General features: G+C 51.9%; 51 protein-coding genes, 1 CRISPR repeat array and 1 other annotated feature (1 of these 53 running past the window's edge). Of the genes, 42 read left to right on the top strand and 9 right to left on the bottom strand.

Annotated elements, in window-relative coordinates:
- The first annotated feature begins 118 nt into the window (after nt 1–118).
- Both EGT51_RS04760 and EGT51_RS04765 read left to right on the top strand, forming a co-directional pair.
- A complete protein-coding gene (locus tag EGT51_RS04760) occupies nt 119–1000 on the top strand; it encodes a GGDEF domain-containing protein (RefSeq protein WP_225428681.1) in 882 nt (293 codons plus the stop codon).
- Between the two features lie 162 nt (nt 1001–1162).
- Nucleotides 1163–1369 (top strand): hypothetical protein, encoded by a 207-nt coding sequence (locus tag EGT51_RS04765; RefSeq protein WP_135367628.1) that lies wholly within the window; start codon nt 1163–1165, stop codon nt 1367–1369.
- Nucleotides 1370–1986: 617 nt separating this feature from the next.
- On the opposite strand, the gene EGT51_RS04770 is transcribed toward EGT51_RS04765, so the two are convergent.
- Nucleotides 1987–2316 carry a hypothetical protein gene (locus tag EGT51_RS04770; RefSeq protein ID WP_135367629.1) on the bottom strand — a complete coding sequence of 110 codons (330 nt, stop codon included), beginning with the start codon at nt 2314–2316 and terminating at the stop codon, nt 1987–1989.
- Nucleotides 2317–2639: 323 nt separating this feature from the next.
- On the opposite strand from EGT51_RS04770, the gene EGT51_RS04775 reads away from it, so the two are divergent.
- The 3 genes from EGT51_RS04775 to EGT51_RS04785 all read left to right on the top strand — a co-directional run bounded on the left by EGT51_RS04775 (nt 2640) and on the right by EGT51_RS04785 (nt 7474).
- Nucleotides 2640–4373: an ABC transporter ATP-binding protein gene (locus EGT51_RS04775; protein ID WP_135367630.1), complete on the top strand. Its 1734-nt coding sequence runs from the start codon at nt 2640–2642 to the stop codon at nt 4371–4373.
- Complete coding sequence (locus tag EGT51_RS04780; RefSeq protein WP_135367631.1) at nt 4366–6207, top strand: ABC transporter ATP-binding protein; 1842 nt, start codon at nt 4366–4368, stop codon at nt 6205–6207. Before EGT51_RS04775 ends, EGT51_RS04780 begins: the two co-directional genes overlap by 8 nt.
- 229 nt (nt 6208–6436) lie before the next feature.
- The gene (locus EGT51_RS04785) at nt 6437–7474 is read left to right on the top strand and encodes a serine hydrolase domain-containing protein (RefSeq protein ID WP_135367632.1); all 1038 of its coding nucleotides are present in this window, start codon (nt 6437–6439) and stop codon (nt 7472–7474) included.
- Between the two features lie 605 nt (nt 7475–8079).
- On the opposite strand, the gene EGT51_RS04790 is transcribed toward EGT51_RS04785, so the two are convergent.
- Both EGT51_RS04790 and EGT51_RS04795 read right to left on the bottom strand, forming a co-directional pair.
- A complete protein-coding gene (locus EGT51_RS04790; protein WP_135367633.1) occupies nt 8080–8784 on the bottom strand; it encodes a type 1 glutamine amidotransferase in 705 nt (234 codons plus the stop codon).
- A complete protein-coding gene (locus EGT51_RS04795; RefSeq protein WP_135367634.1) occupies nt 8781–10130 on the bottom strand; it encodes a Mur ligase family protein in 1350 nt (449 codons plus the stop codon). The genes EGT51_RS04790 and EGT51_RS04795 overlap by 4 nt, the downstream gene beginning before the upstream one ends.
- Before the next feature lie 790 nt (nt 10131–10920).
- On the opposite strand from EGT51_RS04795, the gene EGT51_RS04800 reads away from it, so the two are divergent.
- The 26 genes from EGT51_RS04800 (at nt 10921) to EGT51_RS04925 (ending at nt 38644) form a co-directional block, all read left to right on the top strand.
- Nucleotides 10921–11517, top strand: a complete 597-nt coding sequence (locus tag EGT51_RS04800) for a thymidine kinase (RefSeq protein WP_135367635.1) — start codon at nt 10921–10923, stop codon at nt 11515–11517.
- A gap of 85 nt (nt 11518–11602) precedes the next feature.
- Entirely contained in the window at nt 11603–12688 is a 1086-nt protein-coding gene (prfA, locus tag EGT51_RS04805; RefSeq protein WP_135367636.1) for a peptide chain release factor 1, read from the top strand.
- Nucleotides 12681–13517: a peptide chain release factor N(5)-glutamine methyltransferase gene (gene prmC / locus EGT51_RS04810; RefSeq protein ID WP_135367637.1), complete on the top strand. Its 837-nt coding sequence runs from the start codon at nt 12681–12683 to the stop codon at nt 13515–13517. Before prfA ends, prmC begins: the two co-directional genes overlap by 8 nt.
- A 27-nt stretch (nt 13518–13544) precedes the next feature.
- Entirely contained in the window at nt 13545–14561 is a 1017-nt protein-coding gene (locus EGT51_RS04815) for an L-threonylcarbamoyladenylate synthase (RefSeq protein WP_135367638.1), read from the top strand.
- 654 nt (nt 14562–15215) lie between these two features.
- On the top strand, nt 15216–16457 hold the full coding sequence (glyA, locus tag EGT51_RS04820; RefSeq protein WP_135367639.1) for a serine hydroxymethyltransferase: 1242 nt from the start codon (nt 15216–15218) through the stop codon (nt 16455–16457).
- A 96-nt stretch (nt 16458–16553) separates the two neighbouring features.
- Nucleotides 16554–17189 (top strand): uracil phosphoribosyltransferase, encoded by a 636-nt coding sequence (gene upp, locus EGT51_RS04825; RefSeq protein ID WP_125575376.1) that lies wholly within the window; start codon nt 16554–16556, stop codon nt 17187–17189.
- 570 nt (nt 17190–17759) lie between these two features.
- Nucleotides 17760–18479, top strand: coding sequence for a F0F1 ATP synthase subunit A (atpB, locus tag EGT51_RS04830; protein ID WP_135367640.1), 720 nt, complete (start codon nt 17760–17762; stop codon nt 18477–18479).
- Nucleotides 18480–18511: 32 nt separating this feature from the next.
- Nucleotides 18512–18724, top strand: coding sequence for a F0F1 ATP synthase subunit C (gene atpE / locus EGT51_RS04835; protein WP_125575374.1), 213 nt, complete (start codon nt 18512–18514; stop codon nt 18722–18724).
- A gap of 55 nt (nt 18725–18779) precedes the next feature.
- The gene (atpF, locus tag EGT51_RS04840; protein WP_135367641.1) at nt 18780–19295 is read left to right on the top strand and encodes a F0F1 ATP synthase subunit B; all 516 of its coding nucleotides are present in this window, start codon (nt 18780–18782) and stop codon (nt 19293–19295) included.
- Nucleotides 19285–19827 (top strand): ATP synthase F1 subunit delta, encoded by a 543-nt coding sequence (gene atpH, locus EGT51_RS04845; protein ID WP_135367642.1) that lies wholly within the window; start codon nt 19285–19287, stop codon nt 19825–19827. The genes atpF and atpH overlap by 11 nt, the downstream gene beginning before the upstream one ends.
- 30 nt (nt 19828–19857) lie before the next feature.
- Nucleotides 19858–21396 (top strand): F0F1 ATP synthase subunit alpha, encoded by a 1539-nt coding sequence (gene atpA / locus EGT51_RS04850; RefSeq protein ID WP_135367643.1) that lies wholly within the window; start codon nt 19858–19860, stop codon nt 21394–21396.
- A gap of 29 nt (nt 21397–21425) precedes the next feature.
- The gene (locus EGT51_RS04855; RefSeq protein WP_135367644.1) at nt 21426–22328 is read left to right on the top strand and encodes a F0F1 ATP synthase subunit gamma; all 903 of its coding nucleotides are present in this window, start codon (nt 21426–21428) and stop codon (nt 22326–22328) included.
- Between the two features lie 22 nt (nt 22329–22350).
- A complete protein-coding gene (gene atpD / locus EGT51_RS04860) occupies nt 22351–23766 on the top strand; it encodes a F0F1 ATP synthase subunit beta (RefSeq protein WP_135367645.1) in 1416 nt (471 codons plus the stop codon).
- A 13-nt stretch (nt 23767–23779) separates the two neighbouring features.
- Nucleotides 23780–24199 carry a F0F1 ATP synthase subunit epsilon gene (locus EGT51_RS04865; protein WP_125575368.1) on the top strand — a complete coding sequence of 140 codons (420 nt, stop codon included), beginning with the start codon at nt 23780–23782 and terminating at the stop codon, nt 24197–24199.
- A gap of 1254 nt (nt 24200–25453) precedes the next feature.
- Complete coding sequence (locus EGT51_RS04870) at nt 25454–25684, top strand: DUF1146 family protein (RefSeq protein ID WP_125575367.1); 231 nt, start codon at nt 25454–25456, stop codon at nt 25682–25684.
- A gap of 27 nt (nt 25685–25711) precedes the next feature.
- A complete protein-coding gene (murA, locus tag EGT51_RS04875; RefSeq protein WP_135367646.1) occupies nt 25712–27019 on the top strand; it encodes a UDP-N-acetylglucosamine 1-carboxyvinyltransferase in 1308 nt (435 codons plus the stop codon).
- 637 nt (nt 27020–27656) lie between these two features.
- Complete coding sequence (mreB, locus tag EGT51_RS04880) at nt 27657–28661, top strand: rod shape-determining protein (protein WP_135367647.1); 1005 nt, start codon at nt 27657–27659, stop codon at nt 28659–28661.
- Between the two features lie 36 nt (nt 28662–28697).
- Nucleotides 28698–28991, top strand: a complete 294-nt coding sequence (yidD, locus tag EGT51_RS04885) for a membrane protein insertion efficiency factor YidD (protein WP_135367648.1) — start codon at nt 28698–28700, stop codon at nt 28989–28991.
- A 12-nt stretch (nt 28992–29003) separates the two neighbouring features.
- Nucleotides 29004–29228, top strand: coding sequence for a DUF2969 domain-containing protein (locus EGT51_RS04890; protein WP_125575363.1), 225 nt, complete (start codon nt 29004–29006; stop codon nt 29226–29228).
- A 100-nt stretch (nt 29229–29328) separates the two neighbouring features.
- The gene (locus tag EGT51_RS04895) at nt 29329–30534 is read left to right on the top strand and encodes an FtsW/RodA/SpoVE family cell cycle protein (protein ID WP_135367649.1); all 1206 of its coding nucleotides are present in this window, start codon (nt 29329–29331) and stop codon (nt 30532–30534) included.
- Between the two features lie 16 nt (nt 30535–30550).
- A complete protein-coding gene (locus tag EGT51_RS04900) occupies nt 30551–30853 on the top strand; it encodes a glycine cleavage system protein H (RefSeq protein ID WP_135367650.1) in 303 nt (100 codons plus the stop codon).
- Nucleotides 30854–31973: 1120 nt separating this feature from the next.
- A complete protein-coding gene (locus EGT51_RS04905; protein ID WP_135367651.1) occupies nt 31974–32822 on the top strand; it encodes an SPFH domain-containing protein in 849 nt (282 codons plus the stop codon).
- A 22-nt stretch (nt 32823–32844) separates the two neighbouring features.
- Entirely contained in the window at nt 32845–33819 is a 975-nt protein-coding gene (locus tag EGT51_RS04910) for a DUF2785 domain-containing protein (RefSeq protein ID WP_135367652.1), read from the top strand.
- Between the two features lie 74 nt (nt 33820–33893).
- Nucleotides 33894–35036: a D-alanine--D-alanine ligase family protein gene (locus tag EGT51_RS04915; RefSeq protein WP_135367653.1), complete on the top strand. Its 1143-nt coding sequence runs from the start codon at nt 33894–33896 to the stop codon at nt 35034–35036.
- A gap of 795 nt (nt 35037–35831) precedes the next feature.
- Entirely contained in the window at nt 35832–37433 is a 1602-nt protein-coding gene (locus EGT51_RS04920) for a glycerophosphodiester phosphodiesterase (RefSeq protein WP_225428682.1), read from the top strand.
- Between the two features lie 353 nt (nt 37434–37786).
- The gene (locus EGT51_RS04925) at nt 37787–38644 is read left to right on the top strand and encodes a helix-turn-helix transcriptional regulator (RefSeq protein ID WP_135367654.1); all 858 of its coding nucleotides are present in this window, start codon (nt 37787–37789) and stop codon (nt 38642–38644) included.
- A gap of 72 nt (nt 38645–38716) precedes the next feature.
- Here the strand turns inward: EGT51_RS04925 and EGT51_RS04930 are convergent, their stop codons facing one another.
- The 4 genes from EGT51_RS04930 to EGT51_RS04945 form a co-directional block, all read right to left on the bottom strand.
- The gene (locus EGT51_RS04930) at nt 38717–39196 is read right to left on the bottom strand and encodes a universal stress protein (RefSeq protein WP_135367655.1); all 480 of its coding nucleotides are present in this window, start codon (nt 39194–39196) and stop codon (nt 38717–38719) included.
- Nucleotides 39197–39292: 96 nt separating this feature from the next.
- The gene (locus tag EGT51_RS04935; protein WP_135367656.1) at nt 39293–39580 is read right to left on the bottom strand and encodes a hypothetical protein; all 288 of its coding nucleotides are present in this window, start codon (nt 39578–39580) and stop codon (nt 39293–39295) included.
- 413 nt (nt 39581–39993) lie between these two features.
- Nucleotides 39994–41247 (bottom strand): replication-associated recombination protein A, encoded by a 1254-nt coding sequence (locus EGT51_RS04940; RefSeq protein WP_135367736.1) that lies wholly within the window; start codon nt 41245–41247, stop codon nt 39994–39996.
- Nucleotides 41248–41290: 43 nt separating this feature from the next.
- A complete protein-coding gene (locus EGT51_RS04945) occupies nt 41291–41743 on the bottom strand; it encodes a YueI family protein (RefSeq protein ID WP_135367657.1) in 453 nt (150 codons plus the stop codon).
- A gap of 78 nt (nt 41744–41821) precedes the next feature.
- Here EGT51_RS04945 and EGT51_RS04950 point away from each other — a divergent pair, with 78 nt between their 5' ends.
- From EGT51_RS04950 to EGT51_RS12910, 4 genes are all read left to right on the top strand, one after another.
- The gene (locus EGT51_RS04950; RefSeq protein ID WP_135367658.1) at nt 41822–42421 is read left to right on the top strand and encodes a DUF1054 family protein; all 600 of its coding nucleotides are present in this window, start codon (nt 41822–41824) and stop codon (nt 42419–42421) included.
- A 21-nt stretch (nt 42422–42442) separates the two neighbouring features.
- Complete coding sequence (locus tag EGT51_RS04955; RefSeq protein WP_135367659.1) at nt 42443–43477, top strand: AI-2E family transporter; 1035 nt, start codon at nt 42443–42445, stop codon at nt 43475–43477.
- Nucleotides 43478–43623: 146 nt separating this feature from the next.
- Nucleotides 43624–44307, top strand: a complete 684-nt coding sequence (locus EGT51_RS04960; protein WP_135367660.1) for a type II toxin-antitoxin system death-on-curing family toxin — start codon at nt 43624–43626, stop codon at nt 44305–44307.
- Nucleotides 44308–44345: 38 nt separating this feature from the next.
- On the top strand, nt 44346–44495 hold the full coding sequence (locus EGT51_RS12910; protein WP_167850144.1) for a hypothetical protein: 150 nt from the start codon (nt 44346–44348) through the stop codon (nt 44493–44495).
- A 482-nt stretch (nt 44496–44977) separates the two neighbouring features.
- Here EGT51_RS12910 and rpsD read toward each other — a convergent pair whose 3' ends face one another.
- Together rpsD and EGT51_RS04970 are read right to left on the bottom strand one after the other, a co-directional pair.
- Complete coding sequence (rpsD, locus tag EGT51_RS04965; RefSeq protein ID WP_125575297.1) at nt 44978–45583, bottom strand: 30S ribosomal protein S4; 606 nt, start codon at nt 45581–45583, stop codon at nt 44978–44980.
- A 197-nt stretch (nt 45584–45780) separates the two neighbouring features.
- Nucleotides 45781–46251: a GAF domain-containing protein gene (locus EGT51_RS04970; protein WP_135367661.1), complete on the bottom strand. Its 471-nt coding sequence runs from the start codon at nt 46249–46251 to the stop codon at nt 45781–45783.
- Nucleotides 46252–46441: 190 nt separating this feature from the next.
- Here EGT51_RS04970 and ezrA point away from each other — a divergent pair, with 190 nt between their 5' ends.
- The 7 genes from ezrA to EGT51_RS05005 all read left to right on the top strand — a co-directional run.
- The gene (gene ezrA / locus EGT51_RS04975; RefSeq protein WP_167850145.1) at nt 46442–48178 is read left to right on the top strand and encodes a septation ring formation regulator EzrA; all 1737 of its coding nucleotides are present in this window, start codon (nt 46442–46444) and stop codon (nt 48176–48178) included.
- A 926-nt stretch (nt 48179–49104) separates the two neighbouring features.
- Nucleotides 49105–50250, top strand: coding sequence for a cysteine desulfurase family protein (locus EGT51_RS04980; RefSeq protein ID WP_135367663.1), 1146 nt, complete (start codon nt 49105–49107; stop codon nt 50248–50250).
- A 20-nt stretch (nt 50251–50270) separates the two neighbouring features.
- Nucleotides 50271–51488: a tRNA uracil 4-sulfurtransferase ThiI gene (gene thiI, locus EGT51_RS04985; RefSeq protein ID WP_135367664.1), complete on the top strand. Its 1218-nt coding sequence runs from the start codon at nt 50271–50273 to the stop codon at nt 51486–51488.
- Nucleotides 51489–51780: 292 nt separating this feature from the next.
- Nucleotides 51781–52296: direct repeats of the CRISPR family, unit length 28 nt; unit sequence GTGTTCCCCACAGGTGTGGGGGTGATCC.
- Between the two features lie 175 nt (nt 52297–52471).
- On the top strand, nt 52472–52981 hold the full coding sequence (gene tpx, locus EGT51_RS04990) for a thiol peroxidase (RefSeq protein WP_125575292.1): 510 nt from the start codon (nt 52472–52474) through the stop codon (nt 52979–52981).
- Nucleotides 52982–53002: 21 nt separating this feature from the next.
- Nucleotides 53003–53218: a binding site (T-box leader), on the top strand.
- 70 nt (nt 53219–53288) lie between these two features.
- A complete protein-coding gene (locus EGT51_RS04995) occupies nt 53289–55955 on the top strand; it encodes a valine--tRNA ligase (protein WP_135367665.1) in 2667 nt (888 codons plus the stop codon).
- A gap of 341 nt (nt 55956–56296) precedes the next feature.
- Complete coding sequence (locus EGT51_RS05000; RefSeq protein WP_135367666.1) at nt 56297–57616, top strand: bifunctional folylpolyglutamate synthase/dihydrofolate synthase; 1320 nt, start codon at nt 56297–56299, stop codon at nt 57614–57616.
- Between the two features lie 44 nt (nt 57617–57660).
- Nucleotides 57661–57671, top strand: partial view of a JAB domain-containing protein gene (locus EGT51_RS05005; RefSeq protein ID WP_135367667.1) — the start only. Its footprint extends 655 nt past the window's final position; only the first 11 of its 666 coding nucleotides appear in the window; the start codon lies at nt 57661–57663; its stop codon lies beyond the right edge, outside the window.

Below are 57671 nucleotides of genomic sequence, written 5' to 3' on the forward strand. Positions count from 1 at the left end.
CGTTAGGTGATACCATCAAAATTTAGAGTCTCAATACATAGTAAGCAAGATCAAAAGCCGTCAGTTTTTGAAAAACATGAAAACTGACGACTTTTTTGAAAGGTATGAATAATTCAGGTTGCTCTTATTAATTTTTGTCGCGTATTTTCTGGCCCTGAAGATTCCCAACTGGCTGATTTTATTGGCCGGGGTGGGGTTCATGTTGCTAAATGGCAACGTGACGGCCATTCTATCATGGGGTTATACGTTTATCTTCATCTTGTTTTATTGGTTTTCTTATCAACAGAGTACCCATCTTTGGCGGGCACCGTATACCCGTTACATTTCCGTGGCGACGGCCTTTGGCTTGGTTCTGTGGTTGTTTGTGAAGTTCCGCTTCCACCTGCCGTGGACCACGTATTGGATCGAAATCGGGGACTACCTGGTGTTGGCCACGCTGATGTACGGTTACTTCAAGATTCAGGACAAGGACCGGCGCATCAAGGACCGCTTGTTCCAGTCGGCTAACTGGGATGCATTGACGCACGTACAAAATTACGCGGCGTATGACCGGGCGGTGGGCTTTCACTTCCATCAAAGCAATACGCATCACCGGGATTTGGCTATGATTATGTTTGACATCGACCATTTCAAGCACATCAATGACACGTACGGACACTTGGCTGGCGATGAGGTGCTCAAGCAAGTGGCGAGCACCGTAGCGACCGTGTTGAAACCCTTTGGCAGTGACATCGTGCTGTACCGCACGGGGGGTGAGGAGTTCAACATCTTGTTACCCGACCGCGACTTGAATCGGGCACGACCAATCGCGCAGGAAGTATTTGATGCCGTGAAAGGGTTGACGACGACTTACAACGGAACGGACTTGCAGGTCACGATTTCGGTGGGGGTCTCCATCCTTCACGACGGCGACCGCAACCCGCTGGACTTCTACAAGCGAGTCGACGCCAACCTGTATCACTCCAAGCAAACGGGGCGGCACCGCATCACAGCGAGTTAAGGACCTTTAGAAAAATCGGCAGCAATGACAACGGACCGGTCAATCGACGCGGTCCGTTTTGTTTATAAATATTTAAATAGTAAATTCGTGTCTCGCCTGCGGAAAACGTGTAAAATATCAGGTAACCAGGGGAATGCCTCTGGACAGAATGGAGCGATCATCGTGATTTTCTTACTATTACTATTGTTATTGCTGTTTCCGCTGTTGCGCTTGGTCTTCGGCCTGGCCGGGTGGTTATTGGGTATCGTGGGGACGTTGATTATTGGCGCCATCGTGCTGGTGGCCTTTGCGGCGCTGTTCCGCTTCTTTATCGTGGCGGTGCTGGTCATCGGTGGCGGTATCTGGGCTTCCCACGCCCTGTTCAGCTAACCCCCGGTCTTGGGGTAGCGGTTCCTGGCGGTGTGGGTTGTGCTGGCCGCCTTACCGTTCGCTAGATATAGGTTGGAACGCTGAGGGCGTCGGCTCAAGCCAAAGGGCGGTCTTGAACCTCACCTTGGAGCCGGTGAATCGCGTCTCCAAGGTGCCAGTTCCCTAAGCGCCATGGTTCGCGGCGCTAAGGGAACTCCCACAGCTGAACCCATATCTAGCGAACTCACGGCTACAGTAGTGCTTGCCAACAACAATCGGCTTAACTTTTGGTAGCAGCTAATTTATCAGTTAGCTTTCAGCCAACACAGTGCTGCTGATGGGTGTCAACTTGCCGGAGGCAGCCAGGGTGGAGCCAGCTGTGTCGGCGGTGTTGGCTGAGGCTTTTTCTCAGCCTACAGCGCGGGACGACTTGAGAGACTGGCGGGCTTGGCCAGGCTTTCAAGCGAACCAGAAGACCGCTTCTCAGGCTGGAGGTGTTCCCCAGAGCAGGCGTCTGGTTTCACCAATTTTAGGTATTGAGACACCGTCGTTACGGTAATCAATGCGTTAGTTAACTAATGAAGACATGCAAAAGCGAGCCCGGACGGTCGATGTCCAGGCTCGCTTTTTGAGTCCAATTATTCAAATGACATTTCCACCAGGTAGACGTGCTCAGCGGGAATGTAGCTGGTGGTGATCCAGACCTCGCGATAGCCTTCCTTTGAACTGCGCGTGCGGTCGAAGAAGTCGTTCAGAAGGTCGCCATTTTTGGCTAAAAAGTCATCGTCCATCCGATTGACCAGCAGATGGCCAATGGGGAAGTAGAGTTCTTGATTCGCTACCGGCACCGAATCGGGAACGCCAATCGCGATGACGTTGCTATTACGCTGCTGAATAAAGCGGACCTGATCTTGGTGACGGTGGATATAGGTTAAGACGTTATAGATTGAATCTGAGTTGCTCGCCATGCGCTTACTCCCTTCAGTGTCCCCATTGTAACAAATATGACGAACATTACCAGTCTTATGACCAACGAAAAGATTGCCGTAAACGCTTACATGACGGTGATTCGTCGACCTTGATCGTTCGATCACTCAGCGGGGAAACGACCGGTGGCTAACGGCGATAATTTTTTTCATCTCAAAATGCTGATTTCCCAACTTTTTCCACTAGTTAGATGAAACAACCCGATAATCCTTGATTGCAAACACAATTCAAGCGAGTATAATTGTCGCATATGCAATTTTGATGTTTTACAGAGTAACTTTAGAAGAAAGAAGGCCAAAATTTCATGATGCGACTTGCCCGAAAACACTTGGACTGGTGGGCAGTAGTCCTTGCTGTTGGGTTTATGATTATTCAAGTTGCCTGTGATCTCTCCTTACCGACGTTGACGTCTGACATCATCGATAAAGGGATCGCCAACAACGATATCGGCTACATCTGGCGCACGGGTGGTCTGATGCTCCTCTTGAGTTTCATTGGGGTTTTAGGCGCTGCCGGGAACGTGTATTACGCGTCTACGCAGTCGCAACGGATGGGCCAACGGATCCGAACCGATTTATTTAAGAAAGTCACCTACGCATCCACCGAAGAATTCGAAACGGTGGGGAATGCCTCATTGATTACGCGGACGACCAACGACGTGGTGCAGATTCAAAACGTCATGGTCCAAATGCTGCGGATGATGTTGATGGCGCCCATCATGTTGGTGGGCGCCGGGGTCTTGGCCTACGTCAAGAGTCCGCGGCTGACCATGGTCTTCTTGGTGGCGTTACCGGTCTTGGCCTTATTTACGGGCCTGATCATGTACTTTGCGGTGCCCTTATTCAAGAGCTTGCAAAAGAAAATTGACCGCATCAACCTGGTCTTTCGTGAAGGCTTGACGGGGGTGCGGGTCATCCGTGCGTTCAATCAAGACCAGTTCGAACAAGACCGTTTTGAAGGGGCCAACCAAGATTACACCTCGACTGGGATCAAGGTCTTCATGATCGTTTCCTTGATGCTGCCAATCATCACGCTGATCGTCAGTGGGACCAACATTGGAATCGTCTGGTATGGCGGTAAGTTGATCGGCAGTCAAGCCATGGAAGTTGGTAACTTAGTGGCGTTCATGACTTATGCGACGCAACTGCTGATCAGTTTCATGATGGTTTCCATGGTCTTCGTCTTCCTGCCACGGGCCCAAGCGTCTGCAACTCGGATCAACGAAGTCATGGACTTAAAGAGCAAGATCAACGATGCCGACCAACCCGTCGACCTGGATAGCAACGAAGCCAGTCTGACCTTTGATCACGTGAACTTCCGGTACACCGGGGCGGAGAAATTGGCTCTGACCGACGTGAACTTCACGGCTACGGCGGGCCAAACCGTCGCCATTATTGGGGGGACCGGTTCTGGGAAATCCACGCTGGTCAACCTGATTCCGCGGTTATTTGACCCCGAAAATGGGCAAATCAAACTGAACGGCACGCCGCTGACCGCCTTGAGTCAAAAGGCCTTACACGATGCTATTTCAATCACCCAGCAAAAGGCCGTCCTGTTCTCCGGCACGGTCCGTAGCAACATGACCTTTGGGATGCCGGATGCCAGCGATAGCCAAATTTGGCACGCCTTAGATGTCGCGCAAGCTAGCGACTTCGTCAAAGAAGAGGGTGGCCTGGACGCGGTCGTTGAACAAAACGGGGACAACTTCTCCGGTGGACAACGGCAACGGCTGGTCATTGCCCGGACGATTTTGAAGCGGGCGAGCGTTTACATTTTTGATGATTCGTTCTCCGCGCTGGACTTTAAGACTGATGCACAATTGCGTCAAGAGCTGCGCAAGGATGAACAGGTTCAAGCCGGCGTGACGGTCATCGTTGCCCAGCGGGTCTCCACGGTTGCCGATGCAGACCTCATCTTGGTTATCGATGGCGGGAATATTGTGGGTCAAGGCACACACGATGAGCTGAAGGCCACAAACCAGACGTACCAAGAAATCCTGGATTCACAATTGCGGAAGGGGGATACCGTCGATGCGTAATGGACGTGGTGCCGCTACCAAACAACGGCCACAAAAATTCTGGGGAACGACTTTTCGGTTGTTCCGCTACATGAAAGCCTGGCTACCCGGTATCTTCGTGGTGTTAGTCTTCGCAGTTGTCTCGGTGATCCTGCAGATTCGGACGCCGAAGATCTTGGGGGAAGCCACGACTGAATTATTTAAAGGTGTCATGAAGGGGACCGCAGAGCTGAAGGCCGGCATTGGCATTCACAGTCTGCCCGTCAACTTCGATAAAATCGGCCACATTCTGCTGGTCGTCGGCATTATGTATGCCGGAGCAGCGTTATTTGGGATCGTGCAGCAGCTGATCATGAGTTGGATCTCCCAAAAGGTCGTCTACCGGTTACGGCGCGACCTGAAGGAAAAGATGCAACGGTTGCCTATCAGCTACTACGATACCCACAGTAACGGGGACTTGATGTCGCGGATGGCCAACGATATGGATAACATCGGGGGCACGCTGCAACAGACCCTGTCGCAAATGGTCACCAGTGTCTTGACCTTCTTTGGGGTCTTGTACATGATGCTGACGATTAGTGGCTGGTTGACGTTGGTCGCTTTGATCTCCGTACCACTGAGTGTCTTAGTGGTCGGCATCGTGGCGCCCAAATCGCAACGGTTCTTCGCCAGTCAACAGAAGAACCTGGGGCTGTTGAACAACACGGTTGAAGAGACTTACGCCGGTCACACGGTGGTCAAGACCTTCAACCGGGAGGAATCCACGCAAACCGAATTTGAAGAACACAACCAAAAGTACTACCAATCCGCGTGGAAGGCGCAGTTCGTGTCGAGCTTGATCTTCCCGCTGATGAACTTCGTGAAAAATTTGGATTACCTGGCTGTGGCCGTTATCGGGGGGATTCAAGTGGCCAACGGGACCGTTAGCTTGGGGAACGTGCAGGCCTTCCTGCAATACACCAACCAATTCTCCCAACCCATCACCCAAATGGCCAACTTGACCAACACGATTCAAGCGACGATTGCCTCTGCTGAACGGATCTTTGACGTCCTGGACGAATCCGATATGGTCGAGACCAAGACGGCGGAAGTCCCAGCGGAAACGGCACCTAATGGCAACGTCATTGAATTTGACAACGTGGCCTTCCGGTATGTGGAAAACAATCCGCTGATCGAAGACTTCAATTTGAAGGTCAAACCGGGTGATATGGTCGCTATTGTCGGGCCAACCGGGGCCGGGAAGACCACCATCATCAACCTGCTAGAACGCTTCTACGATGTCGATTCTGGTCAGATCAGGTATCGGGGTCAGGACACGCACGCCGTGGGTCGGACCGATTTGCGCCGTCACTTTGCGATGGTGCTGCAGGATACATGGCTATTTACCGGGTCGATTTTTGACAACATCAAGTACGGTCGCGAGGATGCGACGGAAGATGACGTGTACGCCGCCGCTAAGGCCGCCCATGCCGACACCTTCATTCGCCAGTTGCCGGATGGTTACGACACCATCTTGAACGAAGCCGCGACGAACATTTCGCAAGGGCAACGCCAACTGTTGACGATTGCCCGGGCGTTCGTGGCGGATCCCGACGTCTTGATCTTGGACGAAGCTACCAGTTCGGTCGATACCCGGACGGAAATGCTGATCCAGCACGCCATGCAACGCTTGCTGGCGGGCCGGACGAGCTTCGTGGTGGCGCACCGGTTGTCAACGATTCAAAATGCCGAGAACATTGTGGTCATGAACCATGGGCACATTGTGGAAACCGGGAACCACGACAGTCTGTTAGCGGCCAACGGCTTTTACGCCGACCTCTACAACAGTCAGTTCACCGGAAACGACTTGGCTTAAATTAAATGGCTTTGCAAAGCGTCTTGTCATTCGTGGCAGGGCGCTTTTGGTATGCGTGGGATTGGTAGCGGTGACACAGGAGGTGTGTTGTCAACGCGGAGACTGGAACGCGGTGGGCGGCCGGTTTGTGCTATCCGGCGGTTAACCATAAGTTTAAGACAATCTTGAATTGCCATTTGCCGGGCGAGATGGGTACAATGGGGGACGAAGAAAGAGAGAGGTGCGGTCTATGGCGTATGTAGCAACGAAAGCGGCCCTTCAGCGGTTGGTCGCGGAGAAGGTAGTGCCGGGCGTGAGCTTTGCGTTCATCGATGGCGATCGGGTGGAAACGGGGCAGTACGGTGTTGCCGCCATCGTGCCCCATACGGAGCCACTGCGGCCGGGTATGCTGTATGATGTGGCCTCGCTGACCAAGGTGGTGGGGACGCTCAGCGTGGTCCTGCAGCTCTTGGCCACGGGCCGGCTGCGGTTGACCGACCGGGTCCACGACTACTTACCCGAGTGGCAGGATCCGCGGGTGACGGTGCGGCATTTACTGACCCACACGTCGGGCATCACGGGATACATCCCCAACCGTAATCAACTGGCGGCCCCCGAATTGACGCACGCGCTGTTACAGCTGCACGTGGGGCCGATCTTTGGCCAGAAAATGGTATACGCCGACGTCAACTACATTTTCTTGGGGTGGATCGTCGAGCGACTTTTAGGCGAGCCGATTCAGGTAGCCGTGCAAAAGCGAGTGCTCACGCCGCTGGGGATGATCCACAGTACGTTTACCCCGAGCGACCCGTTGGCCTGCATCCCCACGGCCCAAACCGTCACCCGGGGACTGATTCGCGGAGAAGTCCACGACCCCAAGGGCTACGTCTTGCAACGACGCTGCGGGTCCGCGGGTTTGTTCAGCACCATCGACGATCTGACCCGCTTCTGTCAGGCGTACTGTCGGCCGGAAACGGTTCCCGCGGTCTTGCCGCCACACTATGTCGACCAGTTGACCCACGACTGGACGCCCAATGGCCACGCGGGCCGTTCACTGGGCTGGGCGTTGACCGCGACGCAGTGGCCACAAGCACACCGCGTCATCTGGCATTCTGGTTTCACCGGCACGTATTTGGTGATCGACCCAGCGGCCAAACAGGCAATGGTTTTCCTGACCAACCGGGTTCATCCGGTGGCCCCCAACGAACCCTACCTCGACCAACGCAACGCGGTTATTGGCACGTATCTAGCGGAAAAGAGCCGGTATGCCGGTCATGATTTTGTGTAACTAAAGAATGAAAAACAAAATTCGGTATACGGCGTTGAGATTGCTCGTTAACAGCTTCGTAGCAGAAACTGGCCGACTACCGTTCGCCAAATAGGGGTTGGAACGTTGGGGCGGACGGGCCAAGCCAAAGGACGATCTCTCGGCAACAGAAATGCTTGCCAACAGTAATTGATTTAACCTTTGGTTGCAGTTAACTTGTTGGCATACTGTCAAGTTGAGAAGCAGTCCGTTAATTCTGTTTGAAATCCTGTATCATAAAAGTGCCAACCCAGACCGTCACTTGGACGATGTGGGTTGGCACTTTTTGGTTTGAATATGCGTTAGTCTGGTTAGTTGCCAATTGCTTGGACAACTATTGCCGCTCATTTAACAAGAAGTTAGTGATGACAGACAATCTCGCCGGAGACAGGTAGGAGTGGAGCCAGCTGTGTCGACCCAGTTAGCTGGCGTTTTGTGCCAGGTTACTGGGTGGGACGACTTGGGAGACTCGCGGTCTGGGCGAGGCTTCCAAGCGAACTGGAAGCCCGTTCTTTGGCTGGAAGTGTTCCCCATAGCAGGCGGAACTCCTGCCTGGCGGAGGCAACTGGTTTTGTCTGTCAGCTACCCTAGAAGGTCGCGGGAATTGGCAGGGCTTCTTGTTGGCTGAAGTCGGCGTCCGGGTACTTGCGTTTCAAAGCGGCGACCAACAAGTGCTTGGCGATGTCGCCGTTGCGAGTCAAGATGGGACCGTGGAAGTAGGAACAATAAACATTCTTGTAAATGGCACCTTCCGTACCGTCCTCACCATTATTGCCCTTACCGGAGATGACATTGCCCAGGGGCCGTTCGCCCTTGCCCAGGTAAGTCAGGCCTTGGTGGTTTTCAAAGCCGTGGTAGGTCTCGCCGGTCTCTTGGTTCTTGATGACGATGTCGCCGATGAAACGGTTGTGGTCTTGGGCCAGCGTGTAGTGGTCCAAGGCACCGATACCAGGCAGTTTTTCGCCGTCCGCACCAATGTAGTAGTGTCCCAATAGCTGGAAACCGCCACAGATGGCCAGCAGGGGACCACCGGATTCGATAAACTTGATCAGTTCGGCTTTTTTTGTTTGGATGTCTTGGGACACGATGGTTTGTTCAAAGTCTTGGCCTCCGCCGAAGAAAGCCAGGTCGTAGTCGGCGGCGTGGAAGGATTCTTCCAGGCTGACGACCTTGACGTTTAAGGTGACATCCATTTGCTTGGCATAGTAGTTCAACGCCAGAATATTACCGACGTCACCGTAAGTGTTCATCAGGTCGCCGTACAAGTGGGCGACGTTTAATTCGTAACTCATAGTCCGAGTCCCTCCTTGACGTAGCCTTTATCAGCTAAAATTTTACGCATCTGCAGCATGGCGGTGTAGGTCGCCAGCACGTAAACGCGGTCGGTCGAGACCTTCTTGATCTCGTCAACGACCTTTTCTAGGTTCGGTTCCACAATGTGGCGGTCGTCGGGAATGCCCGCGACCTTCAGACGGAACGTGATATCTTTGTAACGTTCGCCCCCGGTGATGACCGTTGGGATGTCGCGGTCGGCCAGTTGTTCAAAGTCGCCGTCCCAGATCCAGCTGGTGTCGATTCCGTCGGCATAGTTGGCATTCAATAGGCCCACCAGTGAAAATGGGTGGGTGTCCGTGCCAATCATGTGCAGAACTTGGTCCAACCCCACGGGATTCTTGACCAAGATGATGGTGACGCGTTTGCCATCGACGTTGATGACTTCTTGGCGGCCGAAGACCTGCTGGTTGGCGTTGAAGGCGTCGCTGACCTGTTCCGGCGTGACGCCCATGAAACGGCCAACCGCATAGGCGGCCAGGGCGTTGTAAATGTTGTAGGTGCCGCCCACTTGAATCTTGAAGGGGTGACCGTCGATGTCAAATTTCGAAGACGTCGGCGTTTGTTCGCCCAGCTTGGTCAAGCGGTAGGTGAGTTCCGGCCGCGAGAAGCCGCAGTTCGGGCAGAAATACTTGCCTTGGTTGCTGTAAGTTAAGGAATGGTAGTGCAAAATGTGCTCACAGTTGGGGCACAGCACGCCATCCGTGTTGGGCTTGGCCTTGAAGTCGCCGTCCGGCTGATTGTCAAAGCCATAGTACTGAATCGGGTTTGGCAATTCCTTGGAGTGGAAGATTGGCGAGTCGCCGTTTGCGATGATAGTCGCGTTGGGCGCCAGGGCCACGCCGTCTAGAATCTTTTGGTAAGTGGTGTAAATTTCACCGTAGCGATCCATTTGGTCCCGAAAGATGTTCGTGAAGACGAAAGCTTTCGGTTCAATATATTGGGTCACTTTGATCACGTTGGCTTCATCAACTTCCAAAACGGCGAGTGGCCGGCCAGTCTTGGGATTTTTAGCGTTTAAGAAGGTCGTGACGATCCCTTGTTCCATGTTGGAGCCGGTGGGGTTCGTCAAGATATCGGGATACTTTTCGCGCAGCACGGAGACCGTCAATGCCGTGGTCAACGTCTTCCCGTTGGTTCCCGTGATGACGATGACGTCATACTTAGCGCCCAAGGTCCGCAAAATGTTGGGATCGAGTTTTAACGTAATTTTTCCGGGGAGAGAACTTCCCCCGTGTAGAAACGTGTGGAGAAACCAGTAAGAGGATTTCCCCGCGAAGGTGGCAACGCCGCTTCTGAATGACATGCAATTCGCTCCTTAATCGCGACAAGATTTTTTAATGTCGGGTTCCATAATATTCAAGCCTTAATTTTAGCATTTTTTCGGCGTTAAGGGGAGGACTCTGCTTGAACTTTCCCAAATCGCAAGGAGTTGGGCTGGTTGACTGCCCAGCTGGGAGGGAGGCGGTCGCCTTGCTGGTCGTGAAATAGGGGGGTAGCCGACGAAAGACTGAGGAACGGTCTGAACCGAAGCACGCGTCTCAAAATGGTCTCATAGCCAAAACGTACGCCAACAGGAAATTGGAGTTGTTTACCCCGTCGTATTTCACGCCACCGTACGTCGGTTGGTGACGCTGGGATTGATGGCAAAGCGGACTATTCTGATTGCTTGATTATTTTGGTCACTGCGATGGCTTGAATCAGATAGTAACCAGGCATTTTGGTGGGCTGCACTTACGGCACCGAACGGGTGGTTTTGGCCAACCACCCGTGTAGCCGAGAGTGAAGCGAAATAGGCGCTCAGCCGTGGGATTTTCTAAGTGTCTTTCTTAGAAAATGGCGTCTGGGAAACGTGGACTTCGGTTCCCAGCGAGGGCTGAGACCGCCTTTTGGCTCAGACCGGTCCTGCCCGCCGCGTTCCAGCGCCTATTTCGCGAACGGTAAGGCGGCCAGCGACCACAATGTAACCAATATCAGTAACCACCGAATTGGCAGCGGTTTCGCGGAAGAAATCTAGCACCAATTGGCCGCGACAGTCGAATTTTCTAGCGTAATCGGCTATAATAGATAGAAACTGTCAAAAAGGTGGGAGCAACGTGGCGCAGCTATTTTTTCGGTACGGCGCAATGAATAGCGGGAAGACCATTGAAATCTTGAAGGTCGCCCATAACTATGAGGAACAGGGCAAGCGGGTCATCATCATGACCAGTGGCTTGGATACCAGAGATGGGGTCGGCCACGTCTCAAGTCGCATTGGCTTGAAGCGAACGGCTCATCCCATTTTCAAGGAAACCAACCTCTACGACGAGGTGCAACGCATTGATGCGCAGGCCAACTGTGTGTTGATCGATGAGGCCCAATTTATGACCAAGGAACACGTTTTTCAACTGGCCAAAGTGGTGGATGACTTACACATTCCGGTCATGACCTTTGGACTGAAGAACGATTTCAAGAATGAATTGTTTGAAGGCTCCAAGTACCTCCTGTTATACGCGGATAAGATCGAAGAAATGAAGACCATCTGCTGGTTCTGCACCAAGAAGGCCATCATGAACTTACGGTTCCATGACAATCAACCGGTCTATGAAGGTGAACAGGTCCAAATTGGCGGCAACGAGGCCTACTACCCGGTTTGCCGGCGCCATTATTTCAACCCACCATTGGATCAGATTGGCAAGTCGCGGCCAAAGTAGGCTGATAAAAGCCGATGCGAATGTGCCTGGAAGGTTTTGACCCAGGCACTTGACACTAGTTAATTTTGAAACGAGGTTAAATCGTATGGATGAAATGTTTGACAAGCTCCAAGCCGTGGCCGACCGCTACGACGAGCTCAATGAATTGATCAGTGACCCCGAAGTCATCGCGGACACGCAGAAATTCATGAAGCTGTCCAAAGAAGAAGGGGAGCTGCGCGAAACGGTGGAGAAGTACCACCAATACCAAGACGTCACCAAGCAAATTGCTGATGACGACGAAATGTTACGCGAAAAGCTCGACGATGACATGGATGCCATGGTCAAAGAAGAGCTCAAGGACTTAACGGCCCAAAAGGAAAAACTCGAAGACGACATCAAGGTCTTACTGTTGCCGAAGGACCCCAACGATGACAAGAACATCATCATGGAAATCCACGGCGCGGCCGGTGGGGACGAAGCCAGTTTATTTGCAGCCGACCTCTTTAGCATGTACTCCAAGTACGCCGAACGCCAGGGCTGGAAGATCGAAATTGTCGATGAGAACGCCACCGAAGTTGGTGGGTTCAAGGAAATCGTCTTGATGATCACGGGGGACAAGGTTTACTCCAAGCTCAAGTACGAAAACGGCGCGCACCGGGTACAACGGGTGCCCGCGACGGAATCCGCTGGTCGGGTCCACACCAGTACCGCTACGGTCGGCGTGATGCCGGAAGAAGAGGACGTGGACATCGATATCGACCCGAAGGACATTCGGACCGACGTTTACCGGTCATCTGGTGCCGGTGGGCAACACATTAACAAGACCTCATCAGCTGTGCGGATGACCCACTTGCCAACCGGGATCGTGGTTGCCATGCAAGATGAACGATCGCAGCAACAAAACCGGGCCAAGGCCATGACCATTTTACGAGCGCGGGTCTACGACTACTACAAGCAACAAGAAGAAGATGCCTACAATGCCGAACGGAAGTCGGCCGTGGGGACCGGGGATCGTTCCGAACGGATCCGGACCTACAACTACCCGCAAAACCGGGTCACGGATCACCGTATCGGCTTGACTTTGAACAAGCTCGACCGCGTGATGAACGGCGAATTGGATGACATCATCGATGCGTTGATTCTGTCCGATCAAGCAGCCAAGCTAGAAGACTTAAAGAATAATGGCTAAGACCACCATTTTGATGGCACTGAGGGCTGCCGAGCAACAACTGACGGCGGCCGGCCAAGAGACCAGCGTTGCCGCCTACTTGATGCAGGAAGGGCAAGGCTGGTCCTTTACCCAACTGGTGCAACACTATCGCGACGAGGTGCCGCCTAAATTAGCGGCGACCTATCAGCAACAAGTCGACCGGGTCTGCGCCGGTGAACCCGCCCAATACGTATTGGGGCACGCGCCGTTTTACGGTCGTGAATTTCAGGTCACCGCGGCCACGTTGATTCCCCGTCCCGAGACGGAGGAACTGGTCGAGTGGGTCTTACAAACGCCACCGGGGTCCGTTCAGCTGTTGGACGTGGGTACCGGAAGTGGGGCGATTGCGCTCACTTTAAAGGCGGAACGGCCTGACTGGACGGTTACGGCGACGGATATTTCGGCCGCCGCGATCGCCGTCGCCCGGCAAAATGCCCAGGCGTTACACACGCCAGTGACGTTGGCGGTGGGCGATTTATTCGCGCCGGTAGCGGGCCAACGATTTGACATCATCGTGTCCAACCCGCCGTACATCGATCAGGCGGAACGGCCCGTGATGGATGACTCGGTCAAGCGTTTCGAGCCAGCCACGGCGCTCTTTGCGGCCAATCACGGCCTGGCATTTTACCAGCGGTTTGCCCAAGCGTTGCCGGATTACCTGACACCACACGGGCAGTTCTTTGCCGAGATCGGGTACCAGCAGGGGCCAGCGGTGCGCACGGTCTTTGAAACCGCCCTGCCGCAGGCGACGGTGACTATTAAACCAGACATCAACGGCCATGATCGCATGGTGCGCGTGCAATTGTGAATTTAGATGGGAGATTAGAGAATAGTTATGGAAACCAAGATTTTTCAACCAACTGAAATCGCTGCGGCGGCCGCTGCTATTCAGGCCGGCCAACTCGTGGCCTTTCCAACGGAGACCGTCTACGGTTTAGGCGCCGACGCCACCAACGAAGCGGCGGTCAAGCAGGTCTACGTGGCCAAAGGACGGCCCAGCGACAACCCGTTGATCGTCCACGTGACGGGTGAAGAGACCGTTAAAAAGTACGCTCAGCCACTGTCTGACAAGGCCGAAGCCCTGATCAAGGCGTTTTGGCCCGGTCCCTTGACGTTGATTTTTAAGCTCCAACCGGGAGCCTTGTCCAAGGCCGTCACCGGGGGTCTGGACACCGCGGCGTTCCGGAACCCCGCCAACCAGGTCACGTTAGACCTGATCAAGGCGGCCGGGGTGCCGTTGGTCGGTCCGTCCGCCAACACCTCGGGCAAGCCAAGTCCCACGTTGGCCAAGCACGTCTACCACGACTTAAATGGGAAAATCGCCGGTATTTTAGACGATGGTCCCACCAAGGTCGGCGTCGAATCCACGGTCTTGGACATGTCCACAGACATCCCGACGATCCTGCGTCCCGGTGGTGTGACCGAAGAACAGCTGGCCGCCGTGATTGGGCCCGTGCAGTCCAACCACCACAAGGTCGGCAAGGGTGAGATTCCCAAGGCACCGGGGATGAAATACAAGCACTACGCGCCCAACGCACAGGTCACAATCGTGGATAACGAGGCCGATTGGCCCGCAGCCCTGGCCTGGGCGGCCCAACAAACCGGCACCATCGGCGTGATGGCCTTGGACCACACGTTGGCGGGAGAAACGCTCCCGAATAATACGGAGGCCTTCTCGTTAGGGGCCGACATGGCCAGTGCCAGCCACCGGTTGTTCGCCGGCCTGCGTCACTTTGACCTGGAGTCACCTGTGACCGGCATCTTGGCGCAAGGCTTTGCGGCCGAGGGCTTAGGGGCGGCCTACATGAACCGGTTGAACAAATCGGCGGGGCAGCAACATTTTGAAAAGTAAGTCGAGTGAGCCAGCAGGCGGAACCAGTTGCCTGTTGGCACACGTTTTGGCCATTTGAAGTTAGTGCATAAGGGTCTGGGATAGTTTTCCCGGGCTTTTTATTTTGAACTAAAGATCAACGCGTTGATTGTTGTAATAGCAGTGTCTCGACACCTAAAATTGGTGAAACTAGGCGCCCGTGTCAGGCTAGGGTGGGGCCCTGGCTGTCTCTGGCAAGGCTGACGTCTATCAGCAGCACTGCGTTAATGAAAGATCTGTCGTCAATGCAGCTACTGCCTGGGGGTAAGACGGTAGTTACTTATATACACTACCGTAGCCGGGAGTTCGCCAAATATGGGTTCAGCCGTGGGTGTTGCCTTAGCGGCACGGTTCATGCCGCTTAGACAACTGGCGTCTTTGAGACGTGATTTTCGGCTCAAAGCGAGGCGTCGAGACCGTCCTTTGGCTCGACCCGTCCCAGCGTTCCAACCCATATTTGGCGAACGGTAGGCGGACAGTCCGAACAGTATTTCTAAAAGCGTACTAGCGTTATTACCGGTCAATGATTAGCTAGTTAGGTTGGCGATTTATAAAATAATAAATAATGCGAAGTAGTCCCATGAACGCGAAAAATTTGGTAAAATAAGACCAATTACAGTTCAGGGGGAATTGCCAGTGAATTTCAAAGAAAAAGATCCAGAATTATGGGGCGCTATTGCCAAAGAAGAACAACGTCAAGAAGACACGATTGAATTGATTGCTTCCGAAAATATCGTCAGCGAAGCCGTGCGGACGGCGCAAGGCTCCGTTTTGACCAACAAGTACGCCGAAGGTTATCCGGGTAAACGCTACTATGGTGGGACCCAGTACATCGACGTCGTGGAACAACTGGCCATTGACCGCGCTAAGAAGCTGTTTAACGCGGAGTACGCCAATGTGCAGCCCCACTCTGGCTCCCAGGCAAACCAAGCCGTCTATGCGGCATTTTTGCAGCCTGGTGACACGATCTTGGGGATGGGCCTGGACGCCGGCGGTCACTTGACCCACGGGGCTAAAGTCAACTTCTCCGGGAAGCTGTACAATGCTTACAGCTACGCGTTAAACCCAGACACTGAGCTCCTGGACTACGACATGATTCGTGATCTAGCGCTGAAGGTCAAGCCCCAACTGATTGTGGCCGGGGCGTCCGCATATTCTCGGTTCATTGACTGGCAAGCCTTCCGTGATATTGCGGATGAAGTCGGCGCATACTTAATGGTCGACATGGCCCACATTGCGGGGTTAGTGGCGGCTGGCCTGCACCCGAGTCCAGTGGGGATTGCCGATGTGGTCACCACGACGACGCACAAGACGTTGCGCGGCCCACGGGGCGGGATGATCTTATCCCAAGCGGAAAATGCCAAGCGCATCAACTCCGCCGTCTTCCCCGGCACGCAGGGGGGACCACTGGAACACGTGATTGCTGGGAAAGCGGCGGCCTTTTTCGAAGACCTGCAGCCAGAATTCACGGATTACGGCAAGCAGATCATTGCCAACGCCCACGCCATGGCTGATGAATTCAGCAAGTTGCCTCAGGTCCGGGTCGTTTCCGGGGGAACGGACAACCATTTGATGACCTTGGATCTGTCGGCCACGGATCTTAACGGTAAGCAAGCCCAAGAACTGTTGGACAGTGTCATGATCACCACCAACAAGGAAGCCATTCCGAACGAAAAATTAAGCCCGTTCAAGACGTCCGGAATTCGGCTGGGAACCCCGGCCATCACCACGCGGGGATTCAATGCAGACGAATCCCGCGAAGTTGCGCGGTTGATCGTCAAGACGCTCTTGAATCCTACGGACGATCAGATTTTAGATGAAGTCCGGCAACGTGTGCATGCACTCACTAGTGCCCACCCGTTATCTGCGTTGGATTAAAAAATTTATGATAAAAACGTTTTCATTTGAAATTAGGCGTTTTGGTAGCGGAAATCCATGGTACAATTGTAAGAAATCATAAAGGAGCGCTCATTCATGGGGAAGTTTCAAGTACTTGACCACCCGTTGATTCAACACAAACTGACGATTATCCGGAACAAAGACTGTGGGACCCGCAGTTTTCGGGAGGTTGTCAACGAAATCTCGACCTTAATGGCCTACGAAGTTTCGCGCGATATGCCTTTAAAGGATAAGGAAATCGAAACACCAATGGGCAAGATGACTGCCAAGGAACTCTCTGGTAAGAAGGTTGCCATTGTGCCAATCTTACGTGCCGGTATTGGTATGGTAGATGGTATTTTGGAATTGATTCCAGCTGCAAAGGTCGGTCACATCGGGATGTACCGTGATGAGACGACCTTACAGCCCCATGAATACTTCGTGAAGATGCCTTCAGACATCGATCAACGGCAAATTTTCATCGTTGACCCGATGCTTGCGACCGGTGGTTCTGCCATGATGGCAATCGAAGCTTTGGAAAAGCGGGGCGCTGATCCAAAGAACATGAAGTTTGTTTGCCTGGTTTCCGCACCAGAAGGGGTTAAAGCTTTACGCGAAGCCCAACCTGACGTTGATATTTACACGGCGGCGTTAGATGATCATCTGAACGAAGACGGCTACATTGTGCCAGGTCTCGGCGATGCCGGTGACCGTTTGTTTGGAACGAAGTAAACGTTAAAGAGATTCGGCCAGTTGGTCGAGTCTCTTCTTTGTTAGGAAACCCCGTTAGCAAGATTAGTAACTTAACTGCGCTGGTCAAGTGCGACCATCAGTGTGTTGGTACCCAGAGTGGTGCTGTAAAATGCCGTTGAGGCCGGTAACGTGCCTTCCCAGATCGTTCAATCAGTCGATGGGACCCAATGACCACGGCAAAATTTAAGCCCAGCCAAACAGCAAATTTGGCCGGTTTAAGCACGACTTGCTCAGTGGGTCGTCAACTGGCTGAGTGACGATCGGTCGGCCGTTAGTTTTAATTTTTTTATCGGGGCGAGTGCGCACGCAAGTTTACCATGGAAACGATAACAACCCTTTCAAGATGGGATTTTAATCTAACTCACAGGAATGTTCATCCTGTGAAAAATTGTTTTGTCTTTTATCTAGATTGGTGGTATCATTTCCAGTGTATTTGAATGGAGCGCTCGCTTCGTTCACTATTCCGCTTTTCTTGCGAAATGCCTGACATGAGTGAGGAATTTAACAGAGAAAATGCGTTCATATAGTGTGGAAAAGAGGTGATATTCGGTGAATGGTGATCCAGTTTCAACCTTCCAATTTCTGGGACTGACTTTTAGTACTGCCAACGTGGTTTCCGGCCTAGTCGTATTTGTGCTGATGGTGGCAGTCATTTTTTTCACTTCCAGAAAATTGGCCATGAAGCCTACCAAGGGGCAAAACTTCTTGGAGTGGCTAATTGATTTTACCAACGGAATTTTGAAGGGGTCCATTCCAGCCGGCGATGTCGGCAAGTTTGGCTTGTGGGGATTCACGTTATTCCTATTTCTCTTCCTGTCTAACGAACTGGGGTTGTTTATCCAAGTGGCAACACGTGGCGGGGCAACCATCGTTCGTAGTCCAACGTCTGATCCCATGACGACGTTAACGTTCTCGTTAATGACCATGATGATCGCTCAGTTTGCAGGGGTTTGGAAATTAGGTTATAAGCGTCACTTCACAAACTACCTGAAACCTTTCGTGTTCTGGCTTCCGATTAGTATCTTTGAGGAATTCACGAACTTTCTGACGTTGGGTCTCCGTATCTTCGGGGTTATCTTCTCTGGTGAAATGCTATTAGGGGTAATCTGGGATCTGGCAGCTTCACACGGTATTGCAACGATGATCGTTGCCGTACCAATCGAAATGGCTTGGCAAGGGTTCTCCGCATTCTTGGGGGCCATCCAAGCGTTCGTTTTCGTCACGTTGTCATCAGTTTATATTTCTCAAAAGCTAGAAGTCGAGGAATAAGTTTTATCTAATTTAAGGAGGAAACAAAGATTATGGGAGCTATTGCAGCTGGTATTGCTATGTTTGGTGCCGCCGTCGGTGGGGGTATCGGTGATGGTATCGTTATTTCCAAGATGCTAGAAGGTATGGTTCGTCAACCTGAATTATCAGGTCAATTACGGACGAACATGTTTATCGGTGTTGGGCTGGTTGAAGCCATGCCTATCATTTCCTTCGTTGTTGCTTTGATGGTTATGAACAAGTAGTAACAATGAACCGGTTTAGTTTTAAATATCTGATAGCAAAAGGAGGTGTCAATAGATGCTCTCACATTTAGTAATTGGTCAGTCGCTTTACTTTGGAGATTCTCTATTCTACATTGTCACGTTCTTACTGTTGATGTGGATTATTAAGGTTGTGGCGTGGGGTCCAGTCACGAAGATGATGCAAGAACGGGCCGACAAGATCAGTAACGATATTGATTCTGCCGAAAAGTCCCGTAACGATGCTGCCGACCTGGTGCAAAAGCGCCAAGCAGCCTTAGCAAATTCTCGTTCTGAAGCCCAAACGATTGTGAATGATGCGAAGACGAACGGTCAACAACAACGCGAACAAATCGTGAACCAGGCCCAAGCAGATGTTCAAACGATGAAGCAAAATGCCCAAAAGGATATCGAACAGGAGCGTCAAGACGCGCTGTCCAATGCCCGTAACGATGTGGCGGACCTATCTATTGAGATTGCTTCCAAGATCATTCAACGAGAATTAAAAGGTGACGACCAAAAGGCATTAATTGATTCTTATATCGAAGGGTTGGGGAAGCAACATGAGTCTTAATAGGGCAACGGTAGCAAAGCGCTACTCCAAAGCATTATTTGAATTGTTGTCCGAAAAAGACCAACTGGAGTCAGGCTACACAGAGCTAGAGGAACTTCGGCGTATCTTCCAGGACAACCCACAGTTGAGCACGATGCTCTCAGACGCTAGCCTGCAGGTTGCTGAACGCGAAGCTTTGCTCCAACCACTGTTGAAGCAAGCCTCACCGTATATCAAAAACCTGATTCAAATGGCCTACGATTACGGTCGGATGGAAAACCTTGTCGATATTATCGACGCTTTCCAAAAACTGTATGACGATGCCCACGACACGGTCTACGCTGAAGTGACGACGGCAGTCGCATTGACGGCTGAACAGAAGTCACAGATCGAAACCGTCTACGCCAAGCGCGTTGGGGCAAAGAAGGTCATCTTGAGCAGCAAGGTTGACCCTGCTGTGATTGGTGGGGTTATTATCAAGGCCGCAGACACGGTGCTTGACGGTAGCCTACGAACTAAAATTAATCGTTTACGGCAGCAACTGCTAGCATAACGAATTCGGTGATAAAGAGGTGAAACTTTCATGAGCATTAAAGCTGAGGAAATCAGTGCTCTAATTAAACAACAATTAGAAAGCTACAAGGATGAAATCTCAGTTGAAGAAACTGGTACGGTTACTTACGTTGGTGATGGTGTCGCTCGGGCCCACGGTCTGAACAACGCTTTGCAAGGTGAGTTGCTGTTATTTGACAACGGGGTTTATGGAATGGTCCAAAACCTCGAAGCCAGTGATGTTGGTATCGTTATCTTGGGTGATTTCACTGGAATCACTGAAGGCGATACGGTTAAGCGGACTGGCCGAATCATGGAAGTTCCCGTTGGCGATCAATTAATTGGCCGGGTTGTTAACCCATTAGGTCAACCAATTGACGGTAAAGGGGACATTTCCACGGACAAGACGCGGCCAATTGAACATAAAGCACCAGGGGTTATGGACCGGCAAGGGGTTAGCGAACCTCTGCAAACCGGGATCAAGGCCATTGATGCCTTAGTTCCAATCGGTCGTGGCCAACGTGAATTGATCATCGGTGACCGGAAGACTGGGAAGTCCTCTATCGCCATCGATACGATCATTAACCAAAAAGACCAAGACATGATTTGTATCTACGTCGCAATTGGTCAGAAGGCTTCTACGGTGCGGTCTCAAGTACAAACGTTGGAGAAATTCGGCGCGATGGACTACACGATCGTTGTTACCGCCAGCCCTTCTGAACCAGCCCCAATGCTGTACATCGCGCCTTACGCCGGTGCAGCCATGGGTGAAGAGTTCATGTTCAACGGCAAGCACGTGTTGATCGTCTACGATGATTTAACCAAGCAAGCCGATGCTTATCGTGAACTTTCCTTGATTCTGCGGCGTGCGCCAGGTCGTGAAGCTTACCCTGGTGATATTTTCTACACCCACTCTCGTTTATTGGAACGGGCAGCGAAGTTGAACGATGAACTTGGTGGCGGTTCGATGACGGCCTTACCTGTCATTGAAACCAAGGCCGGGGACGTTTCTGCTTACATTCCAACCAACGTTATTTCCATCACCGATGGTCAGATCTTCCTGAACAGTGATTCCTTCTATTCAGGTATTCGGCCAGCCATGGATGCCGGGACTTCCGTATCTCGGGTTGGTGGGGACGCTCAGATCAAAGCCATGAAGAAGGTTGCCGGGACGTTGCGGTTGGACTTATCTGCCTACCGTGAACTGGAATCCTTCGCGCAATTCGGCTCTGATTTGGATGCCGCTACCCAAGCGCGGTTAGCACGTGGGGCCCGGACCGTGGAAGTCTTAAAGCAAGGCTTACACGAATCCGTTCCCGTTGCTAAGGAAGTTATTATCTTGTTTGCCTTGACGCATGGTCATTTGGACAAGCTGGAAGTGGCAGACGTCTTACGTTACCAAAACGAATTGTTTGATTACATGGACGCCAGTCACCAAGACCTCGAAGACACGATCACCAAGACCGGGAACTTGCCAGAAGGCGACTCTCTGGAAAAGGCTATCGCGGAATTCGATACGACTTTCCAACCAACTGCCAAGGCCGACGAATCGGCTAACGCGGCTGATTAAGATACTTGAAGGAAGGATGGTGAGAAATAATGGCTGAATCAATTCATGACGTTCAACGTCGAATTAATTCCACGAAGGCGACCCGTCAAATTACGGCGGCGATGCACATGGTTTCGACGGCGAAGTTAAATAAGATTCAGAAACAAGCAGTCGGCTACCAAGACTATGTTTCTAAGGTTAAGGCTGTCGTCATGCATCTTTCGCAGTCTCATCTATTGGATGATAATTCCTCAAGTAGCCTACAGTCGAACCGTCCAGTAAAGAAAACCGCATATTTAGTGATCACCTCCGATCGTGGAATGGTTGGGAGCTACAATAGCAGTGTCTTACGGGATGCAAATGCGTTCATTAAAGAACGGACGCCAAATCCGGACGACTACATGGTGTTAGCCGTTGGGGGAACCGGTGCTGATTTCTACAAGCACCGCGGTGTCAACGTGGCTTACGAATACCGTGGGGTCAGCGATGTGCCTGAATTTAATGAAGTTCGGGAAATCGTCAAGACCGTGACCACGATGTTTAACAACGAAGTCTTCGATGAACTCTTCGTTTGCTACAACCATTTTGTTAACCGAATTTCTTCCCGCTTCCGGGCAGAAAAGATGTTGCCAGTCGACAAGGAAACGATGTCGACTGACGCGGCAAATGATACGCAAGCCTCACCGCTGACCGCTGAATACGACACGGAGCCTTCTGATGAAGCGGTGCTCCAAGTCGTCTTACCGCAATACGCGGAAAGCTTGGTCTACGGTGCGATCTTGGACGCAAAGACGGCCGAACATGCATCAAGTACCAACGCGATGCAGTCTGCCACTGATAATGCTGATGATTTAATCGCGACGCTGCAACTGCACTATAACCGTGCACGTCAAGCACAGATCACGACTGAAATCACCGAAATTACTGGTGGGCAAGAAGCCTTAAATAATTAATGACGGGAGGAATTAACGAATAATGAGTGCTGGTAAAATTGTTCAAGTTATCGGACCTGTTGTCGACGTTGAATTCCCGTTGAATGATGAATTACCTGACATCAACACTGCCCTGAACATCAAAAAAGATGATGGTAGTGTCCTTGTAACCGAAGTTGCCTTGGAATTAGGTGACGGGGTTATGCGGACCATTGCCATGGACGGTACCGATGGTCTTCGTCGGGGACTGGAAGTAGAAAACACTGGTGCTTCTATTTCTGTTCCTGTCGGTGACGACACATTAGGTCGGGTGTTCAACGTTCTCGGAAATCCAATTGACGGCGGTGCCGAATTTGGACCAGACGCAGAACGGATGCCAATTCACCGTGATGCACCTAAATATGACGAATTAAACCCTACGACTGAAATCCTGGAAACGGGTATCAAGGTTATTGACTTACTCGAACCTTACGTTCGTGGTGGGAAGATTGGGTTGTTCGGTGGTGCCGGTGTTGGTAAGACCGTTTTAATTCAAGAATTAATTCATAACATTGCCCAAGGCCATAACGGGATTTCCGTCTTCACCGGTGTTGGTGAACGGACTCGTGAAGGTAACGATATGTACTGGGAAATGAAGGGGTCCGGGGTTCTGAAGCAAACGGCCATGGTTTATGGTCAAATGAACGAACCTCCTGGTGCCCGGATGCGGGTTGCCTTGACCGGGTTAACGATTGCGGAATACTTCCGTGATGTTAAGGGCCAAGACGTGCTGTTATTCATCGATAACATTTTCCGGTTCACGCAAGCCGGTTCTGAAGTTTCTGCCCTGTTGGGTCGGATTCCTTCAGCCGTTGGTTACCAACCAACGCTGGCTACTGAAATGGGTCAGTTACAGGAACGGATCACGTCGACCAAGAAGGGGTCAATCACCTCTATCCAAGCCGTTTACGTGCCTGCCGATGACTACACCGACCCTGCTCCTGCCACGACTTTCGCCCATTTGGATGCCACGACCAACTTGGAACGTTCTTTGACGCAACAAGGGATTTACCCAGCCGTGGACCCCTTGGCTTCGACTTCAACGGCTTTGGCCCCAGAAATCATTGGTCAAGAACATTACGAAGTGGCGACGGAAGTTCAACACGTCTTGCAACGGTACCATGAATTGCAAGATATCATCTCTATCTTAGGGATGGATGAATTATCCGACGAAGAACAAACCATTGTTAACCGTGCTCGGCGGATCCAATTCTTCCTGTCACAACCATTCTCCGTGGCTTCTCAGTTTACGGGGATGGATGGGAAGTACGTCAAGTTGGAAGACACCATCCGAAGCTTCAAGGAAATCCTTGCAGGTAAGTACGATGACCTTCCAGAAGACGCTTTCCGGAACTGTGGCGCGATTGAAGATGCCGTTGCGAAGGCTAAGCAAATGAATGACGCCGTTGCCAACAACTAGGGAGGGATTCTAATTGGCTGATAATCAATCAGTGTTATCTGTTAGTATCGTTACCCCTGATGGCCAAGTTTACGAAGGTAAGAGCGACTTATTAGTGGTGAAGACGACCATTGGTGAACTTGGGATTATGTATAACCACGTGCCCCTCATTGCTTCTCTGGAAGTCGATGAAACGCGGGTCAAGTTAGGTGAAAACGAAGATAAGATTGCCGTTAACGGTGGTTTCTTGGAATTCTCTGACAACGTGGCGACCATTGTTGCAGACAGTGCGGAACGTCAAGACGATATTGACGTCAATCGGGCTGAAAGTGCCCGGGAACGTGCCAAAGCAACGATTGAAAAGGCGCAAGCTGCGCACGATGCCGATTCCCTTGCACGGGCTGAGGTAGCGTTGCGGCGAGCAATCAACCGGATCAACGTGGCTAAGCACTAATTTAAAATACGTTCGCGTGTTTCTGGCGGCCGTTCACCTCTTGGGGTGGGCGGTCGCTTTTTTTTAGATTGGTGAAACCAGGTGCCTGCGTCAACCAGGGTTCCGCCTGCTATGGGGAACGCCTGCAGCCTGGCAACACAATCTAGGCTGCCGCCTTACCGTTCGCTAGAGATGAGTTGGAACGCTGAGGGCGGACGGGTCGAGCCAAAAGACGGTCTCGCCGCCTCGCTTTGAGCCGAAGCCCACGTCTCAAAGACGCCAGTTTTCTAAGCGCCATGGCCCGTGCCGCTAAGAAAACTCCCACAGCTGAACTCATCTCTAGCGAACTCTCGGCTACGGTGGTGGTTGCCATAACTGTCGGCATACTGTTGCCCGCTACGTAGCGATAAGTTTCAGGGGGACCATGTCATTTCGTCAGTAACTGGAATAACTGTGTCTCTGATGTTTGCGGAATATCAATTGCCGTATGCACCGATTGGTAATGGTCACGCTGTCTTGGTTTAATGCTAAGTATCCTGACTTCGCCGTCTATGCCGGAGGAGGACAGGGGTGGAGCCAGCTGTGCCGACGGTGTTGGCTGGGGTTTTGTCTCAGCCTACAGCGTGGGGCGACTTGGGAGACTCGCCGGTTTTGCGAGGCTTCCAAGCGAACCGGAAGCCCGTTTCACAGGCTGGAGGTGTCCCTCATAGCAGGCGGAACCCCTGGCAGCCGCAGGCGACTGGTTTATTCAACGTGGTGGACAACGTTCTAACGGTAAGGCGGCTGTACCCACAATAGTCACGTCAGCGATGGACTCCCAGTTTACCCGAAAGTGGGAGTGAAGTGGGGATGGGGTCAAAAATGGTGATATTCACGTTTAAATTTGACGGAAATTTAAACAAGATTGCCGAAATGTCTAGAGCGACAAGGGATTGCCGCGATGACTTGCTTTTTGGTGTTGGCGACTTGCATCAATTAATTTTCGGGTTTAGTTGGGATACTTCACTAATAGTCTGACCGGTGATTTGGTTGGTCAATGACGGTGAGCCATGACCGTCGTTGACCCCCGGAGTGGTGCGGGGTAATCGGTTATTTTGAGGCGTGCCTAATTAAGGGCTTAGTGGTTATCGTGGTGATTTAACCAACTGACTGTGTGGTTTAAACAGTGAATTAGGGCAATTGTAATATTACAAACGCCGATTTTATGGGTATCTCAAGGACAAGGCCGCTAAATTATGCTATAGTTAGTGAGAATGTTTAGAAAGGATTGAGCGAATGTCACTCATTGGATTACAGGGAATTCTGACCATTATCAGTCACTTATTTTTTATCGGATTGGCCTTTTGGGCTATCTCTGCGTTACACATTGAGCGATTGATGACGTTTTATCCGCGGCAATCACGTGTCTTAATCGTGATGCTGTCGGTTGCAGTTGGATTCGCTTGCAGTTCGTTCTTTTTGGACTTCATCGATAACGTTCGTAATCTGGGCTATCTGTTACGTTAGACCCATAAAAATCTTTGGAGGTATCCCATGGAAAAAATTATTGTTCATGGTGGGAACCGCTTAACTGGTGTGGTCCATATTGAAGGGGCCAAGAATGCCGTCCTGCCAATTCTGGCAGCGTCGATCCTGGGCGAAGAGGGCATCACTCACTTAGCAAATGTTCCGGTTTTGTCTGATGTGTATACGATGAATAAAGTCTTACGCTTCTTGAATTTGTCCGTTGATTTTGATGAGGCCAAACGAGAAGTGACGATTGACGCGACTAAACAACTTTCTAGTGAAGCGCCGTTTGAGTACGTCTCCAAGATGCGCGCTTCAATCGTGGTCATGGGGCCACTGCTGGCTCGGTTAGGCCATGCGCGTGTGGCGTTACCAGGTGGTTGTGCAATTGGCACGCGGCCGATTGATTTACACTTAAAGGGTCTGGAAGCCTTGGGTGCGCGCATCGAACAACACGATGGGTACATCGAAGCCTTTGCTGATCAGCTTAAAGGGGCGCACATTTACTTAGACTTCCCAAGTGTTGGCGCCACGCAGAACATTCTGATGGCTGCCTGCTTGGCGGAAGGCACGACCGTGATCGATAACGTTGCCCGTGAACCAGAAATCGTCGACTTGGCTAACATCCTCAACAAGATGGGCGCCCACGTTCGCGGTGCGGGGACGGAAACGTTGCGAATCGACGGGGTCGCTAAGATGCACGGCACTGAACACAGTGTGGTACAAGACCGTATCGAAGCCGGCACCTTCATGGTCGGCGCAGCGTTGACCCACGGAAACGTCTTGATTCAAGACGGCATCGTGGAACACAACAAACCATTAATTTCCAAATTACAAGAAATGGGTGCGCAAGTGATTGACGAGCCCGGTGGCATTCGTGTCATTGGCCCGGAAAAGTTACAAGCCACTGACGTCAAAACGTTGCCATACCCCGGTTTCCCAACGGATATGCAACCGCAAATGACCGTTTTACAACTGGCTGCGACCGGCACCAGTACCATGACGGAAACCGTCTTTGAAAACCGTTTCATGCACCTGGAAGAATTGCGGCGGATGAACGCGCAATACCAGGTCAACGGGCGGACCGTGGTCATGCACGGGCCAACTGATTTCAACGGGGCCGAAGTGGCTGCGACCGATTTACGGGCAGCGGCGGCATTGGTTCTGGCCGGATTGGTGGCAGACGGTTACACGCAGGTCACGAACCTGAAGTACCTGGACCGGGGCTACTACGACTTCCACAAGAAGTTGGCCGCCTTGGGTGCCGAGGTCAAACGGGTCTCCGTACCTGATGATGACACCGTTGTGTTAAAGAATGCGCACGTAAATAACTAATTCACTGAAAGGTGGCAACTATTGCCGCCTTTTTCTTGTCCCCGCAAACTTACTGGCAACATGACCCATGCTGCCGTCAAGTTTCTTGCCAGTAAAATTGGCTAAACCAGGTGCCTGCGTCAGCCAGGGTTCCACCTGCTATGGGGAACGCCTGCAGCCTGAGGGGCGGTCTTCCGGCTCGCTTGAAAGCCTCGCACAGCCCGCGAGTCTTCCAAGTCGTCCCACGCTGTAGGCTGAGAAAAAAACCTCAGCCAACACCGTTGACACAGCTGGCTCCACCCTGGCTGCCTCCGGCTATGTTGTGTCGTTGAGGTAACATAGGGAGGACCGCCGAAACGTGCCGTGTGGGTTGTCAAAGTTTTGGTTGGACGAATTGAGTTGACGACTGTTATGGTGGTTGTCAGCAGTTAGTGTAGAGCATGCTGGTCAGTTAATACGACTAGCATGTACAGGGATGACCCAGCGGCTTAATTTCACGTAACGGTAAGGCGGCCAGTAAGCACCAGTGTTGCCACCCAGTTTGGTAACCAACAGAGAAGTTTTACGGTAGCGGGGGAGAAACCGTTTAGAGTTCACGCGGTTTATGGTATAATGAAATGTTGAAAATTGGCATTAAAATTCAGGAGGACGCATAAGTATGGCGAAAGACATTGGCATTGACCTAGGTACGGCGAACGTTTTAATCTACGTGGTCGGCAAAGGAATCGTATTAAATGAACCATCAGTCGTGGCAATCGACACGAAGACTGACAAGGTATTAGCAGTGGGCTCTGAAGCCTACCGGATGGTGGGTCGGACTCCTGGTAATATCCGGGCAATTCGTCCGTTGAAGGATGGGGTCATTTCTGATTTCGACATCACCGAAGCCATGCTCTCCTATTTCATCAATAAATTAAGTGTAAAGGGCTTCTTATCCAAGCCGAACATCATGATCTGTGCGCCAACGAACATCACGGAAATCGAACGGAAGGCCATCATTCAGGCGGCCGAAAAGTCTGGTGGCGCGAAGGTTTATTTGGAAGCTGAACCCAAGGTGGCCGCTTTGGGTGCCGGCATGGACATCTTCAAGCCTAGCGGTAACATGGTCATTGACATGGGTGGGGGAACGTCTGACATCGCCATCTTGTCCTTGGGCGACATCGTTTCCAGCCGGTCGATCCGGGTCGCTGGTGACCGGATGAACAATGAGATCGTGAACTACTTGAAGCACCATCACAACTTGATCATTGGTGAACGGACCGCCGAAACCATCAAGATCAAGATTGGGACGGCTTACCCAGAACCAGGCAACGAAGAAAAGACCATGGAAGTTCGGGGTCGGGATTCGGTTAGCGGGATGCCAACCACCACGACGATCAACGCCGCTGAAGTGGAAATTGCCATCCATGATTCCGTGGAACAAATCGTGTCGGCTGCCATGGCCGTGTTGGAAACGACACCACCAGAATTGGCCGCTGACATTATCGACCGCGGCATCATGTTGACCGGTGGGGGTGCCTTGTTAGACGGCATCGACAAGCTGTTCTCCGAACGGTTGACCGTGCCTGTCATCATTTCCGAAGACCCATTGGACAACGTGGCCAAAGGGGCCGGGGTCTTACTGGAACACATGGACACCAAGACGGCCAAAGAAAATAACTAAGCATTTGAAACGATTCAGTCCAAGGGAGGTCTGACGATGCGGCAGCTGTTGACCTGGCTGGTGCGCGGCTATCAGCGGTGGATTTCACCACTATTTCCGCCCACTTGCCGGTACTATCCGACCTGTTCCAATTACATGTTGCAGGCCTTAGCCAAGCATGGCGCGATTAAGGGCGGCCTGATGGGCATTGCCCGCATCCTGCGCTGTCAGCCATTTGTCCACGGTGGGGTCGATCCGGTCCCGGATCACTTTACCTTACGACGCAACGTGGCGGCGGAAAAAGCCTATCGTCAGGCCATGAACCTAGACGAAGAGTCACCCAACAAATAAAGGAGAGTTGGCATGAGCAAACGAGAAAAATCTGTACAGGTAACCATTGACGAGCAAAAGCTCCCAGACGGCGGCACCATGTCCGTGCTGAAAATCGGTGACGAAACCATTGGGACGGTCACCCCGGTGGAAGACCGGTTAGAAGCACAATTAAACGACGGGGATGTGTACCGCGTCAAGACCGTTGACGAAGGGGTCGAACTCCTGTTAAAGGATTACCACCTGCATCGCGGTTAATAAATTTTAGTAAAGTTGGCCGGAGCGAAACGTCGAATTTCACTTCGGCCTTTATACTAGGCTTAGGACAAATCTTAGTTTGAATTAAGGAGCAATCATTGTGGCAAAGAATGCGACAGAACGGCGAGGCGAGACGGAATCACGCATTGACTGGGGAATCATCTTCTGTGTCCTCATGTTGGCGTTGATTGGGCTCGCATCGATCTATGTGGCGGCGACCCACGACAGTAGTGCCACGAGCATTACGTCGGCCGTGGTCTCCCAGCTGGCGTGGTACGTCATTGGGACCGTCGCCATCGTTATCATCATGCAATTTGATTCGGAACAACTGTGGAAGGTGGCGCCATTGCTGTATGGTTTAGGTATCTTCCTGTTAGCGGCAGTCTTGATTTTCTACAGTCGCGCGTACTACGCCAACACCGGTGCCCGGAGTTGGTTTGCGATTGGGTCGTTGACCTTCCAGCCATCAGAAGTCATGAAGCCGGCCTTCATCTTAATGCTGGCGCGGGTCGTGGCCGAACACAACAATGCCAACCCGATTCATACGGTGCGTACCGACTGGGTCTTGATTGGCAAATTGATTCTGTGGACGTTGCCAGTAGCCGTGCTCTTGAAGCTGCAAAATGACTTCGGGACCATGCTGGTGTTCTTCGCCATCGTGGGTGGGGTGATTCTGGTCTCCGGGATCACCTGGAAGATCATTGCCCCCGCGTTTAGTGCCATCGCCGTTGTCGGCGGGACTGCGCTGGCGTTGGTGACCACGGATGCCGGGCGGAAGATTTTGGAAAAGGTCGGGTTTCAGGCCTACCAATTCTCCCGGGTCGACACCTGGTTACACCCTTCTCAAGATACGTCTGACACCGGGTATCAGTTGTGGCAAAGTATGAAGGCCATCGGTTCCGGGGGCATCTTCGGCACGGGCTTCAACGTGTCCCACGTCTACGTGCCCGTGCGGGAATCCGATATGATTTTCTCGGTCATCGGGGAAAACTTTGGGTTCATCGGGGGCTGTGTCCTGATCTTCTTGTATTTCTTATTGATTTACCAAATGATTCGGGTTACCTTCGATACCAAAAATGTGTTCTACGCCTACATTTCGACCGGAGTTATCATGATGATTTTGTTCCACGTGTTTGAAAACATTGGGATGAGCATTGGGCTGTTACCATTGACTGGGATCCCGTTGCCGTTTGTTAGTCAAGGGGGGTCCGCTTTAATTGGGAACCTCATAGGTATTGGCTTAATCATGTCAATGAGGTATCATTATAAGAGTTACATGTTTAGTCGTAACGAATCGTTTAAGTAGAAGGAGATTATTTAGCATGAGCGAAATGGTAAAGTATTTCTGGACCAAGGCAGTTAACGACGGTACCCGGATCGGTTTGACCACGGAAGGCCAAGATGAACTGGGCACAATCAAGTTTGCCAAATTACCAGCTGTTGGCGATGACGTGAAGAAGGGTGAAAACCTGTTAAGCGTTGAAGCTGACAAGGCGGTTTCTGACATTCCTAGCCCCGTTTCCGGTAAGGTCACGGCGGTTAACCCAGCTTTGGGCAACGATTTTGACGCTTTAAACGGTAGCGATACTGATGCTGCTTGGTTTGTCGACGTTCAAGAAGACTAATCACCAGCAGTCACACAACAAGGCCGGGGCATTTGCTCCGGCCTTGTTGCGTCCTATGCAACTGCTACGTGGTGGTGGCTGGCCGCCTACCGTTCGCCAAATATGGGACTGGAACGCGGTGGGCGGACCGATCGAGCCAAAGGACGGTCTCGCTCTCGCTTTGAGCCGATAACCCGCGTCTCAAAGACGCCAGTTTCCTAAGCGGCGGAAAATCACGCCGCTAAGCAAATTCCCACGGCTGAGCCCATATTTGGCGAACTCTCGGCTACGGTGGTGGTTGTAAGAAACACTGGTTTAGTTCTGACGTCATCGGCCAATACGGTGGTTTTGCGCCAACGTCATAATGTGGTAAGCGGCTTCTGGCTAATGTTTTATCGCTACGTTGTGGAAGCGGGCCGCCTTACCGTTAGCTAGAGATGAGTTGGAACGCTGAGGGCTATGTTTACTAAACCAGATGCCTGCGGCTGCCAGGGGTTCCGCCTGCTATGGGGAACGCCTGCAGCCTGAGGGGCGGTCTTCCGGCTCGCTTGAAAGCCTCGCACAGCCCGCGAGTCTTCCAAGTCGTCCCACGCTGTAGGCTGAGACAAAACCTCAGCCAACACCGTCGACACAGCTGGCTCCACCCCTGGCCTCCTCCGGCATAGACGGCGAGGTCAGGTTACTTAGCGCTAACGATATCGTTAGCCATTGATGGCTGTCAGCAGGCGGCAGTGTAAAGTATGCTAGTCGGTTAATACGACTAGTATGTACAGGGATAATCCCGCGGCTTAACTTCAGGGCGGTGCCGGGAGTGGCTAGTGTCCTACGCTGGTTGTTGCCTATGACTGCTAGTGTAGCCGAGAGTGAAGTGAAATCTAGGCTCAGCCGGGGAATTTACCAGTGGGTTTTGCTGGCAAATTGGTGACTTTGAGACAGTGATCTTCTGGCTCAAAGCAAGCACCGAGACCGGGTTTTGGCTCGGTGCGTCCTCCCCCAGCGTTCCAGCCTAGAATTTCACGTAACGGCAGGCGGTCAGTGCAATCAAACGGTACAGTCAAACCGGCCAATTTCAGCGCATGCTTGGGGTTTTCGCTGGGAGTCGGGTATAATGGGGGTATCAAAGCAATTGGAGGAGAGCCACATGAAGGAAAAGAATGTATTTCACATTAACGGCTATCTCGGCCTGGTCTTGGTCTTACTGGTGTTGGCCGGGGGCATCTATCTTAGCATCGCCACGGCGCCCGTGATTGGTGGCATCCTAGTGGTGCTGGCCGTGTTGGCTGCCAGCAGTCTGACAATCATCAGCCCTAACCAGTCCAAGGTGCTGACCTTCTTTGGCCGCTACATCGGCACGATTCGCGAGGCCGGGTTGTATTTGACCGTGCCACTGACCAATAAGTCGACGGTTTCCTTGCGGGTGCGTAATTTTAACAGTGCCATCTTAAAGGTCAACGACTTACAAGGGAATCCGGTGGAAATCGCCGCCGTGATCGTGTTTAAGGTGGTCGATACCAGCAAGGCGCTGTTTGCCGTTGAGGACTACGAACAGTTCGTGGAGATTCAAAGTGAATCGGCCATTCGCCACGTGGCGTCGGAATATGCCTACGATAACTTTGGCGATGGCAAGGCCCTGACCCTGCGCAGTAACCCGACCGAGGTCTCCAACCACTTGACAGAAGAATTACAGGAGCGGCTGAACGTGGCCGGCGTGGAAATCATCGAAACGCGGCTGACGCACTTGGCCTACGCGACCGAAATTGCCTCGGCCATGCTTCAACGCCAACAGTCACAGGCTATTTTGTCCGCCCGGAAGATTATCGTGGAAGGAGCGGTCTCCATCACCGAGGGCGCCATCGAGCGGTTGTCGGCGGAGACTAGCCTGAATTTGACGGACAATCAGAAGATTCAATTAATTAACAACATGATGGTTTCAATTATTAATGAACGGGGCTCGCAGCCGGTGATTAACACTGGTAAAGTCGCGGAGTAAGACAAATACTGGAGGTTTCTTGATGGATGAACAGCTACAAAAAGTGTTAAGCGACTTAACGGTTCTTAACGAGCAAGTCAGACAGGGTGAGGTGTATCAGTCGCTGGGCCCGCGGTTAGGCCAGATCATGGATGGCATCAAACGCCACCGCCGCACGACCGTCACGCTACCCGATGACCAAGACGGGGTCAAAGACGTCTTGACTGACTTTCGCCATCAACTGGACCAACAGGTGCCGGTCACGTTGCCCAATGATCAGCTCCGCTTGTTGCTGGATCACTTGGCGTCGACCGATGCCGAACTCCGCTACCAAGGCATTAACTTCACCTTTTATGATGCCTTTCAACAAGACGCGCTGGATACGCAGCAATTGACGTTTATTTTAGACGAGCTGTTGCGGCCAGAGGCCCTGTTTGCCCACATCCTGGAGCCGACCAATAACGCCGTCTTTGGGCGGGCCAGTCGGGTGGCCATGCTGGGCGTCGTCTTGCATTTCTTAGACCAGTACGGCAATTACAACGACGTGGACAAGCTCCACCAAGCCGTGCTGCTATCGGCGGCATACCTGTGCTTGGAAACGGACACGCGTGGTTTCGTGAACCAATCGGGCTGGGCACACGCCTTTACGGCCATTGCGGATCTGTTGGCCGTATTGAGCAACAGTCATAAATTGCCACGCGCCGAGAAGCTCTTCTTGATGACGGCACTGATGGAGCGGATAAAGCGGTTGAACACGCCGCTGATCTACGGGGAAAATGACCGCATTGCCAACTACCTGGCCGAAACTACCGGTCGCAGTGGGCTGTACGCCGATGCGCTGGTGCTCATTTTAAAGAACTGGCGGCAACAGGTCGCCTTGAACCGGCGGCCGGACAACATCGGCGGCTGGAACCGTTTCTTCAATCGCAAGCGGTTATTGGATGCGCTGCGGCTGCGCCAGGATTTGCCGAAGACATTGAAGGCTTATTTGAGCTCAACTATCGATTTTTTGGGCTGATTTTATTCTCAATCAATTTGAGAAATGGTATACTGAAGGCTAACCGAAATATATACGATAGGATGAGTGACAACATGGAAAAGCAAACGAAGATTCACGTAGGTCTATTATTCGGTGGAAATTCTTCTGAGCATGACGTTTCAAAACGCTCAGCGCACAACATTTACGATGCAATGGATAAGTCCCGTTATGAGGTCAGTTTGTTCTTACTGACCCGTGACGGCTTCGTCCTGAGTGATGCCGCTTCACGCCGGGTATTTGATGGCGAAGATGAAGCGACGGTTGCGGCGGCGGAACAAACCAAAGTAGACGCTTCGAACCCATTGGCACCCATTTGGAATTTATCTCAAGCAAAGGACATCGATGTCTTCTTCCCAATTATTCACGGTAACTTGGGTGAAGACGGTACGATCCAAGGGCTTTTCCGCTTACTGAAAAAGCCTTACGTGGGGAGTGGCGTCTTGGCATCGGCCGTGTCCTTTGATAAGGATATGACGAAACAGGTCTTGACGGCCCATGGTATCCGCAACACCAAGTATCTGGTCCTAACGCCAGAAAACCGCGATGCGTATGACTACAGCACCGTTCAGGCCCAGCTGGGCGATAACGTGTTCATCAAACCGGCCAACCAAGGCTCTTCAGTCGGTATTCACAAGGCAAGCAACGCTGCGGAATACAACGACGGCATTGAAGACGCCTTCCGGTACGACTACAAGGTCTTGGTGGAACAAACGATCGACGGCCCAGAAGAAGTCGAAATTTCCATTTTGGGGAATGAAGAACCAATCGCTTCCAAATTAGGCGCCATTCGCGTGCCTGATTCTGACGTCTTCTACGACTACAACAACAAGTTCGTGGACGCCAGCGGGGTGACCTTCGAAGTGCCAGTCGAACTATCGGCTGACCTGACCAAGGAAATCACGCAGATGGGGTTACAGACCTACGCTGCCCTGGGCTTAAAGGGGATGGCGCGGATCGATTACCTGGTCTCCAAGGATGGCGTGCCTTACGTGGGGGAAGTCAACACCTTGCCAGGGTTCACCAACATCAGCCTGTACCCACAACTGTGGCAGGCCACGGGCATTACCTACGCTGACCTGATTGACCGGTTGATCCAATTAGGCTTAGACGAGTTCAAGTACCAAGACGAACTGGCCTATGACTTTATTCCATTGGATGACCACTCGGCAGCGTCAACTTACAAGCCTAAACACTAGAGGTCTCAAAGCCGGTCAGGAGCGGAAACGTTCCCGGCCGGTTTTTGTTTAAGCGCAACTGGTTGTTATCAGGGACACGGCGTTGTACTGTCCGCCTTACCGTTCACTAGAGATGGGTTGGAACGCTGAGGGCGGACGGGGCGAGCCAAAGGACGGTCTCGCCGCCTCGCTTTGAGCCGGAAGTCCCGTCTCAAAGACGCCAGTTCCCTAAGCACCGAAGCCCGTGCCGCTAAGGGAACTCCCACAGCTGAACCCATCTCTAGTGAACTCTCGGCTACGGTGATGGTTACCAACAACGTCAGTGCACTAGTTGTCCGCAACGGATCCGCGCACTTCACGCGAACGACAAGCCAATGCGGTGGCGATACGTTTAATGTTGGCTGATGTGGATAGGACTAATGGTCGCTATACCCATTATTGGGTAACGGGGTTGTCTATCATGGGCCGAACACTAAGTACCTTGGTCTCACCATCTGCGCCGGAGGAGGCCAGGGGTGGAGCCAGCTGTGTCGACGGTGTTGGCTGAGGTTTTGTCTCAGCCTACAGCGTGGGGCGACTTGGGAGACTCGCGGGTTTTGCGCGGCTTCCAAGCGAACCGGAAGCCCGTTTCACCGGCTGGAGGTGTCCCCCATAGCAGGCGGAACCCCTGGCAGCCGCAGGCAACTGGTTTGCCCAACAGGGTAGGTCGCGTTCCACCCCATAGCTAGCGGACGGTAGGCGGCCAGTCCAACCAGTGTCGTGGTAGACAACAAATTTTGTCATAGAATCAGAATCAATGAATTGGAGGGAATCAGCGTGCGGACTTGGGGACGACAACTGAAAATGGCTTGGCGGGCTGGTGTCTTGGCACCTGGCCTGGCAGTGGGGTGGTGTTTGGCCGTCCTGTTGTTTGCCGGGCTGCGGTTGTTAGGCCAGCACCCCGGGTGGCACGTTGACTTGGTAGTCCTAATACTCCTACTAATGGCCCTGAGCGCCTGGCAACTGACCCATTTGGCCCTGACGTTGATTGGGCGGCGACCCGCGGGCTGGCAAAGCTGGCAGTTGGTCTGGCGTCACAAGGGAGCCTGGTTGTTAGTAGAACTCGGGTTGACCATCTTGGCGTTACCGTTGGGGTTGGGCGGTCTCAGCAGTCGGTTGTTGGTGCGCTTACCTTTGCCGGCAGATTTCATCAACTACGTCGGCTTAAACCGGCGGCCGGTTGGTATCACGGTGGCCATCATCTACATCGTCGTGGCGGGCGTTTGCCTGTTGCGCGGGCCCTGGGTCTTTCGGCGACTGGCCCCACAGATCCGCCGGCCGGGGAGTTGGCGCCAAATGGTCGTGGCCCTACTGATTGGTGCCGGTTTAATGGGCGTTTGGTGGGGACTGGCGGAAGGCATCGTGACCCTGAATTGGTGGGGGGATGCCCGATTGGCGGCCGGCTTGGCCAAAGGATTGGCGGCTGGGTCATTATTACTGATTTTTCTGGGGTTTGTGGTCGCGGTCATTTTAGCCGCCATCACGCTGGTTTGGAGCTGGTGCGGTCAGCCGGCCGTCAGTCGGCCAATTCCGCGGCGGCAAGGCTGGTGGTTGGTCACGTTGCTGGTGATTGCCGGTGGCTGTGTCAGCGCCCAGGCCCTGGAGAGTACGCCCCAGTTTGCAGCGATGGTGGCCATCAGTCACCGCGGTGTCGATCACGGGGTGGGCGTTCAAAATACCCTGGGGGCCTTGCGTCACGTCAGCCAGCAGCGTCCGGATTACGTGGAAATGGATCTGCACGAGACCCGCGACCATCAGTGGGTCGTCTTGCATGATGAAAATTTGGCCGTATTAGCCCAGCGTAATGCGACCCCACACCAGTTGACGTTGGCCCAGCTAGAACGGCTGACAGTCCACGAGAATGGCTATCACGACCATTTGGTGAGCTGGTCAACCTATTTACGCACGGCGGAACGTTTGCACCAGCCCTTATTGGTCGAAATCAAGACCACGCCGCAGGACTCCGCAGGGGCCGTTCGCCGCTTTGCCCATCAGTACGGTGCCCGGTTGCGGCGAGATGGCTCGGCCGTCCACTCACTGGATTATCGCGTGGTGGCCCAGCTCAAGCAAACGGCGCCGCAACTGCAGGTGGGTTACATCACGCCCTTTAACTGGGTCGCACCGGCGTCCGTACCAGCGGATTTTTACTCCTTTCAACGCATATCGGTCAGCCAGCAGTTTATTTTGGCTGCCCATCAAGCTGGAGCACCGGCCTGGGTGTGGACGCCAGATTCGCCAGCGGCCATGATCCGGATGTGGGCGTTGGGAGCCGATGGCGAGATCACCAATGAACTCTCACGCCTGCAGCGTGTCGTGCGCCAGCGGCCCGGGAAAAACTGGTGGGCCGTGGTCCAGAACTTTGTGTTCAGCTGTGTATAACTTACGGGTGAAGTGACTTAGTGGCTTAAATGCGAATAATTGTGACTATTAAAAGAATTATATCCGGCACAAATGACCGTTTATAATTCTTTTTATATAAAGATGATAAAATGGCCTAGACAGATTAGAGTTCCTTAATAAAACCGCATATCACTTGTATTCGGCGATAAATCCCTTATTATTAGTATTAATGATAAACAGCTGAATGTGGTTATCGCTTTTTCAAGGGAGAACAAGCAGCGCCAAACGGTCGGTGAACGTCTGGATGCCGTTACGCGCACTGGTTGCGTAATGTTCGGCTTTATCGGAATTGGTAACTGACCAACGTGCGAGACGTGAGGGAGAGAAAGCAGATGCGTTTATTAGGGAATAAGGTAAAGCAATATCGGAAACAAAAAAATATGTCGCAGCAGGAATTGGCAGACGGCATTTGTACCCAAGCCACGGTAAGCCTGATGGAAAAGAAGAACAAGATTCCCAGCATTAAGATCATGCTGCAGGTGTGCCGGCGGTTAAATGTGTCCTTCAACGATATTTTGGCGGGCGTGGGTAGCGGGATGGACGAACAGTTCGATGAGATTTCCGCTGCCATTCGTCAGGAAAACTTCCGGGCAGCCGCAAACCTGTTGGCGGCCGTTGAGATGTCGGACGTGGCGAGTGCCTTTGACCGCGAACGCTATCATTACTACCGGGGATTCATTGAATTGGGCGCACATGAACGGCCGGACGAGGCTATTTTCCACTTTAACCTGTTGTTACACCGCTCGTATCAAATGCCCTGGGACCTGTACGCCATTGTCGGCAACGTGGGGATGGCCGCGGCTTACTTGCGCCGCCAGGAACTGGAAAAGGCCCGTTACTACCTGAGTGAAGCGGTGGGGTACCTCGATGACTTTGAATGGCACGATGAAACGGACTTCCGCCGGTTGATCTGGGCGCGTTATCGCATCGCGCAGATGTATCTGGAACTCCAACAGCCCCAACTGGTGATTGAAAGCGTCGAATCAGCCTTGCGAGCAGTCAAGCAACAGGCGTCACTTTACCTGATCGATGTGCTTTACGAAATTCGCGGTCAGGCAGAGGTGGCTTTGAGTGCCAAGGCCGCCGCGCGTCGCAGCCTGACGATTGCCAAGACGTTGGCGTTAGTGACACACAACATCGCATTACAACAGCGGTTAGCGCCGGCCGCCGGGTCAGCATTGATGGATTAATGAATTGAATTTAGGGTAAAATAAAAACGCCACTGCCTACGCAGCGACGTTTTTCAGTATCAATCTTAACTTTTAAGCTTCGGCGTGAGTAACCTTGGCTGGTTGGTTGTTGAGGTCCGTCCGTACCACGATGACGTCGCAAACCGCCGTCCGGGTAACGTATTCGGTGACAGAACCAATCAAGAGGCGTTCCACGGCGTTTAACCCGGTAGCCCCAATCATAATCAGGTCCGTATCATTATCGCGGGGAACATCCCGGGCGATAATGGTCTTCGGTGCGCCGTATTCGATCGCGTAGTCAATGTTCTCAAGGCCATCAGCCTTCGCATCAGCCACGTACTTGTCGAGTGTCTTCTTTGCCGTTTCCGTAACTTGTTCAACCATGCTGGTATCGAAGCTGGAAATGTTTTGGAAAGCCCGCGTATCAACAACGTGAACGAGATGTAAATCAGCATCGTTACGCTTAGCCACAGCGACCGCTTTCTTGAAAGCTAATTCTGCTTCGTAAGAACCATCAACTGGGACTAAAATGTGCTTGTATTGTTGTAACATATTGTTCACCTCTCATTACTTTATACTCTTATCATACGTTATTTAACGTGAAATAAAAAGCGAAATGGTCAAAAAATGAAAGAAAAGTGAAACCGGTTACCCCTTAGGCAACCACCGCACCAGGATCAGCTGGAGGCCAATCACCACGATGACGCCCACTAATAAAACGGCGGAAATAAAGATGGTGTTGTTCATGACCGTCGCTATGGCGGCAACCACGCCGACCAGCATCATGAGGATGCCCCCAATGCTTAAGACGTTACTGAGAGCAGGGGATTTTTCGGGATGAAAAACCAGAAAAGCCCGCTTGCGGTGACTGTAAAAATACCAGCCGATACCAAGAGCTAAGAGGGTGTAGCAAATCATTAAAATCGTAATGGCCAAGGGATGACTCCTCCTTAAAAATTGGTTCTGTGAGACTAAGTATACCCGATTACGCGCCAGAACCCAAGATGGGTTTTACGCGGCCTTCTGCGGTGCACTAGCGACACGAACAATCCTGGGGGTGTCCCAGGATTGTTTGAACCCAAAAGAAAAAGACCATTCAAAGGAATGGCCTTCAAAGCAGAGCTTTGCTGATCTAAGTGGTGCCGTTAATTGTCTAGTCATGTTGACCCGCGATGACAATGCAGGGGGGAAAGCTAGCTAGAGCGTCTGACTTCCAAGTGAAAAGGCATGTCATGTTCTCTAGCGTCTTGCAATCCCGTTTATAAATTACTTGATCGGCAACTTGTAGTGAGACAACGCGTACACCTTAGAACCACTTGTATATTAGCATATAAATATTAAAAATTCAATTAGCGACGTCGATTAGCCCGTAAAAGGCGTTGGTATTGTTCGCCCAATTGCGTTTCAAACCGCCCGTTGGCCTTGGGATGGTAGTATTCGGCATGCTTGAGGTCGTCCGGCAAATATTGTTGTTGGACCCAGTCGCCGGGAAAATCGTGTGGGAACTGGTAGCCGTTGCCGTGCCCCAATTTTTTGGCGCCGCTGTAGTGGGCATCCTTGAGGTGGTCGGGGACCGCACCGTTGTGGCCGTTCATGACGTCGGCCAGGGCCGCATCGATCGCGGCGATTCCCGAATTGGATTTGGGCGACAGACACAGCTCAATGACCGCATCGGCCAGTGGAATTCGGCCCTCTGGCAATCCCAGCTGTTGGGCCGCCTGGACGGCTTGAACGGTCCGGGCCGCCGCGGGGAGGTTCGCCATACCGATATCCTCGTAGGCAATGACCATCAACCGGCGACAGATCGACGGCAGGTCACCCGCCGCCACCAGTTGGGCCAGGTAGTGCAAAGCCGCATCGGTGTCGCTACCGCGAATGGACTTTTGAAAGGCGGAAATCACGTCGTAGTGGGCGTCACCATTTTTATCGCCGATCAGGGCCTTGCGTTGAAAACAGGCCTCGGCCACGGTCAAGGTGACGTGGATGGCCCCGGTGTCGTCCGGTGGCGTGGATTGCGCGGCCAATTCAAGGCCGTTCAGGGCGCTGCGCAGGTCGCCGTTGGTGGCTCCGGCCATGAAGGCTAGCGCGTCGTCGTCCACGTGCAAGTCGAGTTGGCCCAAGCCACGCGCTTTATCAGTGATGGCGCGGTTCAACGCCGTCTTGATGTCCTCGAGTGACAGCGGATGGACCTCAAAGATCTGCGTCCGACTGCGAATGGCGGGGTTGATGTTGATGTAGGGGTTCTCGGTGGTCGCCCCGATCAAGATGATGCGTCCGCTTTCCAGGTGAGGCAACAGGAAGTCTTGCTTGGTCTTGTCTAACCGGTGGATTTCGTCTAGCAGTAAAATAACGGTCCCGCTCATCTTGGCTTCTTCAGCCACAACTTGCAGGTCCTTTTTAGAATCGGTGGCCGCGTTGAGCTTGCGGAAGGCATACTTGGTGGAACCGGCAATCGCGCTGGCGATGCTGGTCTTCCCGGTGCCCGGTGGCCCGTATAAAATCATTGATGAAAGTAGCTTAGCCGCGACCATCCGGGCGATGATCTTGCCTGGTCCGACCAGGTCTTGTTGACCCACGATATCTTCCAACCGTTGGGGCCGCATGCGGTAAGCAAGGGGATGTTGTGCCAAAAATGGGACTCCTTTCTTAGTGGCCGATTAATTTGTCGAACCAACTTTTCTTGGCGGCAGCGGGAGGCGTTGCCGGTTTGGCAGGATATTTCTTCGCTAAGCTGATGGGGTTCTGGTTGATGGCAGTGTCGCTGGCCACCACCAGCCCCAGGTCGCTATCGTTGACGCCGTAGATGGTGTCTTGGCGAATCGTGAATTTTAAGTTGTGTTGGCTCGCCAGCTTGAGGTAAGGTGCGAGGTCGGCTTGAGCGATGTGGCCATTCAAAATGACTTGATAGTCCGGATGGGCCGAGATCTCCGTGATGAACGCATCCAAGTTGGCCCGGTCCGTGACCTCCGCAATCGTCATTGCCAAAGAGACCCGCTCGCGGAAGGTTCCCAGGTAGTGGCGTTGTTCGTCCGGATTGATCTTCGGGGTGCCGTAGACAGAATTCTGTAAGTGTTGTTCCATTTGACTCTTCTCAGCCATGCGTTTCCCTCTTTTCAAGTTAGTCCCACTAGTATAACATGGAATGGTAAAGAGTTTCAGGGAAGGAGACTTTGCGAAATGTATGGGGAGCAAGACTTTCACGTCTGGGATGACACCACGTTGCCCGGGCGCTTGGGAAAAATCAAGGCGCAAATTGATCCGAAGTTTCAGGCAACCGTGACGGACCTGAAACCGGTCTTTGCTAAATTGGCCGTGCCCATTTACGATCACATTTCTCAGCATCGCCGGCGGTCTAAAAATCCGCCACCGGATACGTGGGTGGCCTTTAGCACGTCGAAGCGGGGATACAAAATGTTGCCGCACATCGAAATTGGTTTCTGGGACGACCGGTTCTTCATTTGGCTGGCGGTCTTGCAGGAGGCGAAGAATCGCCAAGCGCTTTTGAGCAGTCTGCCGGAAGACACGGTGCTCCAATTGCCGGCCGGGTTCGAATGTGGTGGGGACCACACCGATAAAAATTGTGGCCAACCGTTGACGCGGGCGACGTATCAGGAATTGATGCGCCAACAACCGCAGCGTCACGCCGAATGGCAGGTCGGTCGTAATTTCTTACGGGGCAGCGACTTCTTTATGGGGACGCCCGCCCAGCAAGTTCAGGTGATTCGCGAGACGGTGACGGCTCTATTGCCACTGTATGACCAATTGATTCGAATCTAAGCGAGTGAAGGGAGTTTTTCTGTGAGCAATCTATTCAAGCGGGTGTGGCAAAATCCGCTGACGATGACCTACGTCGCCCTGGTCTTATTGATCATTATTGCCTGGGAGGCGCATGCCTTCTTGTCGCTGGCCCTGTTTACGGTGATTTTCATTTACCTGGGGGATGCGGCCATCATGGGCATCGAGCATCACTTTCACGTGCATCATCTGTGGTCGACGCTACTGGTCTACGTGCTGTTCTTGGCAATTTTGGTGGCGGCCTTTGCCCAGATCATCCCGCCGCTGGTCTCCGAGGCGTCCAATCTGCCCAACGCGATTGATAAATTGATCGAGACGTATCCACAGCTACAGACGGAGTTGACGCGGTTGATCAAGAATCTGTCGCAAAACGCGTCGGTCATCAGCAATGGCAAGACACTGTTGACCAGCGGGATGGGGCAGTTATCGCGATTCAGTTCGGGCGTGGAAACGATTCTGCTGGCGTTTTTCTTCAGCTTCATCTTTAATCTGACCAAAAACCAGTTGAAGACCTTCGTGCACGCCTTTACGAAGAGTCGGTTTGCCGGGCTGTTCGTGCCTATGGGGCAGTTGATCTTAAAGTTCGTCCACATCTTCGGGACGGTCATCGAAACGCAGCTGATCATCTGCACCATCAACACGATCCTGATGGTGCTGGGACTGTGGATCATCGGCATGCCGAGCTTGTTGATCCTGGGCATTATGATTTTCTTCTTGGGCTTGATCCCGGTGGCTGGGGTGCTGATCTCCTTGATTCCGTTGACCATCGTGGCCTTTTTGACGGGCGGCTTGATTCGGGTCGTGGCTGTCTTGGTCTTAGTCATTTTAATTCACATGTTCGAATCGTACTTCTTGCACCCCCGGCTGATGGCCAACGCCACCAACCTGCCCATCTTCGTGACCTTCATCACGTTGATTATCAGCGAGCGCATCTTCGGCGCCTGGGGCCTGATTGTCGGGGTACCGCTAGTGGCGTTCTTCTTGGAAGTCTTTGACGTCCAGTTGAAACCCCACCGGATTACCTCGGAGCAGGAGTGAAAGTAAGGCGCTGGGCTAGATGGCCTGGCGCTTTTTTATGGGTTTGACAAGAAGTGTTTTCAGGTATATTTTAGATAGACGGATTTGCATCAATGAATTAAGCTAAATACTGTTTGTTATTTTTAATATGGCGTAAAATAGTGATCATGAAAAAGAAAAAATTGATCTATATGGGTAAAAGATATGACTATGTTGTTTATTTAAGTTATCCTGGAGAGGAGCAGTTCGATGAACTAGGAAAACTGATATTGAACGATTACTTACACAAACACACCAGTATAGAGAAGAATAATTTAAATTTAAAAGTAAATAGATTGAACGACTATTATGCATCTATCTATATCATTAACAAGCAAGAGCGTGTAAAGAAGCGGATTCTAGTTGCGGCAAGTGATGGTGCATTGTTTCCTACGGTGGATTTAGCGATTGATGCGAATGAAAATGCGCAATCTATTTTTGAGGAAGAAGGAGTTTACGGTTCTTATGGTATAAGGGATCGTAAGTTGTTGGATAATATCATCGAGAGTACAAAGCATTCTGTTTATTTCGGAGAAGATCAAATACCCTCGTTGCTTAGAAAAGCAGCTGTTTATTGGTGGAAATTTGCACATTATCAGGTTTTTATGAATGGAAATAAACGAACGGGACTATTAGTGGCTAGTGCGTTTATGTACCTTAATTATATGACGTTAGATTTCAATCAAGATAGAATGTACGAAATTTCGAAGGGTATCGCTAGAGATGAACTAACAGTAGATGATGTTTATGGTTTTTTGTTGAAAAATACACATCTAACATATGATCGATTGCTACGGGACTACTTGAAATAAAAGGCGGTCAGGCTTTTATTACGGAGGTATTTATAACAATGAAAGAATTAAGAAATGAAATCAGTAAGCCACTTGTTGTGAAAGAGAAAGATAATAAGCTAAGTAGCAAACAAATAAAAAATGCTATCAGTGAAGTATTAAAGAATAAAGAACTAGTAGGAGCTTTAAGAAAGCTGTCCAAGGAATAATCTATAAAATGATGCCATTCTATCCAACGGGTAGGGTGGCTTTTTTTCATTTGGGAGGATTCTTAATTAATGCTCAGTTTTGTAACTTTTTTCGAGTTTTGTAGCTTCATTCTTTGCTCGGTGAAAGTCGATGCAGTAAGAAATAGCACTTAAGACAACTGTAATTAAGGGGCCGGCAATGCTAGGTGTTGTTGTGCAAATTGTCCAGCCGGGGTGGAAGTGTAAGATTAGTAATAGGGCACTAAATTGAGGAATAAGCAAAATTACAATTTTTTAAAGACAGCTCTTAACGTAATTCCATTTATTAGCTTTCTTAGTTTGTGTATTAGTTGGAGCAGTAGATTAATAGTTATTTCAATTTCCCTCCACCGGAGTAGAACCAGTTCTAAGCTACCGAGGAGGGCGGCACATGTTTTATTTTCTAAAGAAACGAAAAAAATCCCGCCCAAAGGCGAGATTTTTTAAACCAGTCAGAATTAATCTTAACGGTTGTAGTATTCAACGATAAGAGATTCGTCAAGTTCTGCGTCTAATTCTTCACGTTGAGGGAAGCGGGTAAGGGAACCTTCCAGCTTGTCAGCATCGAATTGAACGTATTGTGGACGACCAACAACGGCTTCAACAGCGCCCTTGATGATGGCCATGTCCTTGGACTTTTCACGAACGGAGATGACTTGGCCAACTTCGACTTCGTATGAAGGGATGTCAACGCGCTTGCCATCAACAGTGATGTGACCATGGTTAACCAGTTGACGAGCTTGACGACGAGTCGTTGCCAAACCTAAACGGTAAACCATGTTGTCCAGACGACGTTCGAGCAAGATTAAGAAGTTAGTACCGTGAGTACCTTCAGAGATCTTGCCGGCACGCTTGAACAAGTTGTAGAATTGACGTTCAGTCATGCCGTAAGTGAACCGGAGCTTTTGCTTTTCACGCAATTGCGTACCGTATTCAGATAACTTTTGACGACGACCTTGACCATGATCACCAGGTGCGTAAGGACGACGGTTTAATTCTTTACCAGTGCCGGAAAGGGATACCCCTAAACGACGGGAAATACGCCAGCTTGGGCCAGTGTAACGAGACATAGATAGTTCCTCCAATAAATATTATTTGGAGTAAAATAAGCTGTTTATAAGTTTAGTATTCGTGCAGGTTGCTTTGCAAGTTTCACCCTATGCAGCCGCAGGTTACTTCTTGAACCAATGTAACGGCAACAATCTGTTGACGAGCTTACCACTTATCGCTGCATTATTTTACACAACGACCAGTATAACCAGAAAGCCTACTGGTTGTCAATGTGTTTTAACAAAACCCGGGCAAATTCTTCTAAAACGGCTTGGTCAGCGGCACTGAACCGATCCAGACTCGGGGAGTCGATGTCCATGACGCCCAGCGGTTTACCATTGGCCAGGGTCAAAGGTACCACGACCTCGGAGTTGCTGGCGGAATCGCAAGCGATGTGCCCAGCAAATTGGTGCACGTCCGCGACCCGTTGGACCTGCTGGGTGGCGAGTGCTGTGCCACAGACACCGCGATTGTTTTCAATGTGGACACAGGCGACGTTGCCTTGGAAGGGGCCTAAGATGAGGTCATCGGTGGCTGGTTGGTACAAATAAAAGCCGGCCCAGTTAACGTCATCGAGCGTTTGCTTTAGTAACGCCGAGGCGTTGGCCAGGTTGGCTACCAGATTGGTTTCGCCGTGCAAGAGGGCGTCGAGTTGTTCGGTGATTAAAGAATTTATTGCTACACTCATATGAAAGGCCTCCAAAGTTTAAAGATTAAATTATTTTGATATAGGTAAAAAAGGGTCAGGGAATCATGAAAACCTAGTGAAGCCTAGGCCTGACTTATGCTATAATCGAAATTAGATTAAATTGTAAAATGAACCGAGCGATTTTGCAACTCGTTAAACGTTGAAATGCTGATGAAGGATGGGGTCAATTATGGTAGGTGTGTTGATTGGAATCGTGATTCTGGCGATTGTCGTCTACGTGGGTGTGCTGATATACCAGCAGCGCATTCGCAAACAGGTCACGGCGTTAACCACAAAAAAAGAATCGATGGTGGCTATTCCACTAACAGATGAGCTGAATTTAGTCGGCAAGTTAAGTCTGACCGGCCAATCGTTGGCGCAGTTCCAACAGCTTCAGGCCGACTATCAAGACATTACGGAAAACCGGTTTAAGCGCATTGATCAGGAACTAGACCAATTGATGAGTGATTCACGCGGTGTGAATTTGATTCAATTGCGCCAGCGCCTGACCAAGATCACACTACTGGTTAACCAAACGGATGCATTGGTGCAAGAGGTACAGGCCCAGTTGGCGAGCCTCCAAGAGATCGATAAGCAACACCGTGAGGCCGTTCATGAATTGGAAAAGAAGTACCAGGACTTACGGAAGACGTTGCTGGCCAAGAACTTTGCATTTGGCCCCAGCATTGATGGCTTAGAAGAACGCTTAGGCCAGTTGGAGGGTAATTTTGATACCTTTACCCGGTTAACCCAAGACGGCGACCACGAGCGCGCGGCGGACGTTTTAAGCCAATTACAAACGGATACCACCAGCTTGGAAGACTTGATTGCGGCGATCCCACCCCTATATAAGGACTTGACGGTGGTCTTTCCGGACCAGATCAAGGAATTGAAGGGCGGCTACCAGCAATTGGCCGCGGACCATTACCAATTTGGCGACCAAGATGTGCCTGGCCTGATTCAAGACGCCGAGGAACACATCAAGGACAACGCCAATACGTTGGCGGAATTGCGGCCGTCCGATGCGGCGGTCGTCAATGATCGCATCGCCAAGCAGATCGACCACATTTACGACGTGATGCAAACGGAAATGGATGCCAAGGAACCGGTCAACCAGAACTTAGATCGAGTCGCCAAGTTCATTGCCCATGCGCAAAACCAGAGCCACGCCTTATTAAATGAGTTGGACCGATTGAGTCAAAACTACACGCTGGATCACCAAGAATTGGAAACGGCGCGGGAGTTAAATGAACAGTTACGTCACATCGACGGTACGTATCAACAGGATGTGCAGGCGTTGAGTGGCAAGCAAGCTGTCTTCTCCCAAGTGTTGGCCCATCAAAACCAACAGGAGAAGGACCTGAAGCAGATTGAAGAGCAACAGGCCGATATCTTAAAGAGCGTGGCGGGTTTGGCCGACGAAGAACGGCAGGCGCGCGACACCTTACAACAGTTTGATTTTAATCTACATAGTTTACGGCGGCAGGTTGAGAACCTGAATTTGCCGGGGATTCCCCAAGAATATTTGGATTACTTCTTCGTAGTCCGTGATGAGGTCGCCCAGTTAGCGACGGACATGGACCAACCCCAGATTGACATGGAGCGGATCACCAAACAATTGTTGATTATTCAAACAGATTTGGACACGTTACAGGAGAAAACGGACGACTTGGTCGACAGTTCCCAGTTGGCCGAACAACTTCTGCAGTACGCCAACCGGTACCAGACCAGCCACGAAGATGTGGCCGCGGCTAGTCACACGGCGGCTGACCTGTTCGAACACAAGTACCAGTACGCCCAGGCACTAGAAACTATCGCCACGGCCTTAGAACAGGTCGAACCCGGGGCCTACAAGCGCTTGGAAGATGCCTATTACGACCGCAAAGGCACGGCTAAGCCCAAACGGCGGCAAACTGAAAAAGATTAAGCTCACTTAGCAGCGCTACTCGGACCCCATCCGGTAGCGCTGCTTTGTTTGTCACTGAGGGTTGAAAGACAGAAATCAGCTGAAAGTATTGTTATCATGCGACTTCTGACGTTAAAAATAGTCATTTACAGTCTCACAATTCGAGCTGGCCGCCTACCGTCCGCCAAATATGGGTTGGAACGCTGGGGCGGACGGGTCGAGCCAAAGTACGGTCTCGACGCCTCGCTTTGAGCCGAAGTTCGCGTCTCAAAGACGCCAGTTCCCTAAGCGACATGAACCATGTCACTAAGGGAACTCCCACGGCTGAACCCATATTTGGCGAACTCTCGGCTACGGTAGTGCGTGTTAGTAACAGTTGCTTTAACCCCAGATAGCAGCTGCATTGACGACTAGTCTTTGGTTATCACAGTGTTACTGATAACCTTCACCTTGCCGGAGGCAGCCAGGGTGGAGCCAGCTGTGTCGGCGGTGTTGGCTGAGGTCCTTTCTCAGCCCACAGCGCGGGGCGACTTGAGAGACTGGCGGGTTTTGTCAGGCTTTCAAGCAAGGCGGAAGACCGCCCCTCAGGCTGGAGCCGTTCCTCAGAGCAGGCCCCACCCTAGCCTGACGCAGGCGCCTGGTTTCACCAATTTTAGGTGTTGGAACACCGTCATTATGACAATCAGCACGTTGATTTCAGTTTCAACTTTTAGGTTTGTAATCAGAGCGGGACAAAAGGCGACTAGCCGGCGAGCGGTAAGGCGGCAGCGGGAATCGGGTTGCTCAGAATAACCAGTTTGGCGATAATGTCGATTTGCTACGGGTAAGGTATCGCTTACATGACGGACTTCCGGTTGAAAGGCTTGTGGTCAGCAGCGTTTGTGTTTATAATGAGAAGGAATTTCTATCGGAGTCGAACCAATAGAAAAAGGATAAGAGGGTTCAGCATGATTTATTTTGATAACAGTGCGACTACCAAGGCAGCGCCCGAAGTAGTCGATACTTACGCGAAGGTCAGCGCGAATTACTGGGGAAACCCATCGAGTTTGCACAAATTTGGGGAACAGGCTTTTAACCTGTTGGAACAGTCCCGCCAGCAAATCGCTGATCTCGTGGGAGCCAAGCTGAGTGAGATCTTGTTCACCAGTGGCGGTACCGAAGGCGATAACTGGGCCATCAAGGGCACAGCGATGGCCAAACGTGAATTTGGGAACCATTTGATCACGACCGAGGTGGAACATCCGGCCGTCCACAATTCCATGGAACAGTTGAAGCAAGAAGGGTTCGAAGTGACCTACCTGCCAGTTGATGAAAACGGCCGGGTCTCTGCGGACGACTTGCGCGCCGCCATCAAGCCGACCACGATTCTAGTGTCGACCATGGCCGTCAACAATGAAATCGGCGCGGTCCAACCGCTCGACGAAATTGCGGACGTCATGCGTGACTTTCCGCGGATCCACTGGCACATCGATGCGGTTCAAGGCATTGGGAAGGGCTTAGCCGACAAGATCTTTAACGACCGGGTCGACTTCGTCACGTTCTCCGGGCACAAGTTCCATGCACCCCGGGGTATTGGCTTTATGTACAAACGCCAAGGTCGCAAGATTACGCCACTGATGGCCGGTGGGGGTCAGGAACGAAATTTGCGTTCCGGGACCGAAAACCTGCCAGCCATTGCGGCAATGGCCAAGGCTTTACGCTTGTTGTTAGATGATGAAGCGGCTAAGGTCGAACGGCAACGTGCCATTCGCTTGGCTATTTTGCATCACGTGGAACAGTTTCCAAACGTCACGGTCTTCTCCAAGGACCTGCCAGTTTTTGCGCCACACATTTTGTGCTTTGCGATTGCCGGCGTTCGGGGGGAAACCATCGTCCACGCGTTTGAGGAACACGACATTTACATTTCCACGACCAGTGCTTGCTCCTCCAAGAAGCATGTGGAATCCAGTACGCTACAGGCCATGAAGGTCGACGACAGCATTGCCACCAGTGCCGTACGGATTTCGCTGGATGAACACAACACCATGGCAGAGGCGGAGAAATTCAACCAAGTCTTTGATGAACTTTACACGCAATTTGCCAAATTAAACTAACTCACGAAAGGGGTCGCGCAATGGAATACAGTGAAATTATGGTCCGTTACGGCGAGCTGTCGACGAAGGGAAAAAACAAGAAAGACTTCATCAAACAGCTTGGCCAAAACGTCCGTAAGGCACTCAGTAGTTTTGAGGGCCTAGAAGTGAAAGCCCAGCATGATCGCTTGCACGTCACCTTAAATGGGGCGGATTCAGACGCCGTCATGGACCGACTGAAGGGCGTTTTCGGGATTGAAAACTTCTCGCCATCGGTCAAGGTCGATAAGGATATCGACGCCATCAAGGAAACAGCCGTGGCAATGGTCAAGGAAGTCTTCAAACCAGGCATGACCTTTAAAATCAACACGCGCCGGCAAGACAAGGAATTTGCCTACGACACGTACCAAATGAACGAGATCCTCGGGAGCACGATTTTAGAAAACGTACCGGGATTGACCGTGCAAATGAAGCATCCCGACCTGGAACTACGGGTCGAAGTGCGGATGAACGGGGTCTTCCTGTCTGGAGAGACCATCCAAGGCGCTGGTGGGTTGCCAGTCGGGACCGGGGGTAAGGCGGTCATGATGTTGTCTGGTGGAATTGATTCACCGGTAGCGTCTTACTACGCCTTACGCCGCGGCGTGAAGATCGACATGGTCCACTTCTTCAGTCCGCCATACACGTCCGAACAAGCCCTGGCCAAGGCCAAGGAATTAACGGCGCGGCTAGCGGGTTACTCAGGGGGCATCCAGTTCATTCAGGTGCCATTTACCAAGATCCAGGAGACCATCAAGGAAAAGGTCCCCGAAGGTTATTTGATGACGGTCCAACGGCGGTTGATGTTGCGCTTGACGGCGGCCATCGCAGAGATGCGCCACGCCAAGGGCATCTTCAACGGTGAGTCACTGGGACAAGTGGCGTCACAGACGCTGGAAAGCATGGCGGCCATCAACGATGTGACATCCATGCCAATCCTGCGGCCATTGTTGTCAATGGACAAGACGGAGATCATCAAGGTGGCCGAAAATATCGACACTTACGACCTGTCCATCTTGCCATACGAAGACTGCTGCACCATCTTCACGCCACCAGCACCCAAGACGCATCCGAGCTTAGAAAAGTCCCGGAAGTACGAAGGGTACATCGACGTGGAAGGTTTGATGAAAGAGGCCTTGGACGGCATCACCATCACGGAGATCCGGCCCGGGGACAACTACCTCAACCAAAATGAGGATGTCTTTGCTGAATTGCTGTAGGCAATAAGCGTGGCTCCAAGGGCGGTTAATCGGTGAGCATTAAGGCTATTGCGCGAACAATTCTGGCTTGGGATGGTTCGCGTAGTCGGCCTAAGCGGAACCGGTTGCTTTGGAGACACGTGTCGACTAATTAGCGTTGCTGAACAAGGGTCTGGGATTTTTCCCAGGCCTTTTTCTTGTAGAGTTTTAGTTGAGAACTTAGCGGATTTAGGCTATGCTGGTAAAAAACAAAGTTAAATGAATTTCGGGTTTTCGCGAAAATGAAATGCCGGTCTGACGGGATTTGTTTAGTGTGTTCCCCACAGGTGTGGGGGTGATCCCGAATTAAGGATTTGGAGGTAGAAATCGATGATGTGTTCCCCACAGGTGTGGGGGTGATCCCTGATATCCAGTACCGTTAGCTTTGGCATCAGCGTGTTCCCCACAGGTGTGGGGGTGATCCCAAGTCAAAGCTGATAACGAATTGCTTCGTAAAGTGTTCCCCACAGGTGTGGGGGTGATCCCGGGTCTGCGACCAGCTGTTCTTGATTTGCTTGGTGTTCCCCACAGGTGTGGGGGTGATCCTAAATCAGCCACTAAGAAACAGATTGTCGACGGGTATTCCCCACAGGTGTGGGGGTGATCCTGCTAACGGTCGTACTTGTCAGAGGGTACGGCCGTATTCCCCACAGGTGTGGGGGTGATCCTGTACAGAGGCTGAGCAATATCAAGCACCTTGGGTATTCCCCACAGGTGTGGGGGTGATCCTATAATCCGGCGGCTTTATCGTCAATCATGTTTGTATTCCCCACAGGTGTGGGGGTGATCCCAAGGTTGATGAGGAAGTTAAGTCTTCCTCCCTGTATTCCCCACAAGCGTGGGAGTAAGCCACCAGAGTTTTTCACAATTTTATGGCAAAATGCTTGTCATTACCCCTGGAGTTGCGCGATAATTAAAGCAATTAGTCGGTGAGAGCCGATAAATAACTGAAGGGGTTGATCTGCGTGGAAGTCACACGACTCGGCGATACATTCTCCTTATCTGGTACGTTGCCAGAAGTAGGGGATCAGTTACCAAAGTTTAAGGTATTCGATCAGGAAAATAAGAAGGTCAAGACGGCTAACTTGATTGGCAAAGTGACCTTGATTAGCGTGGTTCCGGACCTGGATACACCAGTATGTACCATTCAAACGCGAAAGTTCACCCAGCAGGCGGACCACTATCCAGATGCGCGGTTTGCGACGATCTCGAACAACTCGATTGCGGAACAAACTGGCTGGTGCGCGGCTCAAGGCGTGGAAAACGTTGATTTGTTGTCAGACGAAGAATTGTCGTTTGGCTACGAAATGGGGCTGTACGTCCCGAACTTGGGTAATTTGGCCCGGTCGATTTGGATCATTGATGACACGGGTAAGATTGTTTACCGGCAAATCGTGACTGAACAAACTGACGAACCTGACTATCTGGCGGCCATTGATGCCCTGGAAAAGTTGGTCAAACGTGTTGACCTTTAGTCGGAAATTGCGTAAACTGTGAAAGTAGCATTGAGCAAGTCAGTAGCGTGAAGTGGTCTGTTGAAGAGAGCCGGGGATTGGTGGAAGCCTGGTGAGATTCTCACGTGAACGTAGCTTGTGAGCTGTTGGGCTGAACCGATAGTAAGCCCGAACCGGAGCACTCTCCGTTAACAAAGAAGTTAAGTGGGGCATGAACGCCCAATTTAGGTGGTACCGCGAAGACTCTTCGTCCTAATTTTTAGGATGGGGAGCCTTTTTTGTACACCTAGACCGGTCGCTTCCCTAGTCAAGAAAGGAATTGATTTACATGGCAGACAAGCAAATTGATATGCCGACCAAGTATGATCCGACCGCCGTTGAAGCGGGTCGGTACCAGACTTGGCTCGATGAAGATGTGTTCAAACCCAGTGGGGACAAAAAGGCGACCCCGTATTCTATCGTATTGCCGCCGCCCAATGTCACGGGTAAGTTGCATTTAGGCCATGCCTGGGACACGACGCTCCAAGACATGATCATCCGGCAAAAGCGGATGCAGGGCTTCGACACGTTATGGGTACCAGGGATGGACCATGCCGGGATCGCCACGCAAGCCAAGGTGGAAGCCCGTTTGCGGGAACAAGGCATTACCCGTTATGACCTCGGCCGAGAAAAATTTGTCGACAAGGTTTGGGAATGGAAGGACGAGTACGCCGCAACGATTCACAAGCAGTGGGCCAAGATGGGCTTATCCATGGACTACTCCCGCGAGCGGTTCACACTGGATGACGGCCTGTCCGACGCGGTCAAGAAAGTCTTCGTGGCCTTGTACAAGAAGGGGCTCATTTACCGGGGCGAATACATCATCAACTGGGATCCGCAAGCGCGGACAGCTCTGTCTGATATCGAAGTTATTCACCAAGACGACAAAGGGGCCTTCTACCACGTGAAGTACCCGTTTGCCGACCCAGATTACACGTTTAACGGCAAGCACTACATTGAAATTGCGACGACGCGTCCTGAAACCATGATGGGGGACACGGCCGTAGCGGTCAACCCGGACGACGAGCGTTACAAGGATTTAGTCGGCAAGGAAGTTATCTTGCCACTGGCTAACCGCAAGATTCCGATCATCGCTGACCAATATGTTGACATCAACTTTGGGACAGGGATGGTAAAAATCACGCCCGCCCATGACCCGAACGACTTCTTAGTCGGTAACCGGCACAACCTGGAACGGATCAACACCATGAACGAAGACGCGTCCATGAACGAAAAGGCCGGCAAGTACGCTGGCATGGACCGGTTTGACGCCCGCAAGGCTATGGTTGCTGATTTGGATGACCAAGGCTTACTGTTGAAGGTCGACCCAATCGTCCACTCCGTTGGGCATTCCGAACGGACCGGGGTCCAAGTCGAAGCCCGGTTATCCACGCAATGGTTCGTGAAAATGAAGCCGTTGGCCGAAGCCGCCATCAAGAACCAACAAGGCGACGATGCGGTTGACTTCGTGCCAGAACGCTTTGAACACACCTTCACGCAATGGATGGAAAACGTCCACGACTGGGTTATTTCCCGGCAACTCTGGTGGGGCCACCGGATTCCAGCCTGGTACAACAAGAAGACCGGCGAAGTTTACGTCAACGAAGAAGCGCCGAAAGACATTGAAAACTGGGAACAAGACCCTGACGTTTTGGATACCTGGTTCTCCAGTGCGCTGTGGCCATTCTCCACGATGGGGTGGCCAAATGAAGATAGCGCTGATTTCAAACGCTACTTCCCAACCGACACCTTGGTCACCGGCTATGACATCATCTTCTTCTGGGTTTCCCGAATGATCTTCCAAAGCCTGGAATTCACCGGCAAGCGGCCGTTCAAACACGTTCTCTTGCATGGCTTGATTCGGGCCGAAGATGGGCGCAAGATGAGTAAGTCTTTGGGCAACGGGATCGACCCAATGGATGTCATCGACAAGTACGGTGCCGACGCGCTGCGGTGGTTCTTGTCCACCGGATCCACGGCGGGCCAAGACGTGCGGTTCAGCTACGACAAGATGGATGCGGCCTGGAACTTCATCAACAAGATCTGGAACGCCAGCCGGTTTGTTATCATGAACCTGGGCGACAACACCAAGCCGGTCGTCCCCGCTGCTGACAAGTGGGACCTGACTGACAAATGGATCTTGAGTCGCTTAAACGACACGGTCAAGCACGTCACGGAAATGTTTGACAAGTTTGAATTCGGTGAAGCCGGCCGTTCCCTGTACAACTTCATTTGGAACGACTTCTGTGACTGGTACATCGAAATGAGTAAGGAAGTCTTGAACGGTGATGACGCGGCGGCTAAGGCCACTAAGCAAGATCTGCTGGCCTACGTGCTTGATCAGACCCTGCGCCTGTTACAACCGATCATGCCATTCGTGACGGAAGCCATTTGGCAAGCTATGCCGCATGACGGCAAGTCACTGGTAACGGCGGCTTACCCAGTCGACCACCCAGAATTTGACAACCCAACGGCGGAAACGGATATGACCAGTCTGATTGACTTGATCAAGGCCGTGCGGAACATTCGGGCCGAAGCCAACGCGCCAATGTCCACGCCAATCGACTTGCAGATCAAGTCCAGTGACGACAAGCTGCAACACGTCTTCGAGACCAACCGCGACTACATCGACCGGTTCGTTCACCCGAAGAACTTGCAAATTGGTGCCGACCTGGTCGCTCCGAAGTTAGCCATGACGGCGGTCATCACCGGCGCCGAAGTCTCAGTGCCACTGGCCGAATTGGTCGACTTAAACGACGAAGCCAAGCGTCTGGACAAGGAAGTTGCCAAGTTCACGTCTGAAGTTGAACGGGCAACCAAGAAGTTAGGCAACGAACGCTTCGTGGCCAACGCCCCAGAAGACGTGGTCAACGCCGAACGCGAGAAGCAAGCCGACAACGAAAAGAAGTTGGCCGCTACCAAGCAACGACTGGCCGACATTAAGGCCCAACTTTAACAACTGAATTTTTAAACAAAGCGGAACTCTGACCAGTGATGGTTGGGGTGCCGCTTTTTGCGTTGGCGTTGGCAATTGTGGTTAGGGAACAAGTTCAGTGGGAAAAGGGGGTGACCGCAGTTCCGGTCAATACTGGCGGAAAGGCCAAAGACATTACCAATATGACGAGCCTATGGGATTGACGTCGCTGGCAACGACCAATCAGAGCTTCGCGGAACGGTAAGGCGGCCGGTACCCACCAAGATTGCCAAGCGTAACGGAAAAATCCACCGCAAAAGCTAGGCAATGACTGGGGGAATCTGCTAAACTGGGAGGCAGTGACTATCCGGGAGGTTTTCAAATTGATAAAAACGTATGCCGAGGCATTACAGTTTATTCACGGGCGCGACCGCTTCAAGAAGAAGCCGACGCTGACCCGCATGCGGGAGTTCATGGCCTTGCTGGGTAATCCCCAGGACCAACTCAAGATGATTCACGTCGCCGGGACCAACGGCAAGGGCTCCACGGTGGCCTTCTTGCGCGACCTGTTTTTAGCCGAGGGGGCAACGGTGGGGACCTTTACCTCGCCGTTCATTACCCGGTTCAATGAACGGATCAGCGTAAATGGAGAGCCCATCAGTGACGCCGATTTATTGGCCGACGTGCAGCACATTGAACCCATCGTGGCCCAACTGGACGCGCAATTAGGGCCAGAGGGACCGACCGAATTTGAAATCGACACCGCCTTGATGTTCAGCTACTTTGCGGCCCACCCGGTCGATGTGGTCGTGGTCGAGGTCGGGTTGGGCGGCAAGTATGATTCGACCAACATCATTACGCCGGCCGTGTCCGTCATTACCACGATTGGCATGGATCACATGAAGATCTTGGGGGACACGATTCCCAAGATTGCGGCGCAAAAGGCTGGCATCATCAAGCCCGGCGTCCCGGTCGTTTGTGGTCGTTTAACGCCTGATGCGCTGGCGGTGATGGACCAAACGGCCGCGGCCAATGACACCCAGGTTCGGGCACTGGACCGCGACTTTCGGGTGACCAACCGGCCCGAGCACGAATGGGGCGAACGCTTTGACTACGCCTGGGGCGATCATCGCTGGCGGCGGCTACAGATTGATTTGTTAGGTCAATATCAAATCGACAACGCGGCGACGGCTTTGACGGCCTACATCACGTATCATCAATTGATGCAGACCCGTGTCAAGATCGCCGAGATTCGCCAGGGCCTCCAACACACCACGTGGCCCGGTCGGTTTGAACGGTTAGCGAACGAACCGCTGATTGCCATTGATGGCGCGCACAACGAGCCGGCGATGGTCGAAATGGCCCAGTTGTTGCGGCAACATTTTTCTGGTCACGACATCTACATTATTTTGGCTGTGCTGGCGGATAAGCAGTACACCCAAATGGTCAAGACCTTGATGAAGGTGCCCCAAGTTCACCTGGTCGTGACGCAGTTTCAGGGGCCGGGCAAACGGGCGGCGGCCACACCCCAAGAGCTGGAAGATGCGGTGGCCAGCCACAAACACATCACCATGGCACCGGATTGGCCCACGGCACTCAAATCGGTGCTGGCCAGCATTTCGGCCGATGACCTGGTCTTATTGACGGGGTCATTGTACTTTATTTCCGAGGTTCGGCAATATTTTAAGGGGACCGACGAATAAATCCGCCTTTTTTACGGAGTTAATCCGTAGAGGGGTGAAGAGAGATGCAACGACA

Origin of the sequence: Levilactobacillus suantsaiihabitans (assembly GCF_004745505.1) — a bacterium.
Lineage (GTDB): Bacteria > Bacillota > Bacilli > Lactobacillales > Lactobacillaceae > Levilactobacillus > Levilactobacillus suantsaiihabitans.

Excerpts from the sequence above, each read along its gene's own strand:
- EGT51_RS12910 (WP_167850144.1), top strand. The coding sequence starts at position 44,346 with ATGAAAGAATTAAGAAATGAAATCAGTAAGCCACTTGTTGTGAAAGAG.
- EGT51_RS04795 (WP_135367634.1), bottom strand. The coding sequence starts at position 10,130 with ATGTCATTCAGAAGCGGCGTTGCCACCTTCGCGGGGAAATCCTCTTAC.
- rpsD (WP_125575297.1), bottom strand. The coding sequence starts at position 45,583 with ATGTCTCGTTACACTGGCCCAAGCTGGCGTATTTCCCGTCGTTTAGGG.
- EGT51_RS04905 (WP_135367651.1), top strand. The coding sequence starts at position 31,974 with ATGAAGGAAAAGAATGTATTTCACATTAACGGCTATCTCGGCCTGGTC.
- EGT51_RS04925 (WP_135367654.1), top strand. The coding sequence starts at position 37,787 with ATGCGTTTATTAGGGAATAAGGTAAAGCAATATCGGAAACAAAAAAAT.
- EGT51_RS04915 (WP_135367653.1), top strand. The coding sequence starts at position 33,894 with ATGGAAAAGCAAACGAAGATTCACGTAGGTCTATTATTCGGTGGAAAT.
- EGT51_RS04785 (WP_135367632.1), top strand. The coding sequence starts at position 6,437 with ATGGCGTATGTAGCAACGAAAGCGGCCCTTCAGCGGTTGGTCGCGGAG.
- upp (WP_125575376.1), top strand. The coding sequence starts at position 16,554 with ATGGGGAAGTTTCAAGTACTTGACCACCCGTTGATTCAACACAAACTG.
- EGT51_RS04980 (WP_135367663.1), top strand. The coding sequence starts at position 49,105 with ATGATTTATTTTGATAACAGTGCGACTACCAAGGCAGCGCCCGAAGTA.
- EGT51_RS04940 (WP_135367736.1), bottom strand. The coding sequence starts at position 41,247 with ATGCGGCCCCAACGGTTGGAAGATATCGTGGGTCAACAAGACCTGGTC.
- prfA (WP_135367636.1), top strand. The coding sequence starts at position 11,603 with ATGGATGAAATGTTTGACAAGCTCCAAGCCGTGGCCGACCGCTACGAC.
- EGT51_RS04945 (WP_135367657.1), bottom strand. The coding sequence starts at position 41,743 with ATGGCTGAGAAGAGTCAAATGGAACAACACTTACAGAATTCTGTCTAC.
- EGT51_RS04910 (WP_135367652.1), top strand. The coding sequence starts at position 32,845 with ATGGATGAACAGCTACAAAAAGTGTTAAGCGACTTAACGGTTCTTAAC.
- EGT51_RS04815 (WP_135367638.1), top strand. The coding sequence starts at position 13,545 with ATGGAAACCAAGATTTTTCAACCAACTGAAATCGCTGCGGCGGCCGCT.
- EGT51_RS04890 (WP_125575363.1), top strand. The coding sequence starts at position 29,004 with ATGAGCAAACGAGAAAAATCTGTACAGGTAACCATTGACGAGCAAAAG.
- prmC (WP_135367637.1), top strand. The coding sequence starts at position 12,681 with ATGGCTAAGACCACCATTTTGATGGCACTGAGGGCTGCCGAGCAACAA.
- atpA (WP_135367643.1), top strand. The coding sequence starts at position 19,858 with ATGAGCATTAAAGCTGAGGAAATCAGTGCTCTAATTAAACAACAATTA.
- EGT51_RS04780 (WP_135367631.1), top strand. The coding sequence starts at position 4,366 with ATGCGTAATGGACGTGGTGCCGCTACCAAACAACGGCCACAAAAATTC.
- EGT51_RS04790 (WP_135367633.1), bottom strand. The coding sequence starts at position 8,784 with ATGAGTTACGAATTAAACGTCGCCCACTTGTACGGCGACCTGATGAAC.
- EGT51_RS04900 (WP_135367650.1), top strand. The coding sequence starts at position 30,551 with ATGAGCGAAATGGTAAAGTATTTCTGGACCAAGGCAGTTAACGACGGT.
- mreB (WP_135367647.1), top strand. The coding sequence starts at position 27,657 with ATGGCGAAAGACATTGGCATTGACCTAGGTACGGCGAACGTTTTAATC.
- EGT51_RS04770 (WP_135367629.1), bottom strand. The coding sequence starts at position 2,316 with ATGGCGAGCAACTCAGATTCAATCTATAACGTCTTAACCTATATCCAC.
- atpH (WP_135367642.1), top strand. The coding sequence starts at position 19,285 with ATGAGTCTTAATAGGGCAACGGTAGCAAAGCGCTACTCCAAAGCATTA.
- EGT51_RS04855 (WP_135367644.1), top strand. The coding sequence starts at position 21,426 with ATGGCTGAATCAATTCATGACGTTCAACGTCGAATTAATTCCACGAAG.
- ezrA (WP_167850145.1), top strand. The coding sequence starts at position 46,442 with ATGGTAGGTGTGTTGATTGGAATCGTGATTCTGGCGATTGTCGTCTAC.
- EGT51_RS04930 (WP_135367655.1), bottom strand. The coding sequence starts at position 39,196 with ATGTTACAACAATACAAGCACATTTTAGTCCCAGTTGATGGTTCTTAC.
- atpF (WP_135367641.1), top strand. The coding sequence starts at position 18,780 with ATGCTCTCACATTTAGTAATTGGTCAGTCGCTTTACTTTGGAGATTCT.
- atpD (WP_135367645.1), top strand. The coding sequence starts at position 22,351 with ATGAGTGCTGGTAAAATTGTTCAAGTTATCGGACCTGTTGTCGACGTT.
- murA (WP_135367646.1), top strand. The coding sequence starts at position 25,712 with ATGGAAAAAATTATTGTTCATGGTGGGAACCGCTTAACTGGTGTGGTC.
- EGT51_RS04870 (WP_125575367.1), top strand. The coding sequence starts at position 25,454 with ATGTCACTCATTGGATTACAGGGAATTCTGACCATTATCAGTCACTTA.
- yidD (WP_135367648.1), top strand. The coding sequence starts at position 28,698 with ATGCGGCAGCTGTTGACCTGGCTGGTGCGCGGCTATCAGCGGTGGATT.
- EGT51_RS04970 (WP_135367661.1), bottom strand. The coding sequence starts at position 46,251 with ATGAGTGTAGCAATAAATTCTTTAATCACCGAACAACTCGACGCCCTC.
- EGT51_RS04960 (WP_135367660.1), top strand. The coding sequence starts at position 43,624 with ATGAAAAAGAAAAAATTGATCTATATGGGTAAAAGATATGACTATGTT.
- EGT51_RS04950 (WP_135367658.1), top strand. The coding sequence starts at position 41,822 with ATGTATGGGGAGCAAGACTTTCACGTCTGGGATGACACCACGTTGCCC.
- EGT51_RS04995 (WP_135367665.1), top strand. The coding sequence starts at position 53,289 with ATGGCAGACAAGCAAATTGATATGCCGACCAAGTATGATCCGACCGCC.
- atpE (WP_125575374.1), top strand. The coding sequence starts at position 18,512 with ATGGGAGCTATTGCAGCTGGTATTGCTATGTTTGGTGCCGCCGTCGGT.
- EGT51_RS04775 (WP_135367630.1), top strand. The coding sequence starts at position 2,640 with ATGATGCGACTTGCCCGAAAACACTTGGACTGGTGGGCAGTAGTCCTT.
- thiI (WP_135367664.1), top strand. The coding sequence starts at position 50,271 with ATGGAATACAGTGAAATTATGGTCCGTTACGGCGAGCTGTCGACGAAG.